Origin of the sequence: Actinoplanes cyaneus, assembly GCF_016862095.1 — a bacterium.
In the GTDB taxonomy this organism is placed as follows: domain Bacteria; phylum Actinomycetota; class Actinomycetes; order Mycobacteriales; family Micromonosporaceae; genus Actinoplanes; species Actinoplanes cyaneus.
Map to the genome: position 1 here is coordinate 167890 of NZ_BOMH01000018.1, position 56577 is coordinate 224466.

The following is a 56577-nucleotide window of genomic DNA, read 5'->3' on the forward strand; positions in this document are numbered from 1 at the left end:
CCGGCTGGTCGTACGCCTCCAACTGCGGGATCAGCAGGTCAGCCGTGATGTCGTAGGGAACCGCGTCGTCGTTGGTGCCCTGCACGACCAGGATCGGCGCGGTCGGGGCGGTCTGTGCCGGATTGTCGTACTGGGCGAGCTTGGCGAGCACGTAGTTCGGCACCACCCCGTTCACCACCAGCTGCGACGGGGTGAAGTTCTGGTAGGCGGCCAGGATCTCGTTGAGGCACCCGGTCGACAGGACACCGACCTTGAGTTTGGCCGGGGTGGCGAGGATGGTCATCGGCTGCACGCTCGGGTCGACGGCGTTCAGCCCGTACAACGCCATCACCAGGTAACCCTGCGCCGGGGTGCCGGGGATGTAGGGCGCGATCGCGTCGGCGTTGGACAGCGGTGCGATGCTGGCCGTGCCCTTGAGCACCAGGTTCCCGTCGTAGGACGGCGCCATCTGGCTCGCGAACAGCGCCCCCTGGCCGCCCTGCGAGTGCCCGTCGATGACGTAGGAGGTGCTCAGCGCCGCGTCCAGGTTCCGCGCCGCCTTGACGCTGTCGATGATCGCGCGTGCCTCGCTCGCCCCGATCAGGTACGGGTGCTGCCCGCCCGACCCGAGCCCGGGATAGTCGGTCGCCGCGACCGTGTAGCCCCGGCTGAGCAGCTCGGCCACCGCGATCCGCGCCTCCTCCCAGAAGACGCCCTGGTTGGTCGAGGGTGCGCACTGGTACGCGATGCCGGTCGTGCCGTGCGCCCAGGCGACGACCTTGTTCTTCTTCCCGGTCTTCGGGGTGAGGATCAGCCCGGTGGAGGTGACGGTGCTGCCGGTGATCGAGGTGGAGAGGTACTGAACGCGCTTTCCGGTCGCGAGGGCGGACAGCTCGGCCGGAAGGGTGGCGGCCGAACTGGTCAGCACGTAACCCGACGCCAGCGCCGCGGTCGCCGGTCGGGCGGCCGCGACGGTCACCCCGCACGCGCTCAGCAACGCGGCGAGGAGCAGGCGGACGATCTTGTTCATGGACACCCCGTTCTCCGTGGGAAATGATCCGATGTGGATGATCGGATGAATGCACAGCGTAATGCGGGTCACACCACCGCGAAGCGCATTCCCGGCCAGAGAATGATGGCTTTTCAGGTATCCGCGCACGTCACTAGGTTGATGGGCGCGCGTCATTGCAAAGATCGATTTAATCGTTCCTTCAATTGTGATTACACACCGCTCGGGTACGTCTCCGGCTCGTGCGCGTTCACCCGTAGCGTGTGCAGCGGCCGCAGCGCGTGCGACTCGTCGAACCAGAGGAACGCGTCGTACCGATCACCCAGCACGGTCGGGACATAGTTCGCCCAACGCTCGCGCTCCGGGCGGTAGACGACCCCGATCGCCCGATGCGGCAGCACGGTGGTGAGCACTTCCGGACGGTCGTCGCCGGCCGGGAAGACGAGCAGCGCCTTACCCGGCGCGGCCAGGTGCAGGATCTCCTCGAGCGAACCGCCGCGCGCCGGCGGCACCCCCATCACCTCCGCCGGGTCACCCCACTGCGGCCCGGCCACGACGCTGCCGCGGAACGACCCCATCCCGACGAGCAGCACCTCGTCCCAGCCGAAGCGGTCGCGCGCGAGCTGCCCGAGTGTCAACTCCCCGTGATCGACCTGGTCGGTGCCGCGGGCGTCACCGATGTGCGTGTTGTGCGCCCAGACCACCGCCTTGCAGCGCGGGCCGTACCGGGTGAGCAGCCGATCCAGCGTCTCGTCCATGTGCCGGTCCCGGCCGTTCCAGGCGTCCGGCCCGCCCCGCACCATGGTCCGGTAGTAACTCTCCGCGCCCGCCACGACCGCCGCGTTCTGCCACACCCCGAAGTCACGGTCGCTGAGCGCGGCGAGCATCCGCACCACCGTGTGCTCACAGGTGGCGTTCACGAACTGGGTGGACCATCCGTACGCGTTGGGATCCTCGTTGAACGGCTCGAAGCAGCGGTACGCCTCCAGCGCGACCGGCGCCAGGTCCGGATCGTGCTCGCGCAGCCAGGTGAGGATCTCGCGCATCGACTGCCACAGGGAGTAGACGTCGAGGCCGTGGAACCCCACCCTGTCGTCCGGCGGCCGCGTCCGGTTGAACCCGTGCAGCCAGCGGGTGAAGTCGACCAGTTCCTCGTTCGCCCACATCCAGGTCGGCCAGCGGTCGTACCGCACCAACGCCGACCGCGGGTCGTCCGGCGCACCCGGCCCGCCCCGCACCGCCTCGTTCACCCGTTCACAGTCGGGCCAGTCCCCCTCGACGGCGACGAAACTGAACCCGCGCTCCTCGATCAGCCGCTGAGTGAGCGCCGACCGCCACGCGTAGAACTCGTGCGTCCCGTGCGTGGCCTCACCGATCATCACTACGCGTGCCGACGCGGCCCGGTCCAGCAGGATCTCCAGATCCCCCGGATCCCGCAGCTCACGCGCGATCGACCGTACCTCGTCCCGGTATCGGATCATTCCTCAGTGGTTACCCAACGCAACCACCCCCATACCTCCGACCTTTGCACCCCACCCCTTATCCGGTACGCCCCCACAACGCCCACCCGCACCCCACGCCCCGCCACCCGAGGACAGTCCTCGCTCGTCCGCACGCACGCGAGGCTCAGCCCGCTCCGGGCCGCAGCGCGAGTCCCGCTACCGGCTGGCACTCACGGTCGTCATTCGTCCCTCATAACAACCGTGAGCACCAGCCGGAACCTCGCGCCGCGCGCACCGCGGGCCCAGCTCGCAGCGCCGCGAACTGGGCCCGCCGTGCGAGGCCGCGGCACGCGCGGGCGTTGCGGGGCGCGCCCTTGCACTGCGGGCACGCGCGCGGCCGCCAGCACACGCGGGCATTGCGGGCACGTGCCGGCATTGCGGGCACGCGCGGGGCTGCCGGCACCCGCGGGGCCGCGGGCACGCGTGGAGGCGCTGCGGAGCGCGTGGGGGCGTTGCGGCACGCCTGCGGGGGTGTGGGGTGGGGTGGGCGCTGCGATGATGGGCGGATGGGACGCCCTACGCTCTTCGAGGCCGCCGGCGGCGCGCCGGCCATGCTGACGCTGGCGACCGACTTCCACGCGCGTTGCCTGGCCGACCCGCTGCTGGAGCATCCGTTCTCGCACGTGGACAACCCGGATCACGTGCGGCATCTCGCCGACTACTGGGGTGAGGTGCTCGGCGGGCCACCGGTCTTCTCGCAGCGGCACGGCGGGCACACGGCCATGCTGCGGATCCATGCGAACCAGTGCGACGAGGACCCGTTCTCGGCCCGGTTCCGGGAGGTCTTCGACGAGGCGGTGGCGAGCACGCTGCCGGAGGATCCGGAGTTGCGCCGTGCGCTGCACGATTACATGACGGTCGCGGCGGGCGAGGTCTCGGCCGTTTTCCCGACCACGGCGGCAGTCGCCGAGGGGCTTCCGATGCCGCGCTGGTCGTGGTCGGGGCCGGCCGCATAACGCGTACGCGCGAATTGCTTCTGGTTCTCGAGGAATTGATCATTTCCGGGTCGTGGGCGGGCACCGGAGCGCGGCCCACGACGTACCGGACGAATTGTTCTTATTTCTTCCCGAGCTTGGACTGGTCGACGAATTCCGACGCGGCGGGTTCCTTGATCTCGGGGAATGTCTTGCCGAAATCGGAGAACGTCAGGCCCTGGCCGGCGGGGCCTTCGAGCTTGAGCGGGTACGGCTCGCCGCGGGTCGACACCCAGAGCGTGCTCGCGGCGTCCGCGCTGTCGCGCACCGCGAGCGCGGGCACGCCGTCGACGTCCTCGGTCTCGCCCTTGGTGACCACGCCCTCGCTGTTCAGGATCGCGTCGATGTCCGCGGCGGCGAAGATCGTGCCGAAGTCCGCGTCCTTGGCGGCCAGCTTGATCCACTTGGTGCCGACCTGCTGCTTCATCGCCGTCGCGGTGGCGCCGGTGGAGTCCATCCGCTCCCAGAACTTCGCGTCCGGCCGGATGTACTTCTGGCCGGCGACCGAGAGCACCTCGATCGTGGCGCCGCTGGACTTCAACGAGCCGGTGAAGTCGTCGCCGGCGTTCTTCAGGTCGAGCTGGATCAGGTCCTTCTCCTCCTTCACCACGCCCTTGACGTGGAAGGACTTCGCCGACCTGAGCGCGATCCGGCTCTTGTCCAGGACGCCCTTGCCGGAGAGGACCTCGACCCCGTTGCCGGCCGGATCCGACGACACGGACGCCGTCGGCTTCGGCGCGTTGGGGTCGTTCGGCAGGCCGCAGCCGGAGAGCAGCGCGGCGGAAATGGTGAGCGCGGCCAAGCCGGCGCGCGTAACAGTCTTCATCGTTCGTCCCCGTCTGAGGGCGGGCACGATCGAACAGCGACGATCGCCCCCGCAGTCTGCGCGCGACAATAGCGGTACCGCCGCGCCGGCCCGACCCCGGAGTGACGATGATCTCGCCCGGCAGGCCAGCGACCGCAGTGCATGTCCGAACGTAACGTGAAGCCATCATGACATCGGCGCCGCGGACTCGCAGCCGGGGGTCGGGCTCCACAGTCGTCGATGCCGAGGCTACACGCCGCGCCGGAGGACAATGATGGGCTGATGGACGAGATCGAGATCGGCCCCGTGACGCCGGCCGACACCGGGGAGATCTTCACCCTGCAGCTCGCTGCCTACGTCGCCGAGGCCCAGCTGTACGACGATCCGCACCTCCCCGCCCTGGTGCAGCCCCTCGACGACCTGGCCGCCGAGCTCGCCGACAGCCTGGCACTGAAGGCCACCGCCGGGCACCGCATCGTCGGCGCCGTCCGTGGCCGCCTCGACGGCACCGTCCTGCGCATCGGCCGCCTCGTCGTGGCCCCCGACATGCAGCGCCGCGGCATCGGCACCCGCCTGCTCACCGCCATCGAGGCCGCCGCCACCGAGGAGGTCGAGTGGCTCGCGCTGTTCACCGGCCACCTGAGCAGCGTCAACATCCACCTTTACGAACGTCACGGCTACGAGGAGACGCACCGCGAGCAGATCCGCCCCGACCTCACCCTGGTCCACCTCACCAAGGCCCGCTGACCCTCACCCGGGCGCCAACCCCCGCGTCGGTACGCCCATGGCCCCCGCCCGCCCAGCCCCCGCCACGCCCAGCCCACTCCGGGCCGCCACGCGCTCCCGCCGCAGCCCGCCACGCGACCCCGGCCCACTCCTTGGACCGCAGCGCGACCCGCCGCGACCCGCCACGCGATCCCCGGCCCGCTCCGGGCCGCCAGGCGCCTCCCGGTTCCAGCTGGTGCTCATGGGCGTTATTCGTCCCTCATAACGCCCATGAGCACCAGCTGGAACCCTGCGCCGCGCCGCCTGGCCGAGCCGCAGGCTGGCTCGCGCTAGCGGTCACGGACCGGCGGCACGCGCGGGCGGTCACGGACCGGCGACACGCGCGGGCGGCTCGCGCGGGTGGTCATGGGCGGGCGGCTCATGGGCGTACGGGCAAATCGGTTCAGGGTTGGAAAACGCCTGACAGGCCGTTTTCCAGCAGGTCGAAGGCCTCTTGGGCGTGCAGGACGGCGAGGGGGTGAACCGTGTCCGCGGGGTCGCCGGCCAGCATGCGGTCGCGGTTCTCGGTGATCAGGACCATGCGGGTGGCGGCGATCTGGGCGGCGGCGAGCCGGGCGGTCCGCACGTCGGTGACGGTGGCGAGCTCGGCGGCGAGCAGCTCCTGCGAGCGGGCGGTCGCGACGAACAGCCGCGGCGCCAGGGACGGTGTCGCGTTGATCAGGCGGTGCACGCGCAGCACCGTGGGATGGTCGCTCAGGCCGGTCGCCGGGTCCCGCTCGGCGAGCGCGGTGAGGAAGTGCCGGCGCAGCGCGGCGAGTGGCGTCTCGCCCGGCGCACGGGTGCGGACGACGCGGGCCGGCTCGTCGACGTGGTCCTCGCCGGCGGACAGGACGAGCTCTTCCTTGCTGCCGAAGTAGTTGAAGACGGTCGTCTTGGACACGTTCGCCGCCGCCGCGATCTCGGCCATCGCCACGTTGTCGAACCCGCGCTCGACGAAGAGATCGATCGCCGTTTCCCACAGCAACCGGCGGGTCTCCTGCTTCTTGCGCTCCCGCAGCCCGGTCCCCATACTCGCACTTTACCAGAGTCATCTTTTGTCTCGGACAAACTCTTGACCGAGACCAAATTTCCTCCGTACGGTCGTGAGCATGAAGCCGATGACCAGAACGGAACGCCGGATCGGCGTGTTCGTCTGCCTCTTCACGATCGTGCTGGCGATCCTGGACCAGAACATCGTGTCCGCCGCGATCGTCCCGATCGTCCGCGATCTCGACCCGGTCCACGGGGTCGACCAGGTCGCCTGGCTCGTCGCCGCGTTCTCGCTGGCCGCGACCGTGGTGCTGCCGCTCTACGGGCGGTTGTGCGACGCGTGGGGCCCCAAGGAGGTCTTCCTCGGCACGGTGCTGACCTTCCTGATCGGGTCGGTGCTGTGCGGGGCCGCCCAGTCGATGGGCCAGCTGATCGCGTTCCGGGCGGTGCAGGGCGCCGGCGCCGGTGGCCTGATGAGCGTGACCATGGTGGTGATCGCCCACCTGCGGGACCCGGACGACGACGGCAGCCGTGGCAGCGGCGCTCTGGCCGGGGTGGTCGGCGGTCTCGGCATGGCGGTCGGCCCACTGATCGGCGGGCTCTTCGCCGAGCACGGCCACTGGCGCTGGATCTTCTACGTGAACGTGCCGCTCGGCGTGCTGATCCTGGCCGGTGGCGTGCTGGTGCTGCGGATACCCCGGCACGGCGGCAGCCCCCACGTGGATCTGCCCGGGGCCGCGCTGATCGGTGGCGCGTCCGCGGCCCTGCTGCTGCTCTGCGACTGGGGCGGCGACCGTTACCCGTGGTCCTCCCCCGCGATCCTCGGTCTGGGTGCGGCCACCGTGGCGCTGCTCGGGGCGTTCCTGTGGTGGCAGCGCCGCAGCGCCGACCCGATCCTGCCGCCCGGGCTGTTCCGCGTCCCGGCCGTCCGCGACAGCTTCATCATCCAGGCCGTGGTCGGTGCGGCACTGGTCGGCAGCATCGTGTTCCTGATGGTGTATCTGCAGGCCGGGCGCGGCATCAGCGCCGGGCGGGCGGGCACGTTCCCGGCGTTCCTGGCGGGTGGCCTCGCGCTCTCCGCGCTGGCGTTCAACCGCTTCCGGTGGTCGGTGCGGACGTCGATGGTGATCGGCACGCTCTGCGCCGCCGCGGCTCTCGGCGGCCTCGCCCTGACCCGTGACGACACGTCGTTCTGGCTGATCCGGGCCGAGCTGGTGCTGCTCGGCGTGGGCTTCGCGCAGCTGCTGGGCAAGTTGATCGTCGCCGTCCAGCAGGCCGCGCCGCGTCATCAGCTCGGCGCCGCGACCACCGGGATCCGCTTCTTCCAGTCACTGGGCGGCGCGATCGGGGCGGCCGCGTTCGGCTCCCTGCTGAACGCGATGGGCACGATCACCGCCGGGGTGGACGCCGTCTTCGCCGTGGCCGCCCTGCTCATGCTGCTGGCCGGGGCGCTGGCCACCCGGTTGCGCACGCCGGCCCCGGCAGCCGCGCGATCCCCGGCCGAGGTGCCCGCGCGCGGCTGACCCCCGGCTGGTGCCCACCGTGGTCAGGACGCGCGAACAACCACGGTGAGAACCGGCTCCCGGCATCGTGGAGTGCCTGGGCCGAGGTGGCCGCGTAGTGGGGGGTCAGCGGTGGACGACGATGCTGCCGGAGATCCGGTCGTGCAGCGTCTGATTCCGCCGGCCGAACACCATGACCGAGTCGACCAGGGAGTAGACGCCGACCGTCACCGCGCTGGCGATGTAGCCGAGCAACCCCTTGACCAGCAGCTCCCGCACGAACATCGGGCCCCAGGTCAGCGGCGCGCCGGTGGTCGCGTCGGCGACCACGTGACCGAGCAGCTGCCGGGCCGGGGTCTGGCCGCGGTCGAGGATGAGCAGCGCCCAGACGATCCAGCCGATCCCGGCGGTGACGCAGATGAGCAGGAACTCGAGCAGTTGGGCGCCCAGCCGGCCGCCGGGCGAGACGAGCCGCGGCTCCGGTGCGGCGTAGGCCTGGGCATACGGCGCCGCGTACTCAGGGGCCGGCGGCTGGTAGGCGGCAGCTGCCGGCACGCCCGTCGGCGGCTGGTAGGCGGCGACCGGCGGCACGCCCGCCGACGGATGGTGGGCCGGCGGCACGCCCGGATCGGCGGTGACCCCGGTGTAGGGCGGCGGGGTGGCCGGAGCCTGCGCGGCCGGCTCCGGGTGCTGGGTGCCGTCGGGCTGGGGGTGTGTCATGTCGCTGAACTCCGCTGTCGATCGAAGGATCCCGGCGAGAGTATCGGTCAGTCCTGGTAGACCGGTTTCGGCGGGGCGGGCACGGGCCCCAGCGCCGCGCTGAGCCAGCGCTGGTAGCTGCCGGCCCAGGTGCCGTCCGCGCGGATCTGCTCCAGCGCCCCGTTGACGAAGCGGACCAGATCCGGCGAGCCCTTGGCGATGCCGATCCCGGAGGGCTCGTCCGAGACGGGCGAGCCGACCACCTCGGTCGTCGGGTCCTGCGCGGCCAGACCGGCGAGCAGCACGTCGATCGTGGACACCGCGTCGACCTGGCCCTGCTGGAGCATGACCAGGCAGTCCAGCGTGCTGTCGGTGGCGACCGGGACCGGTTTCGAGGGCTGCGCCGCGATGGTACGGATGCTGGTGCTCCCCCGGGTCGCGCACACCTTGCGGTTCGCCAGGTCGGCGAACTCCTTGATCCCGGAGCCGCGGCGGACGAGCAGGCGCTGCCGCGAGGCGAGGTACTCGGTGGAGAACGAGATCTGCTGCCAGCGCTCGCAGTTCATCGTCATCGTCCGGATCACCAGGTCGGCCCGGCCGTCCTGGATCACCGGGATCCGGTCGGCCGTGGTGATCGCCAGGAACTGCACCTTCTCCGGGTCGCCGAAGATCGCCTTCGCCACCGCGCGCGCCATGTCGATCTCGAAGCCGGCCAGGTCGCCGGTGGCCGGGTCGCGGAAGCCGAACAGGTACGCGTTCTGGTCGACCCCCACGATGACCCGGCCACGCGCGGCGATCTTCGCCATCGTGCTGCCGGCCGGCATCTTCCCGGGGGCCGGCATCGTGGCGGGCGGGCGCAGGCTGGCCCGCGGCGTGCAGTCCGGCGCCGGGGCGGCGCTGGGCACCTCGGCGGGATCCTGGACGTTCTCCGGCTGAGGCAGGACGCCCTTTCCGCCGTACGCCGAATCCTGTGGTCGGGGGTTTGATCCGCAACCGGCCAGGAGCGTGAGCAGGATCAGCAGAGCGGCGACGCGCTTCATCGATATTCTCCGATCCGGGGGCGGAAGCCGAGGACGACCGCGGCCACCAGGCCGGCGGTGAGCAGCAGCAGTGCGATCTCCAGGCCGGTCAGCGCGCCGCCGCCGTGCCCGGCCTGATGGTCCACCCGCTGGTTGGCGGCCGCGAGGGCGGTGCCCACGGCGCTGTCGAGGTCGGCGAAGACCGCGGGCGGGTCGGCGGGCCCTGCGCCGGTCGCCTTCGCCACCGCGCCCAGGTAGTCACCCTTGTCGTCGAGCGCGCGCACGCCGCCGTGCAGCTCGTCGAACCGGCCCGCCTGCTCGCGGGCCGCCCGGATGACCGCCTGGTCGGATTCGGGCGCCTCGGCGGCGGCCCGGTCGAGCATGGCGGTCAGCCGGTCCATCACCTCGCGGTAGTCCTTCTCGAACGCGGCGCCACCGCCGCGGGCGACCAGGGTGAGCGACTCGTCGGCCCGCGCCTGCAGGGCCAGCCGGCGGGCGTCCGCGAGCAGGTCGACCAGCGACGAGCCCTGCGTGCGGCCGACCTCGACCCGGCCGGCCGCGGTGCCCAGCGCGGCCGACGACCAGACGAGCAGGATCAGCGCCACCAGGCTGGCCGCGACCAGGCCGACGTTGAAGTCGCGTTTGGTGCGCCGGGCGACCAGCACCTGCGCGGCGAGGAGGCCGCCGACGGTGAGCACGCCGAGCGCCAGCACCGGCCAGGTGGAGCCGGAGGCGTCGCGTTGCGCGTCGCGCAGCCGCTCCTGAGCGGACACGAACAGGCCCTCGGCCTGCGGCAACAGCGTCTGGCGCATCAACGCCGAGGCCTCCCGCAGGTAGGCGCCGCCGAGCGGCACGCCGAGCCGGTTGTACGACCGGGCGGTCTCGACCAGTCCGGTGTAGACCGGCAGGCGGTCGGTCAGGATCGCGAGCCGGGCGGCGTCCGCGTCGTCGGCGTCCCGGGCCGCGGCGGTGAGCGCCGCTCCGGCCCGCGCGATGTCGTCCAGGTAGCGCTGCCGCAGCCCGGCGGGCTCGGCGCCGCTGGTGAGGAACGCGGTCGCCGCGGTGGCGTCCGCGTCCGACAACGATCGGTACAGATCCTGGGCGCCGACGCTGAGCGGCCCGCTGACCGCGGTGATGTCCCGGGTCAGCGAGGCCCGGTGGTGCACCGTGGCCAGGGCGGCCCCGCCAAGGGCGAGACCGAGCAGGACGAGGGCGCCGGCGACGACGCGATAGAGATCCGGCGTGGCTAGTCGTGGCACCGTCCACTCCCGAGGTTTGCTGGGCGACTGCCGACGACGGTACGGCGCAGGAGCAATACGTAACGTGATTATGCTTGCTGCAGCCGGTGCCGCCGCAGGTCACGGGTGCCGCCGGTGGACGGGCGCACGGCCAGGATGCACGTGTCGTCGTCCGGATTCGCCCGCCGCAGCCGCCCGACCAGCTCGGCCAGCGGCTGGTGCGGAGCGGTGTGCACGGCGTCGTCGACCGCTGCCATCACCGCGTCCAGCCCGGTGTCCAGCCCGTGCTCCCGGTGCTCGACCAGCCCGTCGGTGTAGAGCAGCAGGACGTCCCCGGGCCGGAAGTCGGTGGCCGCCGCCTGGTACCGCGCGTCCTCCACCACGCCGAGCATCGGCCCGGACGGGCGGGCCAGCGGCGCCGTCCGCCCGGCCCGGCACAGCAGCGGCGGCGGATGCCCGGCCTGCGCCCAGACCAGTTCCTGCCGGCCGGGGTCGAAGCGGGCGATCACCGCGGTCGCGGCCAGCTCCGGGGTCTCGCGTTCCAGCTCGCAGGTGAGCCGGTTGAGATGGCCCAGCAGAGTCGCCGGGTCGCTGTCGACGACGGTCAGCGCGCGCAACGCGTGCCGCAACTGGGCCATGTTGCTGGCCGCCTGCGTCCCGTGGCCGGCCACGTCGCCCACCGCGAGCAGCACCGAGCCGTCGCGCAGGGCGGCCGCGTGGAACCAGTCCCCGCCGACCATCGTCTCCTGGCCGGCCGGCAGGTACCGGACCGCCGCCTTGAGGCCGGGCAGCTCGATCGGCTCGTCCGGGATCGGCAGGATGATCTCCTGCAGGCGCAGCGTCAGGTTGTGCTCTGCGGCCGCGGCCTGCCGCTGCTCGTCCAGCTTCTGCTCGACCTCGGCCAGCCGCTGCGCGCTGACCGGCTGCTCGGTGACGTCCTGGACGATGCCGAACATCCGGACCGGGCGGCCGTCGGCGTCGCGCACCGTGTCGGCCACCGCCCGCAGGCGCCGGAACCGGTCCCCGATCCGGACCCGCGTGACCAGCTCCACCCGGTCGCGCCCCTGCGCCGCCTCCAGCGCGGCCCGGCGCAGCTCGCCGTCGGTCAGCGGGCCCAGCGCCGGGTCCCGCCGGTAGATCCGGTACAGCTGCGGCGACCAGTAGATCTCGCCGGTGATCAGGTCCCACTCGCCCCAGCCGAGCTTCGCCAGCTCCTCCACCGCGGCGAGCCGGTCGGCGATCAGCTCCTGCCCCGCGAACGGCGACGGCGGCGTGTCCGCGGCATCCAGCAGGCGGATCACCCGGCCGGCCACCTCGGCCGGCTCGCGGCCCTGCTCCGAGGCGATCCGGAAGAGGTGCCGGTACGCGTCGGCGACCCGGCACCGGGCACGACCGGCGAGCAGGCCGACCGCCCGTTCGACGAGCGCGTCCATTCTGGCCCGCCGATCGCTGAGCGTCTCCGCAAACGCCTGTCCACCCACTGGCAACGCCTCCCGCTCCGGCCTACGCGTACCGGTCTACGCCAGAGCGCACGGAGGCCACATCCCCCGACTGCACCGTTCAGCGCGTAGGTCACCCGGTCGGGCGTAAGGCGTTTCGGATATCGGACTGGGTAGATCGGACCTCAGAGCTCGAAGAGGTCCCGCACGGCCTCGGTCAATCGGGCCATGCTCGCGCCGGTGACCATGCCGATCCGCTCGGCGCCGACCGACGCCGGGAGCCGGCGCATCCGGTTGACCACGACGACGCCGGTGATCGGGTCCTGCTCGGTGAGCGCGACCGCGAACGGTGGCAACTCGGTCACCCCGCGCTGCCTGACGATCGGCGCGCAGTAGGGTGAGGCGTTGTCCCGCTCGTTGTAGCTGTCGGCGGAGAGCACGAGCACCCGATAACGCAGGTCGGAACGGTCGCCGATGGTCCAGATCTCGCCCCGGCGCAAGTCAGCACCGACCGGAGGACGGCACGGCCCGGAACGACATGGCACGAAGCGTACCGGTGCGCCGATCTCCGCCGCGTCCGGCCTGCCCCGGCGTGTCCGCCGCCCACGGCCCGTTTGCCGCACGCCGGCACGGTCCGGCCCGCACGAGCGTGTTCAATCAGTGGACGTGATCGAACTTCGGCCCGCCCGATCGCGTAGAAATGAGCGGGGCCCGTCACGGGCCGGTTTCGAGGAAGGACGCAGGATGTCGCAGAAGGCACAGATCGGGGTCACCGGCCTGGCGGTGATGGGTCGCAACCTGGCCCGCAACTTCGCCCGGCACGGGCACACCGTGGCGGTGCACAACCGTTCCTACGGCCGCACCAAGGAGCTGGTCGAGGAGTTCGGCAACGAGGGCACCTTCATCCCGGCCGAGACCGCCGAGCAGTTCGTGGCCGCCCTGGAGCGCCCGCGCCGCGTGGTGATCATGGTGAAGGCCGGTCCGGCCACCGACGCCGTGATCGACGAGTTCGCACCCCTGCTCGAGGAGGGGGACATGCTGATCGACGCCGGCAACGCGCACTTCGCGGACACCCGTCGCCGGGAGGCCGCCCTCAAGGCCAAGGGCCTGCACTTCGTGGGCATGGGCGTGTCCGGCGGCGAGGAGGGCGCGCTGCACGGCCCGAGCATCATGCCGGGCGGCCCGAAGGAGTCCTACGACGCGCTCGGCCCGCTCCTGGAGGACATCGCCGCCAAGGTCGACGGCGAGCCGTGCTGCACGCACGTCGGCCCGGACGGCGCCGGTCACTTCGTCAAGATGGTGCACAACGGCATCGAGTACGCCGACATGCAGCTCATCGCCGAGGCGTACGACCTGCTGCGCCAGGTCGGCGGCCTCTCCCCCACGGAGATCGCCACCACGTTCGGCGAGTGGAACGAGGGGCGGCTCGGGTCGTACCTGATCGAGATCACCGCCGAGGTGCTCAAGCAGAACGACGCCGCGACCGGGCAGCCGTTCGTCGACATCGTGCTGGACCAGGCCGAGCAGAAGGGCACCGGCCGCTGGACCGTGCAGGCCGCGCTGGACCTGGGCGTGCCGGTCAGCGGCATCGCCGAGTCCGTTTTCGCCCGCGCGCTCTCCGGCGGGGCGGACGTGCGCAAGTCGGCCGCCGACGCGGGTCTGCCCGGCCCGTCCGCGGGCGCCGAGCACGTCGGCGGGGACCTGCGTGCCGACGTCGAGCAGGCGCTGTTCGCCTCCAAGATCGTCGCCTACGCGCAGGGCTTCCAGCAGATCCAGGCCGCCAGCGCGGAGTACGACTGGGAGATCGACCCGGGCGCGATGGCCAAGATCTGGCGGGCCGGCTGCATCATCCGGGCCAAGTTCCTCGACTTCATCAAGCAGGCGTATGACAAGAACCCGTCGCTGACCACGCTGCTCGTCGACGACTACTTCCTGGACGCGGTCAGCGGTGCCCAGGACGCGTGGCGCCGCGTCGTCGTCACCGCCGCGCAGCAGGGCATTCCGGCGCCGGGCTTCGCCTCCGCGCTCGCCTACTACGACGGCCTGCGCGCCAAGCGCCTGCCGGCCGCGCTGATCCAGGGCCAGCGCGACTTCTTCGGCGCCCACACGTACCGCCGCGTCGACCGCGACGGCTCGTTCCACACCCTCTGGGCCACCGACGAGCGCACCGAGGTCGACGCCTGACCTGCGCTTCCTCCGAGATGCCCCGGTCGCTTGCGGCCGGGGCATCTTCAGATTCACCACCGATTTGCGGTACGTCGTGAGCCGCCCGCCCGCAAACCCGCCACCGCCGTGACCGATCCGCCGGGGCCCGCCGTCCGTAGTCATCGGCAAGGACAACGGGCCAGGAGGCACGATGAGCGACGTTCCGGCCGGTACCCCATCGACCGATTCTGATCAGCCGATCGCCTTCGTCGCGGGCACCCACCCGGTGCCCGGAGCCACCGAGGACGAGGCCTCGACGGGCGGGCTGTCGGCGGAGGCGGTGGCCCGCGCACGCCGGACACTGGACTCGCGGGTCGAGATGCGGCTGCCGCTGGACCCGGCCGGCGAGACTCTCGACGCCACGAGCGAGTGGCCGGTCCCCGGCCCGGCCGAGTTCGCCCAGGAGGACACCGACCCGGCCGGATTCCCCCCGGTCTCCGGCGCGCCCTATCCCCCGGCCACCGACCCGTTCGACGACCCGGGCTTCACCTCGGCCTATCCGCTGCCCGGCTGGACCGCGCCACCCGGGTTCGCACCGGCGGTCACCGCTTCCCGGAGCCGCCGGCCGGCCCTGCTCGCCATCGCCGCGTTCGCCGGCCTGGCCGGCCTGATCGCCGCGTTCCTGCTGGTGCCCCGCGGCGAACCGGCCCCCTCGGCGGCCGCCGCCGCCGCGCCCACCGCGGCGTCCACCACCCGGTCTCCTGCGGGCGGGCCGCTGACCGGCGCCCGCAACGGCCTGGAGACCGCCGCCTTCGACATCGTGGACAGCGCCACCCAGGTCGAGGTGGGCGTCGCCGACCTGGGCGACGACCTGTACCGGGTGAGCACCGCGGCGAACAGCGGCCTCACCCCGTCCGCCGAGCAGTCCGGCGGCGCGGTCCGGCTGCGCCTGCGCTCCGACGGCCACGGCGGCTCGGCCGCGGTCACCGTCCAGCTGAGCTCGGCGGTCCGCTGGACGCTCCGGCTGGACGGCGGCACCGCCCGGTCCCGCCTCGACCTGACCGGCGCCGACCTGGCCGCTCTCGACCTCAACGGCGGCGCCAGCCGCATCGACCTCACCCTGCCCGCCCCGGACGGCCTGCTCCCGGTCCGGATGACCGGCGGCGTCGACCAGCTCCGGGTGACCCGGGCGGGGACCACGCCGGTCCGGGTACGAGTCCAGTCCGGCGCCGGTCAGGTCACCCTCGACGGCACCACGCACAAGGGGATCGCGCCGGGCCGCTCGTTCACCACCGGCGACTGGTCCGGCACCGCCGGCATCGACCTCCTCGCCGTCGCCGGCCTGTCCACCCTCACGGTCGACGGCTGACCCGCGCTTGCCGCGACCAGCCGGGATCTCGCACGGACCGCTTTCGGGGAGCATTCGCCGGGACCGCGACCATCCGAGCGGTGGGGTGACGACACTGCTGGCATGCCCGCGAAACTACAGCTGATGCACCGCAGGCCGCGCTGGGATCCCCGATGGACCCCGTGCCTGGTGCGGTGGAGCTTCGGCGCGTTGATGGTCACCGTCCTCGCGATCGGAGCCGGGTCGCTGATGCTCGGCGGGCACGACGCGTTGCTGAGCTACCGCCCCACCGAGCGACTGCTGGGTGTCGTCATCGCGGTCGCCGGCCTGGCGAGCCTGACCGGCATCGCGCTGATCTGGCAGGGCCGGCCCGGGCTGGCCGCGCTCGGTTTCGCGCTGGGCACGCTGCCCGGGTTCTCGCTGACCATCCTTCAGGTCAGCTTCGACCAGAGCTCGCGGACCGCCTGCTGGCTCCTGGTCTCGGTGGCGCCCGCCGTCGCGGCGATCGTCACGCTGCTCTTCGGCCGCCCCGGCAGCAGCCGGCCGTCGGACACCGTTCTGGCGGCGGTCGTCGCCGCGGTGACCGCGGTGGCGGTTCCCGCGGCCGGCCTGCTGGTCAGCGCTCTGAGACCGAACACCGACGCGCAGAAGCCCGATGTCAGACTCGGCATGACGGTGGTGGCCGAGCGAACCGAGCCGAACGGCAAACGGTATGCGCTCGTCGACATCAGGGTGGACGCCGCGAACATCGGCAAGCGGTCGCTGACCGTCCTCGCCTCGCGATACGCGGCAGTCGCCGTCAAGGCGACCGCACGGGACATGCCGGCGCAGTCCGACTGGCCGCTCGGCGAAGAGCTCACCAGCGACGAATGGAGCGGACGTTACGAGACGCCCGGTCCGGCGACGCTGATCGAGACCTCGTTCGAGTTCGTGGTGAGCGGGACGGTCCTCGAACCGGGCCAGCACGTCTGTAACAACTTCCTGGTCTACGCGCCGGTCGAGGAGTACAACACGGTCCAGTCCAGCATCACTCTCGTCACCGCGGTCACCGACCGCCTCCATCTGGAGGAGCCGCAGGAGAAGGAACCGCGGGTCGACTACACGGAGATCGGAACAGCGCTCGCGGAACCGGTCAGGTCGGTCACCAGAATCGTCCCCACCAGTTGGACGGCCCGGCTGACCCGCGGGTTCCTGCTCCTCGAGGTGGACTCCGGTCTCGACCCCGAGGACGAGCCCGCGTCGGGGAACTACACCGAATCATGGGTCGAAGTGGCATTCGGGCACGATCGGCGGGAGCTGGAGGCGGATCCGCAGTCGAGCGAATCGAAGATGGGCAAGTTCTTCGGCACCAACTACACCGACGTGGAGGCCCAACTCGCGATCGACGGCCGGCGCCCGGCGGATCCATCGGTCCCGGCGCGCTAAGCGGCTCATCGCCGTACGGGAAGCGGTGTCAAGCGACCTGGACCGCGGGGGCCATGAGTTTGCCGCATTCGTCCGGTGGGAGGGGTTTCGCCATGAGGTAGCCCTGGCCGTAGCGGTAACCCATGTCCCGCAGCCGGTCCCGCTGCTCCTCGTTCTCGATGCCCTCGGCAACGACCTTGAGCTGCAGGTACTCCGCGAGCTGGGCGACCGCCGCGGCCACCGCGAGACGACCGCGGTCGGCGCCCTCGGCGATGCCGTCGACGAACGACTTGTCCAGTTTCAGGACGTCGACCGGGAACGCGCGCAGCAGGCTCAGCGACGACTGGCCGGTGCCGAAGTCGTCGAGGGCGAGCTTCACGCCCATCTCGTGCAGCGCCTGGAGGGTCTCGCGGACCTGCCAGCCGTCGACGACCGACGACTCGGTCACCTCGAGGACGAGGTTCTGACTGGTCAGCCCGGTCTCGGCGAGGACCGCGGCGACCTCGTCGACGAAGCCGGCCTCGCGCAGCTGGCGGACCGCGACGTTCACGTTGATCGCCTCGACCGCGCCCGCGCCGAACTCCGCGCGCCAGCGGGACAGCTGCGAGCACGCCTCGCGCAGCACCCACGCGCCGAGCGGCACGATCAGGCCGGAGCGCTCGGCGACCGGGATGAAGTCGGCGGGTGAGACGAAGCCGCGCTCCGGGTGCTGCCAGCGCACCAGCGCCTCGGCGCCGGCGAGCAGGCCGGTGTGCAGGTCGAAGACGGGCTGGTAGACCAGGCGCAGCTCGCCGCGCAGGATCGCGTTGTGCAGCTCGCCGGCGAGCCGTGCGTGGTGCGCCATGTCCTGGCGCATCTGCGGCTCGAAGCGGACCCAGGACGCCTTGCCGGCCTCCTTCGCCGCGTACATCGCGATGTCCGCGTTGCGCTGCACCTCGTCGGCGGTCTCGCCGGGCGCCGCGACGGCGATGCCGACGCTCGCGTGCAGCAGCAGTTGCTGGTCGGCGACGTGGAACGGCTGACCGATCCCGGCCAGCAGCCGGGTCGCGGCCGCCTCGGCACTCGCCGGCTCGTCGCTCGGCAGCAGCACCGCGAACTCGTCGCCGCCGAGGCGGGCCGGCAGCTCGCCGGGCAGGCAGTGCTCGCGCAGCCGCCGCGACACCTGATAGAGCAGCTGGTCACCGGCGGCCGGGCCGAGCGTGTCGTTGATCATCTTGAAGTCGTCGACGTCGATCAGCAGCGCGGTCGACGGCTGCTGGGCGACGATCCGCTCGCCGAGCGCGACGGCGAACCGGGTGCGGTTCGGCATGCCGGTCAGCGTGTCGCTCAGCGCCAGCCGCTCCAGCTCGGCCTGCTGCTTGCGGATGCCGCGCAGGGCGAGGGTGTTCTCCCGCAGGCTGAGCAGCTGGCGGGCGACGACGAACCCGGCGATCAGGACCGCGCCGATGATCACGGTGCGCTGCCGGGAACTCATGTCCTGGGCGCTGACGCTGATCACCAGGATCGCCGTGGCGGTGACCGCGACGAACGGCAGCAGGTTGAACAGCGAACGGCCGGTCGCGCCGGAGACCTGGACCGGCGCGGCGTCGCACCCGCGGCGCTGCAGGTACGCGCCGACCGCCATCGACACGCCGACCAGCGGCAGCGCGAGCACGGAGAGCGCCAGCCGGCCCCAGTCGGCGCCGGCGATCAGCAGCGTGCTGCCGGCCACGTCGACCAGCGGCGCGACGGTCAGCACCCGCAGCGAGGCGGGGTGCACGGCACTCTCCGCGGCGGCGGCCGCCTTGCCGATCACCACGAGCAGCAGGACACCGCTGACCCCGACGACCGCCGCGGCGACCCGGGAGACCAGGGAGGTGCCTTTCGGGGCGAGGTCCAGAACGACGTACCAGAAGATCAGCGTGCTGGCGACGGCCACCGTGGCGCCGTCGAGCAGCGCCCGGACCCAGCCGAGCGCGGTGCGCTCGCCGAACGGCAGGCGCACCAGCGCGACGATCAGGATCGCGATGCCGGCCAGCATCGGCAGGCCGACGTACGGCGACAGCCCGGTGTTGTTGTTCGCCCGCAGCAGCGAGACGACCGAGGCGACGAAGAGGACACTGCTCGCCCAGGTCAGCTGCCGCCAGAACGAGCGGACCGGGCCCGGCCGCTCGACCGCGACGAGCTGCCGGCAGGCGAGGGCGGCCGCGCCCATCGCGACCGGCGCGCCCGAGAACCCGACGTACAGGTTGCCCGGGGCGCCGGCGAGCAGCCAGACCAGCACCCACGTGGTCGCGGCCAGCGCGACCACGGCGGGCCCGAGCCCGCCGTGTCGTGGCCGGTCACCGGCGTTCTCGCGTGTGCTCATGACGGCTTACCAGTCGGCCCGGACAGCCGTTTCCTGAGCGAAATTTCAGCCCTGCAAAAGGCGTCACCCACGATGGCGGCGGCTCACCCCTGCAGGGCGGCCGAGACGACGCCCCGGGCCTCCTCCTGGATGCGGGCCAGGTGATCCGCGCCGTGGAAGGACTCGGCGTAGATCTTGTAGACGTCCTCGGTGCCGGACGGGCGGGCCGCGAACCAGCCGGAACCGGTCACCACCTTGAGGCCGCCGATCGCCGCGCCGTTGCCGGGTGCGCTGGTCAGCACCGACGTGATCGGCTCGCCGGCGAGCTCCTTCGCGGTCACCTGCTCCGGCGACAGCTTGCCGAGGATCGCCTTCTCCTCCCGGGTGGCGGGGGCGTCGATCCGCGCGTAGGCCGGCGAGCCGAACCGCTCGGTCAGCGCCTGGTAGTGCTCGCTGGGGGTCTTCCCGGTGACCGCGAGGATCTCCGAGGCGAGCAGGTCGAGGATGAGCCCGTCCTTGTCGGTGCTCCACACCGAGCCGTCGCGGCGCAGGAACGACGCGCCGGCGCTCTCCTCGCCGCCGAAGCCGATCGAGCCGTCGATCAGGCCGGGCACGAACCACTTGAAGCCGACGGGCACCTCGACGAGGGTGCGGCCGAGGTCCGCGGCGACCCGGTCGATCATCGAGGACGAGACCAGCGTCTTGCCGATGCCGGCGCTGCCCGGCCAGCCGGTGCGGTGCCGGTACAGGTAGCCGATGGCGACCGCGAGGTAGTGGTTCGGGTTCATCAGCCCGCCGTCGGGCGTGACGATGCCGTGCCGGTCCGCGTCGGCGTCGTTGCCGGTGGAGATCTGGAACCGGTCCTTCTGGGAGATCAGGGACGCCATCGCGTACGGCGACGAGCAGTCCATCCGGATCTTGCCGTCCCAGTCGAGCGTCATGAAGCCGAAGCGCGGGTCCACGACCGGGTTCACCACGGTCAGGTCGAGCCCGTGCCGTTCGGCGATCTCGCCCCAGTAGGCGACGCTCGCCCCGCCGAGCGGGTCCGCGCCGATCCGCACGCCCGCCTCGCGGATCGCGTCGATGTCGATGACGCTCGGCAGGTCGTCCACGTACGTACCGAGGAAGTCGTATTTCTCAGCCTTGACGGCCGCTCGCCGGACGTCCTTGAGACCGCCGGCGATCAGCGCGTTCGCCCGGTCCTGGATCCATCTGGTGGCGTCGGTGTCGGCCGGGCCGCCGTTCGGCGGGTTGTACTTGAACCCGCCGTCGTCCGGCGGATTGTGCGACGGCGTGACCACGACGCCGTCGGCGAGCCCCGCGGACCGCCCGCGGTTGTAGGTGAGGATCGCGTGGGAGACCGCCGGCGTCGGCGTGTACCCGTCCCGGCTGTCGATCAGCACGGTCACGTCGTTCGCGGCGAACACCTCCAGCGCGGTCACCTGCGCCGGCTCGCTCAGCGCGTGCGTGTCCCGCCCGAGGAAGAGCGGGCCGGTCGTGCCCTGCTCCCGCCGGTACTCCACGATCGCCTGGCTGGTCGCGGCGATGTGGTCCTCGTTGAACGCGACGCGCAGGCTCGACCCGCGGTGCCCGGACGTGCCGAACGCGACCCGCTGCGCCACCTGATCCGGGTCCGGATGCTCGGTGTAGTACCGCGAGACGACCTTCGGCACGTCGATCAGATCGGACGGCTCGGCCGGCTGCCCGGCACGGGGGTGGACGGTCATCTTCGCCTCCTGAAGGATGTTCCCGGATCGTATCGGAGCAAAAGTCACCTTGAACCTTTCCGCACCCCCATCCGAACTATCCTGCGTGACCGGGAAACTTCCGCGCTTGTTCGTCCTGCTCTTGCTCGCGCTGGGAGTTCTGCTCGGCACCCCCGCACCGGCCTCCGCGCATGCCGCGACGGTCGGCTCGACTCCCGCGCCCGGCAGCGTGGTCGGCAGCTCCCCGACCGAGGTGACCGTCACGTTCAGCGAGTCGATCACGCCGGTCAGCGGCCGGATCCAGGTGATCGCGCCGGACGGTGAGCGCGTCTCCGGCCTGGCCACCGCCCGCGGCGCGGTCCTGCACATCCCGGTCCGGACGGCGAAGCACCCGCTCGGGACGTACCTGATCAGCTACCGTGTCATCTCGGCGGACAGCCACCCGGTCGGCGGCGCCATCACGTTCTCGGTCGGCGCGCCCTCGGCACGGCCCAAGGCCGCCGAGGCCACCGGCACCCACTGGTCGGTCCGGGCCGCTGTCCCCACTCTCCGATTCCTGGGGTACGCGGGTCTGACCGCGATCGTCGGCCCGGCGATGTTCCTGGCGTTCCTCTGGCCGCGGCGCCGTTCCCGCACCGGCGTGACGCGCCTGGTCAAAGCCGGATTCGTCCTCACCGCCGTGGCCACCGCGGGCGGGATCGGGACGCAGGCGCAACAGAGCAGCGGCGCCGCGCTGTGGGACGTCTCCCCCGGCGAGCTGGGCGACGTCCTGACCAGCCAGTTCGGGGTGACGCTGGTGGCGCGGCTGGCCGTACTGGCAATCCTGTTCTTCCTGGTTCCCGCGCTGTCCTACGGCCGGGCCCGGGGCGCCCTGGTGCTCGTCCTGGGAGCGGCCGGGCTGGCCACGTGGCCGCTGACCGGGCACTCGATCGCCACCCCGCTGCCCGCCGTGACCGTCGCCGTCGACATCGTGCACCTGGCCACCATGGCACTCTGGCTGGGCGGCCTGGTCACCCTGCTCGCGTTCCTGCTGCGCGGCACCGACCGCCGGATCCTCGGCGTGCTGCTCCCGGTCTGGTCCCGCTGGGCGGCGCTCTCCGTCCTGTGGCTCGCGGTCGCCGGGTCGGTGCAGGCGGTCGTCGAGGTCGGCTCCGTCGACGCGCTGGTCCGGACCGGGTACGGCCGTCTGCTGCTCACCAAACTGGGCATCCTCGTCCTCGTCCTGGGCGTGGCCGCGGTGGCGCGACGATTCGTCCAGCGCTCCCACGCCGGGACCGGCCTGCGCCGTACCGTCGGCATCGAAGTCCTGGCGACAGTGGTGATCCTCGGGTTGAGTGCCGTCCTGGTCCAGGTCAACCCGGGCCGCACGGCCGGCGCGGAAGCCGGGGCGGTCACCGGCAACGGCGTCTCGGAGACCCTGACCTGCCCGCTGTACACGCTGCAGTTCAACATCTATCCGGTCGAGCTGGGCGACTACAACACCGTGCACGCGTTCGTCTACACGCCGGAGGGCAAGCCGCTGCCGCCGGCCGAGTGGGAGATCAGCACCAAACTGCTCGGCCAGGACCTGGAAGCGGTGAAGGACCCGCTGCTCGGCCTGGACCCGCCGCACCACGCGCTGGGCGCGGTCGCCTTCCCGCTGCCCGGCACCTACGAGATCGCGTTCACCATCCGGGTCGACGACCTCAACCGGGCCACGGTCAAGACCACGATCAAGGTCCCCCCGGCCGCCGACTGACGGCCGCTTCCTCAGACGCCGGCCACCAGCACCTGGACGGAGCGCAGGTCGCGGTGGGCGGCGTGGACCGTGGCGATCTCGGCGAGGGCGTCGCGGCCGAGCGCACGGTACGCGCCGACGAGCAGGTCGAGGCCGGCCTGCCGGTACTCATCACGGTCGAGCCAGTGCAGTTCGCTGCCCACGGCGAGCGCGAGCGCGGGCCGTCCCGCGGTGAGCTCGCGGCGGGCCTCGGTGATCCACCGGGAGGCCTGAGCGGCATCGCCCTGGAAGACGTCGAGGCGGATCCCGGATTCGGACGCCTGTGGATCTCCGCTGTCCGGGGGCAGGTGAGGCAGCAACGACATCGCGAAGTAGGACCTTGGCGCCGACGCCCACCGGGGTGGCCCGTCCTGACGCAACGCCGCCTGGTCGGCGGCCGTGAACCACTCGACGGCCTCGATCAGCGGGGCGACGCGGGCGACCTCCTCCGGCTCGTCGCCGTAGTCGGCGAGTTGCCGGTCCACCCGCTCGCGCACCACCCCGATCAGGGTCGGCGCGGTGGACGCCCAGGTCTCGGCCGAGTCCCTGGCGTAGTTGTGGGCGATGAGCGCGGGCAGCTCGGCGGGATCGTCGAACCAGAGTCCGAAGTGCAGCCCGTCGGAGCCGCCGCCCATGACCGTGACGAACTCGGCCGGGTCGCAGCGGAACCGGGCGTGCAGTCGCGGGTCGAGCCCGTCCCGGCCGGCCAGGTCGAGGCCACCGTCACGGAAGTAGTCGGTGACTCCCCACGGTGAGATGCCGACCTCGGCGAGCGCCTTGCCGTCGCTGGCCGCCAGAGCCGCGAAGACCGCGACCTGACGCGGCAGCCGTAGACCCCACTGGTGCAGGACCCGCTCGGCGACCAGCGGGAACCGCTCGTTCATCGTGGCCAGGGCACGCTCGCGCGACATCATGGCGGAATCCTAGGAGGCGGCGTTCCCTGGTCGTGCGGCGGAATCGTCCGGTGAATCACAGCCGAGCCGCGGCTGCACCTCCGCGGCGGTCAGAGGCGGACCGCGGTGACCGCGACCGTCACATACACCATCGTGAAGCTGCCGCCCATCCGATCGATCACGGCGCCGACCGCGTCCTGGAGTTCCGCGATGTGCTCGGCCGGCAGCCGGGTCAGCGCACCGGATGTCGGCAGCTGGTCCAGGTATTCGTCCCGGGTGTACGTCTTCTCCCAGTCCACGGTCCACTGCTCGGCCTCCCCGAAGGCCCCGGCGGCCCGGATCCCGTCCGCCGCCGCCGTCAGAATCGGCTGGTAGCCGTCGAGCGGAGACCCGGTCGGCTGCCGCCCCATGTCGAACGGCGAGTCCGGCACCAGCCGCCGGAACACCTCCCCGAACCCCGTGGTCACCTCGTCCGGGAGTTTGAACGTGTGCCAGATCGGCGCGAGCCGTCCCCCTGCCGGCAGCACCCGGGCGGCCGCCGCGGCACCGGCGACCGGGTCCACCCAGTGCCACGCGGTCGCGGCTGTGACCAGGTCGTACGTGCGGCCGCGGGGATCCCAGTCCTCGATCTTGGCGACTTCGACGTCGATGCCGGTCGAGCGGGCGAAATCGGCCATCCGCGGGTCCGGCTCGACCCCGAGCACGGTGCATCCGAGGTCCCGGAACTGGCGTGCCTCGATGCCGGTGCCGCACCCGACGTCCAGCACGGTGCGCCCGGGTGACGCCGCCAGGATGCGGTGCAGCAGCTCGACGGGGTAGGGCGGACGGGTCCGGTCATACCGCGCGGCGTCCACCCCGAACGACTCGGCGGCCTGACGGAGGTGATGAGGAGTGGGCATGCGCCCACTCTAGTGGGCAAGCGCCCATTCGGGAAGGCGGTAGGTTGAACAGGCCGTTGGAGAAGCAGAAGGGACCGCCGGTGCCGACAGGGGTCGCCCTCCGTGACGTTCGCCGGCAGCTGTTCGAGGCCGCCGACCGCATCCTGCTGCGGGACGGCCCCAGTGGGCTGACCAGCCGGGCCGTGACCGCCGAGGCCGGCTGCGCCAAAGGCGTGCTGCACAAGCACTTCGAGGACTTCGACGCGTTCCTGGCCGACTTCGTGCTGGACCGGGTCGAGCGGCTCGCGCCGGAGGCGGCCGCCCTGGAGTCGCGCAAGGGCACCGGAACCGTCGCCGGCAACGTGACGACCGCCCTGGCCGCGGTCTTCGGCTCGGTGGCGGTGGCGATCGTCGCGCTGATCACGTTCCGGGACGAGCTGCGGGCCCGGCTGCGAGACACCTTGCCGGCCGGGGTGCCGGTGCTCACCGAGGCCGCCGAGATGCTCGCGGCCTACCTGGCCGCCGAGCGCGACCTGGGTCGCCTCCCGGCCGGCGCGGAGGTGGAGGTGCTCGCCGCGATGCTGATCGGGACCGGTCACCTGCTCTACGCCGACCGCACCGGCCAGCCGCCGGCCGAGGAGACCGTCCACCGGATGGTCAGCTCGGTGCTGCACTCCAGTTCCGCTTGAGCAGGAGATAGCCGATCATCCCGAACTCCCCGATCGACGCCGGGAGCGCCAGAACGGTGGTGAGGGTCGTCGTGTCAGCGGCCAGGTAGGCGACGAACGCGCCGGCCACATACCCGGCCCCGCCCACGATCAGCAGCAGGCCGAGCCACCGCGGCAGCACCCCTGATCGCACCGTGAGCCGGCCCATCGGGATCAGCCACAACCCGAAGAAGACACCGCCCAGCGTCCAGGCCGCGGCGTTGAGGTCGTACAGGAGAAGAACCGGAGCCGTGCCGCCGGCCCGGACCGTCGCCAGAGCAACGGCGGTGACCATCGTGCCGACGAGAACGATGACCGAGTTGATCAGACCGAACGCGGCGACCGCGGCGGCCTGAAGGTCGTCGATCGGGCGGAACAGGCGGAAGAAGAGCAGCGCTGCGAGCGCCTGAGTGACGACGACGCCCAGGTCAGCGGCGATGCCGAGCCCGGCCAGCGTCGGGTGGGCGGCAAGGTTCGCCGTGGTCGCGGTCGCGTCGCCGGCGACGTACAGCCGATTCTGGATGATCAGATGGCCGAGCAGGCCGCAGAGAGCGAGCCCGAGATAGGCCAGGCCGGTGGCACGTTCAGTCCTCATACTGGAACACCTCGTCGAGCGGCTGCCGGAAGATGCGGGCGATCTGGAAGGCCAGCTCCAGCGACGGCGAGTAACGACCCTGCTCGATCGCGATCACGGTCTGCCGGGTCACGCCCAGCCGGCCGGCCAGGTCGGCCTGGGTCATGCCACCGGCCTCCGAGCGCAGCGCGCGGATCCGGTTGGTGACCTTGGTGGGTTTCGGCGCCATCGGAGTCAGAACCCTCGCCGGTAGAGCCGGATCTTGATGACCCCTTCGGCGACCGCGGCGGCGAGCCCGGCGAGGAACGCCAGGTTGCCGATCCAGAAGTGGTCCGCGCCGAGCGAGGCCAGAACGGTGACGCCACCCAGCCCGGTGCCGAGGATCGGGGTGGCCAGGCGCCCGCCCCGCCGGCTGATCTCACGATCCCGCACGTCGACGTCCACACCGCTCTTCGCCTCATCGCCACGGCGGACCACGACCGCGATCTCCACGACGATCGCGAAGATGATCGTCGCGACCAGGCCGATCACCATCGAGAAGAAGAGCGGCGACACCCAGACGATCTCCGCGACCGGCGTACGCAGCAGCTCAGGCACCAGGTACGCGTAGTACAGAAGGGACGACGTCACCATCGTCACCAGGCCCACCCAGACCTGCCGCTCCTCCCTCGTGCTGTACAGCGGCTCCTCGTCGGCCATCTCCATCATGCCTCCCCAAGTCAAAGATGTTTGACATCCCGACAGTAGGCGCGACGGAGATCGAAGTCAAACTTTCTTGACATGCGACGCCGTGCCGGCTCAACGGAAGAAGTGCCCTACGCATGTCTCACGGCCATGGCGTCGTGGGTAATGGCGTCACCATGACCCCGCGCCCGGTCCGCGTCCTCACCGCCCTGCTCCTCGCCACGGCCCTGGCAACCGTCGTGGTCGAGGCCCTCACCTTCTGGTACGCCCCGGAGCACGGCTTCGGCTTCGCGGTCCGGACGGTCTGGGCCCTCGTCCGTACCCTCGGATGGTTGATCCTGATCTCTCAGGTCCGCCGGGCCCGGGCCACCGCCAAACCGCTGAGCCTGATCCTGACCATGACCACGCTGTTCGCCGTCGGCCGCCTGATCGTGCCGCCCTCCGGCCGCCCACCGCTGCCCGGCGTGCTCGGCTTCGGCGTGCTGACCCTGCTCTGCCTCACCGTGGTCGTCCTGCTGTACCGCCACCCGGCCGTCGACGCCCACCTGGTCCACCAGCCGCGCCGCCCGGTCCTGACCCGCGAGGGCATCAGCCTGCGCGAGGCCCCGCCGGGCGACCCGTGGGTGCTGACCGCCCGGCTGGCCTCCTTCAGCTACAGCCCGCTGATGCTGGTCCCGGCCCTGATCGCGGCCGGCACACTGCGGCACCGCCCGGAGTGGACCCTCGCCGTGATCCTCTGGATCCTGGCCGGCATCGCGGTGAGCTACGCCGCCCTGCTCTCCGCCTTCTTCCTGCGCCGTGGCAGCCACCGCGCCCGCATCGCACTGACCAGCATCACGCTCGCCGTGCTCGCCTTCGACCTGCCGCTCTGCCACGTCCTGCTCGGCCTGGACGGCCTGGTCCGCGACGGCTCACCGCTGGTGGTGGCGGCCACCCTCACCCTGTACGCCCTGCGCCGGATCGCCCGCACCTCCACCCGCGCCGCCGCACCTGCGTAAGTCATCGATGTGACGGCGAAGGTCACGCAGTGGAGATATGTCCTGGACGCTCGGATTCCGCTGGCCATCGCCGCGCTGACCCTGTGCGCCGCGCTGTCCGACCTCATCCCGCTGCACAGCACCCTCGGCATCAGCATGATCGCCAATTACGTCGTCAACTCGTCCCTGCCGCTGTTCCTGATCGCGACGGCCGCTCTCGGCCGCCGAAGCACTCGGATCTGAACCTGTACGGAGACGGCTCGGCCCGGCCGGCGTGACTGTTCATCGGCGCGCCGATGCGGCTCTGCTCCAGACGGCGAGCGCATGCCGGACGAGGTCGGCGTTGCCGGTGATCGGCTCGCCGGACGGTCCGGTGACGGTGTCCTCCAGCCCGATCCGGGTGAGCAGCCCCAACCGGCCGGCGTGGGCCACCAGCGGCCAGCAGGTCGCGTCCTCGCCGTGCAGCAGCCGCGGCCCGGCGACGGTCAGCTCGTCGAGACCGGCGAGGATGCAGTGCCGCCGAGGGCAGGGCTTCCCAGCCGGCGACGGCAGCCAGGCGCTGCCCGATGTTGCCGTTGCTGATCCACAAACCGGTGGTCACACCCACCGGCACGCCCGGACATGCCCGGCGAACAGCGGCGACCGCCTCGGCCACGTCCGGCGCATGCAGCGACTGCGCGCCGTCACGGTCACGGGGGTGCAGGTGCAGCGCTTCGGCTCCGGCGGCGACGGCGGCGACCGCCTCGGCGGCGATCTCCTCCGGGGTGATCGGCACGGCCGGATGCTCGTCGCGGCGCCGGGCGCCGTTGAGGCACGCCTTCATCCGGGTGATCTCCGGCCACATGAGGATCCTTCCCTCGACAGCCGGAACTCCAAGGGAAGACGCCGGCGAAGTGGTGAAGGAAAGCTGGAAGCGCCGGTACGCCCCGAGGGGCCGGCGGCGAACGGGCACGAGTTCCCGCGGCCTGCGAGCCGCAGCGGGTTCTCCGAACGTGTGACCGGTGACCTGGGAGACGAACACCTTCTGGTACGCCCCGCCGTCACTTCCCGGGCTTTGTCTCCAGCGCGTTCCTGGCGAGTTCGATGAAAGCCACATGCTGATCCCGGAAGTTTCCATAGACCTGGTCGTACGTCCGCCGGAGCTCGGGATCGTCACCCCTGGCCAGGCTCTCGAACTGTCGCTGCGTCCGCAGTGCCGCCAGCCTTACCTGCTCCGCGGCCACCGCGACGTCCGCCGGCCCGTCGAGAAGCACCTCACGGGTCGCGCGGGTGATCTCGCTGACCGACTGGCCCATCCGCTCATGGATCTGCGTCATCAGCGACAGTTTGGTCCGGTGATCCGGCGCCTCGTCGACCTCACGCAACCGCCAGCAGATCGCCATGAAGGAGTGCACGCAGGTCATCAGGTCGCGGTACGCCGCACGGCGGCGGTCGCGTTCCTGGGCGAGCGCCTGGGAGATCGTCGTCGTCCGGGCCTGAGCGAGGGCCGCGCGCGAGGCGCCCCGCGAACTGAGGAAGCTCGCTCCGAGCGCGGTGACAGCGGTGAGGGCGCCTACCCACAGTTCGTTCCCGGCCACAGTGCGCAGTCTGGCATCGGAGCGCAAGTCACCGAGCCGGCGGGAAACGCCGGTCGCGCCGCGGAGGCCGTACCAGGGAACGGTGATCCGGGTGACGAAACGGCGAGGGTTGACGGGGTGGGCGAGGGGCGGCGGTTAGTCTCGCGGCGTGCTGATTCTGCTGCCGCCCTCCGAGGGGAAGACGCCCGCCACCGACGGCGCCCCGGTCGACCTGGCGCGGCTCTGGCTGCCCGAGCTCAGCACGGCGCGCAAGCGGGTGCTGAGCAGGCTGGTGGCGATGTGCAAGCGCAGCAGCGCGCGGTCGGTCGCCGACTCGCTCCAGGTGCTCGGGCTCAGCGAGGGGCAGCGCGGGGAGCTCGCACGGAACGCGGAACTGCTGGAGGCCCCGGCCGCTCCGGCGGTCGAGGTGTACACCGGGGTGCTCTACGAGGCACTGGACGCGGGGACGCTCGACGAGGCCGCGCGCGCGTGGCTGTTCGCGAGCGCGGCCGTCTTCTCCGGGCTGTGGGGGGTCGTGCAACTCGGTGACCGGATCCCGGCGTACCGGTGCTCGGTCGGGGTGACGTTGCCGGCGCCCGTCGGTGGGCTCACGGCGTACTGGAAGAAGGCTTTGAAGGGTTTTGATCCTGACGGGCCGGTGCTGGATCTCCGGTCGGGCGCCTATGCGGCGATGTGGGCGGCCCCGGCGGGGAGCGCGGCGCTGCGCGTGCTGCACGAGCGCACTGTCGGCGGTGTCCCGAAACGGTCAGTGGTGAGCCACTTCAACAAGGCGACCAAGGGGCGGCTGGTCCGCGCCCTCGCGGTCGAGGGCGCGGCGCCGGAAAGCGTGGACGAGCTGGTCACGGCGCTGCGCGACCTGAAGTTCACGGTCGAGGAGCAGCCTGCCGCGGCCGGTCGGCCCCGGCAGCTCGACATCGTCGTTGCGGACCTGTAGCAGGCCGACCGGAACTCACGTGTGTTTCGCGCGGCGGAGACACCCCTGAGCGCCGGCCGGAAAGCGTTACTGGGCGTCGAGGATGTCGACGACGAAGCGCAGGTCCTGGTCCTTGTAGGCGAGCGCCGCGGGCACGTCCATCTGGATCCGGCTGCCCACGCTCTGCCCGGGAATCCCCTGGTCCCAGCCGGCGATCAGCTTGCCGGCGCCGATCTGCGAGGTGAACGGCTGCTTCCGGCTCCAGGACGAGTCGATCACGGCGCCGCCCTTGTACGGGATCAGCTTGTAGTTGAACGTCACGGTCTGTCCGGCCTTGACGACCGGCCCGGTGCCCTTGACCAGGGGGGTGATCACCAGCTCGGTGAGGGGGCCGCCGGTGCCGGGCTGCACCTCGGGCTCGGTGGTGAGCGGGTCGGCCGAGGTCTGCAGGGGCACGGGGGCTGCGGCGTTCGCCGGGGTCGACTTGTTGTCGTCGCCGTCGGAGCGAACGACGGCGAACACGACGATCAGCACCACGAAGACGAGCGCGCCGGCCAGCCCACCCAAGATCGCCTGGCTACGGCGCTTACTGGCCGTGGCGGTCCGGTCACTCATCTACGGGCTCCTCGGTGATAGGCCGGATCGGGAAACTCCGGACACCGTACTCGTAGTCGCCCGGAAAGCCGCGGGGAACTCCGCCGAATCGCCGATGGGGGCGATCAGCCGTACGGGCCGTACCCCATCCCGCCCTTCACGCCCTTCACAGAAGATGAGATCGTTTCACCCGCCGCCGTCCGAACGTTCGGCCGATTCACCGGAGTCTGGGAGAACCGTTGCTGCGCCGTCGTCGCATCGAGGTGCCGGATGTGCTGCTCAAGCCGGGCCGGCCCTGGTGGCGCGAACATCTCGGCCCGGCCGTCGTGATCCTCGTCGGAGTGCTCGTCGTGGTCCTGGTGGGTGTCGCGGCCCTGGTCAGCCGGTCCAGCGGCCACCCGGACGCCGCTCCGGTCGTCGGCTCGGTCGCCGACCCGACCGTGGAGCAGGTGCCGATCCCGTTGCCCAGCCCGTCGATCTCGACCAGCCCCGCGCCGATCAACGCGATCACCATCGAGCAGGGCAAGGTGCCCGACACGGTCGATCTCAGCGACGAGGGCACGATCGACTGGGTGCACTGGGGCGAGGACGGAACATACTCGCTCGAACGTGACGCCAAGGGCGGTTTCGCCATTCTGGAGGGCACGCCGTCCGCGCCCCGGCAGCGGCACACGCTCAGCCCGGAGCGGTTCACCTGGACCGGCGGCACCCCGGCGGCCGGCAACGACGGCGCGACCAGCGGCGTGCGCACCTGCGGCGCCGGCAACGGCTTCACCCTCACCGCGCCGGCCACCACGGAACCCCGCAAACTGCGTCTCTACCTCGGGATTTCGGGCGGCCAGGGGCTGCTCAAGCTCAAACTCACCACCGGCGAGCTGGTCACCGGCGGGCAGGCCGTGACCGATCGGCTCACCGGGCCGGACAGCTCGATGACGACAGCGCGGTACTCGATCAGCTACCGAGCGACCCGCCCTGGCAAGATCTCCATCGAGTGGATCACCGAGAAGGCCACCGGCTCCGGCTGCGGTGGTGTCGCCCTCGAAGCGGCGAGTCTTTCCTAGCACTATTCAGGCTTTTCCGTACGGGACCGGTGTGCGTGCCTCGTCACCCACCGGGAAAGGGGAACAGGGTGTTCGCGGGCTGGGGATCGCGGGTCGCCCGCCTCCGATGGCCGGTGCTGATCGTCACGCTGGTGGCGGTCGTGAGCGCCGGGGTCTGGGGCATGGGCGTGTTCGGGCAGCTCACCGAGGGTGGATACGCGGATCCCCATAGTGAGTCGGCGCGCGCGGCCGACGTCGTCGCGCAGGCCACCGGCGGTCAGGGTGGCGACGTGATCGCGATCTACACCCCGTCCGGTGGGGCCAAGATCGACGACGCCGCGCTGACCAAGCGGATCAAGGAGCGCCTCGCGGCGCTGCCCAAGTCGTCGGTGACGGCGGCCGTCTCGTACTGGGACGCCAGGAACGCGGCGTACGCGGCGAAGGACAGGTCCAGTGCGGTCGCCGTGATCACCCTGGCCGGCGACGACGACGCGGACAAGCTCGACGCGTACGGCACTGTCGCGAACCGGTTCGCCGTCGACGGCGCCACCGTGCAGCTCGCCGGCGGCATCCCGCTCGCGCACACCAGCAACCAGCGCTCCACCGACGACCTCGGATCCGCCGAGCTGATCTCGATGCCGATCGTGCTGATCCTGCTGCTGTTCATCTTCGGCTCCCTGATCGCCGCGTCGCTGCCGGTGATCGTCGGCGGCTGCGCGGTGCTCGGCTCGCTCGGCGTGCTGAACGCGATCGCTCTCGGACACGACGTCAACTCGTTCGCGGTGAACGTGGCGAGCCTGCTCGGGCTCGGCATGGCGATCGACTACGGCCTGTTCATGGTCGGGCGCTTCCGCGAGGAACAGGCCGCCGGGCACGACCCGGCCGAGGCCGTCCGGCGGACCGTGGGCACCGCCGGGCGTACCGTCCTGTTCTCCGCCACGCTGCTGATGACCGCCCTCGCCGGGCTGCTGCTCTTCCCGCAGGGATTCCTCAAGTCCTTGGCGTACGGCGGTCTGGCCGCGGTCTTCCTCGCGATGCTGCTCTCGCTGACGCTGCTCCCGGCCATCCTCGCGATCCTCGGGCCGCGCGTCGACCGGCTGCCGGTCCGGCTCCCCGGCCGCGGCAAGGGCGAGGGCGGCACCGGCTGGCGGCGGCTCGCCGGGTTCGTCCTGCGCCGCCCGGTGGTCGTGGCGATCCCGATCCTGATCGGGCTGATCGTGCTCGCGCTGCCGATCCGCGACGTCCGGTTCGGCGAGAACGACGAGCGGGTGCTGCCCGCCGGTGACCCGTCCCGCGTCGCGGTGGAGACCCTCAAGGCGTCGTACCCGCAGTTCAGCGGCGACGGCGTGCAGGTCGTGGTGCAGGGACCGCCGGCCGCCTCCTCGAAGTTCGCCGCGTCCTCGAAGTTCGCCGCCGAGCTTGCCAAGATCCCCGGGGTGGTCTCGGTCGACCCGGCCGGCGCCGGCAAGGACGTGCTGATCTACAACGCCGCCCTGTCCAGCACCGACTCGTTCAGCACGTCGGCCCGCCAGGTCGTCGACGCCATCCGGGCACTGCCCGCCCCGGTCGGCACGCAGGTCCTGGTCGGCGGTGTCACGGCCCGCAACGTCGACAGCCTGGACGCCATCAGCGACCAACTCCCGCTCATGATCGGACTGCTCGCCGGGGCGACGCTGCTGCTGATGTTCCTCGCCTTCGGCTCGATCCTGCTGCCGATCAAGGCGGTGGTGATGAGCGGGCTCAGCCTCAGCGCCACGTTCGGCGTGCTCGTCTGGCTGTTCCAGCAGGGCCACGGCTCGGGATTGCTGAACGTCACCCCGGCGCCGCTGGAAGCCGGGATCGTGGTCCTCATGGCAGCGGTCGTCTTCGGTCTCTCCACCGACTACGAGGTGTTCCTGCTCTCCCGGATGGTCGAGGCCCGCAGCAAGGGCGCCTCGACCGCCGAGGCGGTCACCATCGGGCTCACCCGCACCGGCCGGGTGATCAGCGCCGCCGCGGTGCTGCTCATCGTGGTGACCGGCGCGTTCGCGCTCTCCACGATCACGACCATGCGGTTCGTCGGCGTCGGCATGATCGTCGCGCTGGTCCTGGACGCGACGGTCGTGCGGATGCTGCTGGTCCCGGCCGTGCTCGCCCTGCTCGGGGACGCCGCCTGGTGGGCGCCGGGGCCACTGCGGCGACTCCAGGAACGGGCCGGGCTCGCCGAACACGCCGGCGAGCAGGAGGAGCCGGCGACAGAAGTTCTCCCGTACGACGGGATCGCCGCTCACCTGGCGGAACGGTCGGCGGCGGAGCAATCGACGGCGGAACGGTCCGCGGCGGAACGGTCGCTCGCGGGGGCCGACGCGGCCACGGTCGTGTTGCCGGTGATCGAGGCCGCCACGCCGGTGCCGCAGGAGAGCTCGGCCACGACGGTGCCGCCGGTGGCCGGGACTGCCACGTCGGTGCCGCTCGAGGCCGACGAGGAGTCGCTGGTCACCGCGCCGGACGAGACGTCCATCATCGTCTGGGACCCGGATGGTGATGCCGAGCCTTCCACGACCGGAACCGACGAGGGTGCCGGTGCCGACGAGTCCCCGAACGACAAGTCAGCGGCTGGCGACGAGGGGATCGTTTCCGGTCACGGCGCGTCCTCTGCCGGCGAACAGACCCAGATCCTTCCGGTCATCTCCGCCTCGACCGCCGCACTGGACTCGACCACCGCACCCGACTCCGCCGGCCAGCCGGACCCGCGCGATCAGCCGGACTCGGACGGCCAGCCGGACTCGGACGATCATGCCGAGGCCGCCGAGGAGTCGACCACGGCCGACCGCCCGGTACCCGTCGAGGCCGATGAGTCCGGCAGTCCCGCAGCCGACGACATCGACGATCCCGCGGCGGACAACGCCGACGACACCGACGTTCCGGCGGCGGACAACGCCGACGATCCCGTGGTGGACGACACCGACGGCGAGGGAAGGGCCGCGGCGGGCGAGACTGACAGGTCCGGGCCTGACGAGCCCGGTGACGAGCGCCACGCGCCGGAAGAGATCGATGCGGTTCCTTCCCCGGGCGCCGCCGGGGTGAAGGACACCTTCAACCCCTGGGCCAAGGCGGCGGTCAGCGACACGGCGTCCTCGGACCTGGCCGGCAGCGGGGCTTACGACGTCACCCAGGTGATGCCGATCTACCAGGCCGCTCGCAGGTTCACCGGCATCGACACGACGGCTCCCGCCGCCACCTCCGAACCCGCTGCCGGGGAGAAGATCGAGCCCGAGAAGTCCGGCGAAGAGACATCCCAGGTCGACCGGGCCCCCGAGTCCACACCTGAGGTCGAGCCGGAAACGGCTTCCGAGCCCACACCCGAACGCGAGCCGGAACCGGAATCGACGCCTGAGCCGGATCCGGAGGCGAAGTCCGAACCGGAGCCGGAACTTGAGACGGAATCAGCACCGGAGCCGGAACTGGAACGGAAGGCGGAGGCGGAAGCCGCACCGGAGGCCGAGGTTGAGGCGGAGGGCGACGGCGAGGCGGGGACACCGGACGGGATGGCTCAGGCTGCCCCGATCAGTGCGATCCCGGCTGAGGTCGCGGATGCCTTCACCTGGATGTCGGATCCCAGGATCGCCGGGATCGTCGGTGGTGGGGACGACGCCGGGCAGACCGCGGATCCTGACTTCACCTGGCTTGCCGCCACCGCCGCGCTGCCGACCGTCTCGGCCGGCTCTGACACCGCTGCCACGCCCGAGCCAGAACCGGCGGCTCCGGCCGAGACCGCCCCGGCCGCCCCGGCCGCCCCGGAAACGGACAAGCCAGCCGGCCCGGTAGCAGACAAGCCGGCTGACCCGGTAGCAGAAAAGCCAGTCGACCTGGGAGCAGACAAGCCGGCCGACCTGGAAGCGGACAGGCCCGCCGTTCGTCGTCCGCAGACGCTGGATGACTGGTTGGGTGGTCGGGTTACCGGTTCGGGCAGGCCGGCGCACGCGGCGGAGGTGACCCCGGCGGAAAAGGACGCGGGGAAGGTCGAGGCGGCAGAGGTGACGCCGGTGAGTGCGGTTCCGGCCCGGCGGCCGCAGACGCTCGACGAATGGCTGCACGGCAACCCCGCTCAGCCTCGCCCGAAGAGCCTCGACGACTGGCTGGCCGCTGACGACCGCCCGGTCAGTTCGGCCGGTCCGCGTCCGCAGAGCCTCGGGGATCTGCCCGGCCGCAACGATCGGAAGGTCGGCTCGGCCCGGTCACCGTTCCCCGGCCCCAGCGCCGTGACCGGTGAGAACCGCCCGCAGAGCCTCGGCGACCTGCCGACCGGTGGCAAACCTCCGGCGGCCGAGCGGCGACCGGCGACACTCGCCGACCACTCCCCCGGCACGAACCGGACCCGCCGAGCCAACAGCGGCCCGGCCCACCACGACCGCCCCGAGAACGCCGCCCGGCCGGCCGGCGGGGACCGGCCCGTCAGCGGACAGCCGGCGACCGGCGGGGACCGGCCGGCGAACGGCGGCCCGGGCGGGGCTGATGGTGAGAGCGACCCGGACCCGACCGCCACCTGATCCGCCCGCGACCGCACCACCGCACGGATGCCCGCCTGGCCACGGCCGCGGCGGGCGTTCGCCTTTCCGGGCACCGGCGCGCGGCATCGTCCAGGAGGCACGGGGTGCGGGGCACTGGGCGCTGGGTGCGGGGCGTGGCGTGCCGGGATGGCGGGGCGCGGCGTGCGGGGGGGGGTGCGGGGGGGGCACGGCGTGCCCGCGTGCGGAGGTGCGGCGTGCGAGGGTGCGGCGTGCGGGGGATGCGGCGTGCGGAGGTGCGGGTGCGGGGTGCGGGGTGCGGAGGTGCGGGGTGCGGCTCACCGCCGTACGCCGGAAGCTTGAAGGACCGTGAGAAAAGCCGCATGCGCCAGCAAAAGGAAACCTGTTTTGTGGCCGATAGGGGCCCAGGTAATAAAGTGCCTGCGGTAGCACGGCTGATGAGGAGAAGTTACGGATGACCGGCAGTGACCCGACCCCGGGTGTGGATCCGGATCGCATGGCGGTTTGCCTCGCCGTTCTGGCCGAGGCGGAGGGTCTGCCGGTGGAGCACCCCGACGCGGTGCGGCTGCGGCGGGCGACGGCCGGGCTGTTCAAGACCGCGAAGATGGAGCGGCGCAAGGAGCGGCGGCAGGCCGTCCTCGACAACGACCGGTCGGTGACCGCGTCGACCGCGACCGGCGCGCCGGGGCGGATCGACGACGAGACCGCCGGGATTCCGCTGAAGAGCGCGACGGCCGGGGCGACCGCCGGCGTACTGAAGCAGGCGCGCGGGTGTTACGTGTGCAAGCAGCGGTACACGGTCGTCGACGCGTTCTATCACCAGCTCTGCCCGGATTGCGCCAAGCTCAACCACGAGCGGCGCGACGCCCGGACGGACCTGACCGGGCGGCGGGCGCTGCTCACCGGCGGGCGGGCGAAGATCGGCATGTACATCGCGTTGCGGCTGCTGCGTGACGGCGCGGATCTGACGATCACGACGCGGTTCCCGCACGACGCGGTGCGGCGGTTCACCGCGATGCCGGACAGCGCCGACTGGATCGACCGGCTGCACGTGGTCGGCATCGACCTGCGAGACCCGGCGCAGGTGGTGGCCCTGGCAGACTCGGTGGCGGCGCGCGGCCCGCTGGACATCATCGTCAACAACGCGGCGCAGACCGTGCGGCGCACCCCGGGGTCGTACTCGGCGATCGCGGCCGCCGAGTCCGAGCCGCTGCCCGCCGGCAAGCTGCCCGAGCTGGAGTACTTCGGGAGTGCGGGCGTCTCCCCCGCGGCCGTGCTGACCGCCGGTTCGTCGACGCTGACCGCGCAGCAGATCACCGAGCTGGCGCTGACGGCGCGTTCGGTCGCGATCGACGCGGGCGGCCTGGTGCCGGACACCACGGCGACGAACAGCTGGAGCGACCGGGTGCACGAGGTCGACCCGCTGGAGTTGCTCGAGGTCCAGCTCTGCAACGTGACCGCGCCGTTCATCCTGATCAGCAAGCTGCGGCCGGTGATGACCCGATCGACGTTCCCCCGGCGGTACGTCGTGAACGTCTCCGCCATGGAGGGCATCTTCGCCCGCGGCTACAAGGGGGCCGGTCACCCGCACACGAACATGGCCAAGGCCGCGCTGAACATGCTGACCCGCACCAGCGCCGTGGACATGTTCGCCGACGGCATCCTGATGACCAGCGTGGACACCGGCTGGATCACCGACGAGCGCCCGCATCCGACGAAGATGCGGCTGCACGAGGAGGGGTTCCACGCGCCGCTGGACCTGGTGGACGGGGCGGCCCGCGTCTACGACCCGATCGTGCGCGGTGAGCAGGGCGAGGACGTGTACGGCTGCTTCCTGAAGGACTACGCCCCGGTCGCCTGGTGACGCGGAGGAGCGGGCCACCGGAGTGACCCGCTCCGCACCGGCCACCCATCGGGGTGGCCCGTTCGTTCAGCGGTGATCAGGGCCGGGGCCAAGTGGCCGGGTGCTGACCATCCCGCGGCGGACGCCCACCGTCCCGGTCACCGTCCCGATCGCCCGTCGGCGGCCGGTCCCGGTCACCGTCGCGGTCACCCGTCGGCCGGTCCCGGTCCCGGTCACCATCGCGGTCACCCGTCGGCCGATCGCGGTTCCGGTCACCGTCGCGGTCACCCATCGGGCGGTCCCGGTCCCGGTCACCCGTCGGGCGGTCCCGGTCCCGGTCGCCCATGGGGCGGTCACGGTCGTCGTCGCGGTCACCGCGCGGGCCGTCGAACGGCGGCCGGCCGTGCGGCCCGGACGGCGGCCGGCCGTGGCCACCGCGGACGTGGAAGGGCTGGCCCACGAAGTCCGGCCGGTACGGCCAGCCGCCCGGCCACGATCCACGCCAGTCGTCCCAGCCCCAGTCGTTGTCGTCGACGACGAGCTGGAACACCCAGCCGCGCCAGCCGTAGCGGATCGGATCGCAGTCGAAGTCGTACCAGGCGCGGAACCGCTTGCCCGTGTATCCGGCCCGCTCGCACGACCATTCGGTGCGGTAGTAACCGACCACGTGCTCGCCGAAGGCCGACACCCGGCCGGCCGTGCTGCCACCGGTGGACGACTGGCCTGCGGACGGGGCAGCCTGCACCGGACCCATCCCGATCATCGCGCCGGCGGCGATGCTCATGCCGGTGAGTGCGAGGAAACGCTGTGCCTTGTTCATGTCACACCTTTTCGGACAAATGTGTATTACGCATTCAGCGCATCACGCCCGTCCGGCAGGTTCCGGCGTTTCCCATGATCTAGCCCGTTCGACCGACCCCCGACGTGTCCGAAAGGGCTCGATATGCTGGCCGAAGAATCTCGGTCAACGGCCGCCCGTGACGGGCCAGTCGCGGCGGGTCCAGCTGGTCCAGCAGGGCGTCGGAACGGCCACCGGCAACGTCCTGAACAGGGGATTCGCCGAGATCCAGCGACCGGCCCCAGAATGCGTCGGGGTCGCCGGTATCGATCAGCGGCGGCTCCGGGACGGCGGCGGTTTCCGCCCGGGTGGCCGTTTTCGCATCATCGGCGACCTCGGAGGCGTTTACCGCGGACTCCTCGCGGAGACGGCGCAGCCGCATCAGCAGCTCGTCGCGGTGCCGGCCCCGCCAGGTGAACACCTCGAACGGGTCCGACGCGAACGCGCGCGCCAGGGCGTAGATCGTCGCGGCCAGGTGGAGGCACGGCACGGGCCAGCGCTCGCAGGTGCAGTCCATCGCCACCTCGTTCAGCGACAGCGGCAGCAGGGTCAGCCCGGCATCGTCGAAGACCGCCTCGATGCCCGTCGGCATCCGCCCGTCGAGCAGACCGGCGACGAACCGCGCCTCCGTCACCAGGGCGGACTCGACCCGCGCCCACTCCGCCGCGCCGAACGCCCGGACCGCGATGCGCGACCGGAACGCGACCGGGTCCTCCGGCCCGCGAACCTGGGCCACCGCAAGACTGCTGGAGACGGTGAGGCTGCGCACGTGCCCGGCCCGCTCGTCCCGCCGGCCGCGCGCGAACGTCGGCCCCATCCGCAGCGACTCGAACATCCCGAGGAACGCGGGTGCGAAGTCAGTCATGGCAGGCCTCCCCTGGCTGGCTCTCCCGGGTGACGCGCGCGGCGGCAGGGGCCGTGCCGGGGCTGACGACCCGTGCGAAGTCAGTCAACGATCGCCTCCGGGGCCAGGGCGAACAGATCCCGCAGCTCGCTCGTGGACAACGCCGTCAACCAGCCCTCCCCCGACCCGACGACCCGCTCGGCGAGCACGCCCTTGTCCACCAGCAACTGGTCGATCCTCTCCTCCAGGGTGCCCAGGCAGACCAGCGTGTGGACGTGCACGTCCCGGCGCTGCCCGAGCCGGAACGCGCGATCCGACGCCTGCGTCTCGGCGGCCGGGTTCCACCACCGGTCCACGTGCACCACGTGGTTGGCCGCGGTCAGGTTGAGCCCGGTGCCGCCGGCTTTCAGCGACAGCACGAACACCCCGGGCTGCTCGGCCTCCTGGAACGCGGCGACCATCGCGTCGCGGGCGCCGCGTGGCGTCCCGCCGTGCAGGAACGGCGCCTTCACCCCGAACCGCGCGGTCAGGTGCGGCGCCAGCATCCCGCCGAACTTCGCGAACTGGGTGAACACCAGCACGCTCTCCCCCATCCCGAGCGCCCGGTCCACGATCTCCTCGAGACGGTCGACCTTGCCGGAGCGTCCCGGCAGCGGCGACGCGTCCTTGAGCAGCAGCGCCGGGTGCACGCACACCTGTTTGAGCTTGGTCATCGCGGCCAGCACGACACCCTTGTGCCGCTCCTGGTTCCAGTCGGAGAGCCGTTCCTCCAGGTCGTCGAGGACCGCTTGGTAGAGGCTGACCTGCTCGGTCGTCATCCCGCACAGGTGCCGGACGTGGCGCTTGGCCGGCAGGTCCCCGGCGATGCCCGGGTCGGCCTTGGTGCGGCGCAGCAGGAACGGCCGGGTCGCCTGCCGCAGCCGGGCGGCCGCCTCCTCGTCCTGATAGCGCTCGATCGGCACGGCGAACCGCGCCCGGAACGTGTGTGCGGAGGCGAGCAGCCCGGGATTGACGAAGTCGAGGATGGACCAGAGCTCGGCCAGCCGGTTCTCCACCGGGGTGCCGGTCAGCGCGATCCGGTTGCGCGCCGGGAAGCGCCGCACCGCCCGGGAGGCCGCGCCCGCGCTGTTCTTGATGTGCTGCGCCTCGTCGAGCACGACCCGGTCCCACGCGATCGACGCGAGCAGGTCCGCGTCGAGCACCGCCGTCGCGTAGGTGGTCAGCACCAGGTCGGCATCCCCGGCATCGACCGTGCGGTCCGCACCGTGCAGCACCTTGACCCGCAGCGACGGGGCGAACCGGGCGGCCTCGCGCTGCCAGTTCCCCAGCACCGACAGCGGGCAGATCAGCAGCGCCGGCCCGTCGCGCCGGTGCAGCAGCAACGTCAGGAGCTGCACGGTCTTGCCGAGCCCCATGTCATCGGCCAGGCACGCGCCGAGTCCCAGCGAGTCCATGAAGGCCAACCACGATAAACCCCTGATCTGGTACGGCTTGAGCACGCCCGTCAGCCCGGCCGGCGGGCCGAGCAGCTCCAGCCGCTCGTCCAGCTCCCCGCTGAGCAGGTCGGCCAGCCACCCCTCGCCGCGCGCGTCGGTCACCGGCAGCGGCAGCTCCTCGGGCGGCAGCAGCCGGGTCACGCGCAGCGCCTCACCGGCCGTCATCGTGCCGCCGCCACGGGACAGGAACGCGAGCCCGGCCGCGAGCCGGTCGGCGTCCAGGAACACCCACCGCCCGCGCAGCTTGACCAGCGGCACCTTCGCCTTGGCCAGGTCGGCGAGATCGTCCTCGGTGAGGGTGCGGCCGCCGAGCGCCAGCCCCCACTCGTAGTCGACCAGGTCGCGCAGGCCGGTCGTCCGGTCCTTCAACACGTTCGCGATGGCGGCCGGCGTGCGGACCCGCAGCGACAGCCCGAGCCCGGAGCTGCGCCGCCACCAGGCCGGCAGCAGCACGCCGCAGCCCGCTTCCTCAAGCACCGCGGCGTGGCTGAGGAACCCGTGGGCGCCCTCGGTGTCCAGGATCATCTCGGCCGGGCGCGCCCCGCGCAGCGCGTCGCCGAGCGCCGGCCACAGGCGCGCGGCCCGGGCCAGCCCGGCGAGCAGCCGCTCCTGCGGGTGGGAGGTCCACCGGCGCAGCGGCGCGAACTCGTCGCGCCAGATCTCGGCGGCCGGGACCAGCACGCTCGGCTCGTCGGCGGCCTGCAGCAGGAACTCGAGCCGCCAGGCGTCGTTGGGCAGGGGCACGTCGCCGGGCATCACCGGCTCGTGCTCGCGGGGATCGCTGAGCCGGAAGCAGACGCGCACCTCGGAGCCGCGGGCGGCCTGGGCGAACCACGCGTCGAGCGTGCGGATCAGCTCGTCGAGCTCGTCGTGCGGCGCGTCGAACCCGGGCTCGCCGGTCAGCGCGGCGAGCCAGCCGTCGTCGGCCAGGGTCACCCCGGTCTCGGCGAGCCGGGTGCGGACCAGGCCGTCGACCAGCCGCTCCAGCGCGACGGTAAGCAGCTCGGCGGCGCTCGCCACGTCGGGCGCGGTGTCGCCCTGGCGCGCGGGCCGGGTCTCGGCGCCCGCGGCGGTCTCGGCGCGGCAGGCCGGTGGCATCCGGTCCAGCAGGGTGGCGTGGCGGGCCGCGTCGGCGCCGATCAGAACCGGTCGCCACCAGGCCGCCGGGCGGGGGCCGTCGAGCCGGACGCCGGGCAGCACCCGGCCGCGCCGGACCAGGCTCGCGGCGAACCCGCACAGCTCGATCAGCCAGCGGACGGCCGGGGAGACCCGGCCGTCGAACTCGGCGGCCAGGTCGGCGTCGAGGAACGGCACGCCGACGGACGGGACGCGCCAGACGCGGGCGCGCCGGACGCCGCGGCGCAGCGGGAGGCCGACCTGCGGCGAGGGCAGCGGACCCGCCCCGGTCGACGGGAGGGTGAGCAGGGCGGGCTCGCGCCTCTCCCCGGCCGGCAGCTCGGCGGCGGGCACCGCGAACGGGTGCCAGGGCACGCCGCGGGCGCCGATCGGGACGGGGGCCGCGACGCTGTCCTCGGCCCACAGGTTGAGCCCGCCGTCCCGGCTGACGAACCCGTGCAGGACCCGGACGCCGGACTCGCCGGTGGGCAGGACGGTGCTCATCCGTACGCCGCAAACGTCTGTGATCGGGGAACGAGCCCGGTCGCGCTGAGCTTCTGCACGGGCCTGACCCTAGCCCGGCCCCCTGACACTTCCGCCCGGCCCGGCTTTTGTTTACCCGGAATAAGCTTCCTGGGAATGTAGTTGGCTCGGGGACATGACGACGATGCGAGCGGCAGTGCTGACCGGCCCCGGACCGGCCGAGAACCTTCAGGTCCGTGACCTGCCCATTCCCGATCCCGAGCCCGGCTCGGTACGGATCCGCGTGCGCGCCTTCGGCCTCAACCGCTCCGAGCTGCACCTCCGGCTGGGGTACGCGGAGAACGCGACGTTCCCGATCGTCCCCGGCATCGAGGCGGCCGGGGTCGTCGACCTCGACCCGGACGGCGTCCTCGCACCCGGCCGGCAGGTGGCGGCCATGATGGGCGGCATGGGTCGCGCCTTCGACGGCGGTTACGCGGAGTACGTCGTGGTCCCGCGCGCCCAGATCGTCCCGTTCACCTCGGACCTGCCGTGGGACGTGATCGGATCGGTGCCGGAGACGCTGCAGACGGCGTACGGCGCGCTGGCCGTCGGTCTTGATCTCCGCCCCGGCGCGACGCTGCTGATCCGCGGCGGGACCTCGGCGCTCGGTCACGCCACCGCGGCGCTCGCCCGCGACCTCGGCGCCACCGTCCTGGCCACCACCCGCCGCCCGGCCCGGCTCGCCGAGCTCGACGCCGACCACGCGATCCTCGACGACGGGCAGGTGGCCGAGCGGGTGCGCGAGATCGTGCCGGACGGGGTCGACGCGGCGCTCGAACTGGTCGGCACCACCACGCTGCCGGACACGCTGCGCGCGACCCGGGTGCACGGCACGGTCTGCTTCGCGGGGATGCTCGCCAACGAGTGGATCGTCAAGGACTTCTACCCGATCGGCTACCTGCCGAGCGGGGTGCGGCTCACCTCGTACAGCGGGGACGCCTCGAATCTCCCCGCCGAGGTGCTGCAGCGCACGCTGGACCGGCTCGCGGACGGGTCGCTGCGGCTGGGACCGATCACGGCGTACCCCCTGGAGAGGATCGCCGACGCCCACCGCGACATCGAGTTCAACCACATCAGCGGCAAAGCCGTCGGCATCACTGGAGCGACCAGGTGATCACCGGCGGGCGGACCCGGCCGCACCGCGGGCCGCCCGTCTCGTCGGTCAGGCCCAGCCGCCCGGTCAGCACGCCCTGGCCCGCGAACGCGGAGCGCAGCAGCGGCCCGGGGATGTCGCCGAACAGCAGCTTGGCCCGGCCGAACATGGCGAAGTCGTCGCCGCTGACCGAGCCCCAGCTCAGGTAGAGGAAGCGGGCGCCGGGCGGGCCGTGCACCCACGGGCCGCCGACGTCGAGCAGGTCGCCGGCCTCGCGGGCCACGACCTCCAGCTCCCAGACCGCCTCGGTCCCGGTCACCGGGACCCGGCCGACGACCTCTCTCCCGCGCTGCATGCCGACGTGCACGTCGCCGAGCCGCAGCTGCGGCGACTGCGGAATCTCCCGCCCCTCGATCCGCATCCGCATCCGCATCCCGCCACGATAAGGCCTGTACAGTCCCGAGCCGTGACTACGGAGGACAGCGGGTGGGCGGGGACGATCCACCGTCTCTGGGCCTCCGTGGCGGCGATCGGCTCCCGGGAGGAGCTGTCCGACCTGGTGCTGCCGCCGCTGCTGGAGACGCCGGGCGCGGTCGGCGTGTGGGGCCTGCGGCACACGACGGGCGCGGCGATCACCGTCTACCGCTCCGCGGGGCTGCCGCTCGCCGGGGAGGCGCAGCCGATCGCGCTGGCGCTGGCCGCCGGGGAGACGAAACACGACTGGCTGGAGGACCACGGGGTACGTCATGTCGTGGTCACCCGCTTCGACGGCACCGGCGACGTCGGCGGCACGATGATGGTGCTGCTCGACGAGACCGGTGACCCACGGCTCGCCGCGGCCCGGCTCGGCCAGGTCGCCGACGTGACCCGGGAGGCGATCCGGCGCCTCGCCGCGCACCGCGCCGAGCAGGCGCAGCAGACCCGCGACGCGCTGCTCGCCGAGGCGTCGCTGCAGATGGACGCGGTGCTGGACCGGGCACAGACGATGCGCCGGGTGGCCCGGATGGCGGTGCCGGCGATCGCCGAGGGCTGCCTGGTCTACCTGCGCGACGACGCCGGGCTGGAGCTGCGCAGCGCGGTGCACATCGACATGCGGCGGCTCGACGCGCTGCTCGCCGACGAGCGGATCGCGGCCCGGCTGACCGGTCTCGCCACCGATGCCGTCGGCGGCCGCCCCGGCATGCGGGCCGTCCCCGGCGCCGGGATCGTGGACGTGCAGGTGTTGCGCGCCCGCGGCCGTACGTCCGGAGTGCTGATCTTCATGTTCGACCGCGACCGCGGTGACGTGCCGCCGGCGCCCTTCCTCCGCGACCTGGCCCTGCGGGCCGCGCTGGCGCTGGACAACGGCGAGCTCTACGAGCAGCGGCGACGGGAGGTGGTGACGATGCAGCAGCACCTGCTGCCGCGCCGCCTGCCGAGCGCGGACGGGCTGGAGTTCGCCGCCTCCTACACCGTCGGTGACCGGGTGATGGAGGTCGGCGGCGACTTCTACGACGTTGTGGTGCGGGCCGACGGCGTGGTCGCCGCCCTGATCGGCGACGTCTGCGGGCGAGGCGTGGACGCGGCGGCACTGACCGGCATGTCCCGGCACACGCTCGGCGCGCTGCTGCACGAGGGGCTGTCCCCGGCCCGGGCGCTGCGCCGGCTCAACGAGTCGCTGCGCCGGGAGGGCTCGTGGCGCTTCCTGACCGCGGGGATCGCGCTGCTGCGCCCGGACGCCGGCGGTTTCGCCGTGCAATGGATGTCGTGCGGGCACCCGGCGCCGCTGATCCTGCGCCACGGCGCTCCCGCGGAGGCCGGGCGCGGCGGCGGCACGCCGATCGGGGTGCTGCCCCAGCTGCGCATCGGCCGGTCCCGGATCCGGCTGGGAGCCGGGGACGCGCTGGTCATGTACACCGACGGGCTGACCGAGAGCCGCGACGCCCAGGGGCTGATGTTCGAGGACGCGGCGCTGCCGCAGGTGCTCGAGAGGTTGCGCGACGTTCCACCGGAGACGCTGGTCCGGGAGTTGAGCGCTGCCGCGGCCGGGTTCGGGACGAGCGGCGCCGACGACATCGCCGTCTTAGCGATCGGGGTTTCACCGTGACCGCATCGATCCTGGTCGTCGAGGACTCACCGGAGGACGTGGAGGCGATCGAGCGGGCGATCAGCCGCTCGCACCCGCGGCTGGGCCTGGAGTTCCTGGGCTCCGGCGCCGAGGTGCTGCCGCGGCTGACCGCACCCGGCGCCGAGCTGCCCTCGATCATGCTGCTCGACCTGAACATGCCGGGCGAGGGCGGGCTCGCGGTGATCCGGCGGGTCCGCGCCGACGCCACGCTGAACAGCATCCGGATCGTCGTGTTCACCTCGTCGGAGGACCAGGCCGAAGCGGACGCCTGCTACGCCGCGGGCGCGGACAGCTACCTCTACAAGCCGGTCAACTTCGCGCTGTTCCAGACCGTGCTGCGGCAGACCGTGGACTACTGGGGGAACGTCGCCCGCATCGTCGTGCCGCCGCCCGGGGACTCCTCGGCCCAGACCTGACCGCCGTGGCGCTCCACGATCCGGCGCACGATGGCCAGCCCGGCGCCGGAGCCCTCCGCGCTCGGGTGCAGCCGGCGGAACAGCTCGAACGCCTCCTCACGCAGGTGGGCGGGCATGCCGATGCCGTTGTCGCGGACGACCAGGGTGTCGTTCTCCACCCCGACGACGACGCGCCGGGGGCCGTCCTCCCGGGCGTACTTGGCCGTGTTCACCAGCAGGTTGACCAGCACCTCGTCGAGCAGCACCGGGTCCGCGACGATCGGCGCCGGGTCACCGGCAAGCTCCACCTCGACGCCGGCCGCCTCCAGCCGCGGACCGGCCACGTCCAGAGCCCGGGCCAGCGCCTCCCGCGCGAGGATCGGCTCCCGGTGCAACTCGGTGCGGCCCAGCCGGGAGTAGTACAGCAACGAGTTGAGCAGCTCGTCCATCCGGCCGGCCAGGCGCTGGATCGCCGCCAGCCGCCGCTGCGTGACCTCGTCGAGGCGGCCCGCGGTGTCCTCGGCGATGAACGTCGCATAGTTCGCGATCCCGCGCAGCGGCTCCTTCAGGTCGTGGGCGGCGGCGTGCGCGAACGAGTTCAGGTCCACGTTGCTGCGGCCCAGCTCGGTGTTGAGCGCGGCCAGGCGGCGGGCCTGGGCCACGGCGATCCCGGTCAGCGAACGGCCCAGCTCGGCGGCCATCGCCAGGTCGACCGGCGTCCACGGGGTGCTCCGGCCGCGCACCGTGGCGAGGAAGACCGCGGTGGAGCCCCGCGGCGTGAGGCGTTCCCCGTTCGGTCCGAGGACCACGGGGGTACGGGGATCGGCGGCCCACCGGCGGGCCACCGTGCGCTCGCGGCGCAGCCAGACGACGCAGTCGCCGTCCGCCCCGATCGGCAGGACCAGGGCGCCGGCCACGTCCTGACGGCTCAGCTGATCGCTGTGCCACAGCTCCCCCGCCGGCAGCTTCGTGATCACCTCCGCCACCCGCTCCTCCGGAAGGTTCCCGGAGATCGTCACGGTGCCGGCGAACCGCACCGCCACCGCGTCACACTCGACGACCTGCTCCAGCCCGGCCGGGGACAGCCCGCTCTCGAGATCGACCGAGATCCGCTCCAGCAGCCGGGCGATGGCGATCCGGGACCGTTCCCGGGCCACCGCCTCGTCGCGCTCCCGCAGCCCGGCCAGGTGCAGCGACAGCGCCACCCCGAAGAACTCGCACGCCGCCCGGACCGCCGGGCTGAGCGCCTTCGGCTCCCGCCCGTGACACGCGATCAGGCCCCAGAGTCGCCCGTCGGACAGCAGCGACACCGACATCGACGAGGCGACCCCGATGTTGCGCAGGTACTCCAGGTGGAACGGTGACACCGTGCGCAGCACCGACTGCGACAGGTCGAGCGGCTCCCCGGTCTCCGGCAGCACCTCCGGAACCAGCCGGGCGGTGGCGTCCCCGACGTCGGCGATCACCCGGATCCAGTTACGTTCGTACAGCTCACGAGCCTGCGGTGGGATGTCGGTCGCCGGGAACCACAACCCCAGCCACGGCTCCCGGTCGTCGGCCACGTCCTCGGCGATCACCTCCCCCGGGCCGTCGATCGCCTCGAACCGGTAGGCGACGACCCGGTCGTACCCGGTGATGGCCCTGATCTCCCGCACTGCGGCGCGCGCCGCCTCCACGACCGTGGATGCCCGCTGCAACCGCATCAGCGCCTGCCGCACCAGCAGGGCACCCGTCGTCTCCGCGGCGGCCGGCTCGAACTCCAGCACCAGCAGCCCGTCGGCGCGGTGCACCGTCACGTCGAACCGCTGACCGTTCCCGGGCAGCGTCACCGGCATCATCGCGGTCTGCCCGGTGTCGGCGTCCGCCAGCGCCTCCACCAGCTCGCGCTGCCCGGCGCCGAGCAGCGCCTCCAGGTCGTCGACGCGACCCAGCATGCCGGCGGCGTTCGCACTGGTCACCACGATGCGCCCGGCCCGCGCCGCGACCAGCGCCCCGTGCGACTGCACCCCGCCCAGCCGATGGATCGGCTCCCGCACACAGGCCGTCAGGTCGAACGGCGTGCCGACCTCCCGCTCCGCGGCCTCCGCACGCTCCGACAGCCAACCCATGCAAGAACCTTCCTGCCCGTACGGTCCGTGGCCGTTCTTCGCGGCCACGGGTGCGGCCAAGAAGATCGCCGCGGGCGCGGTCATGAAGATCGCCGCCTCCCTCATTCTCCGGCTCACGCCTTGCGCGATGCAGGGCTCCCCGCACGGCCGTCGCGCGGCTCACGGTCCCGGCTGGTGCTCATGGGCGTTATTCGTCCCGAATAACGCCCATGAGCACCAGCCGAAGAGCGCGAGCCGCGCCGCCAGCCGGACCACAGCCCAGCTCGCGCCACCCGGCCCAGTCCACGCCGCCCGGCCAACCCGCGCCGCCCGAACCAACCCGCGCCGCCCGAACCAACCCGCGCCGCCCGAACCAACCCGCGCCGCCCGAACCAGCTCGCGCCGCCCGGCCCAACTTGCGCCGCCCGGCCAACCCGCGCGGCCTGGGCGTTATTTCTGGTTTGGGGGTTTTATACTTGATCTTCGGGAGCTGGCGGTGGGGGTCGGGTGGCGGAGGTCTACCGGAGCGTGAACGCCGCGGGGAGTGTCGCCGCCGCGGAGAACGAGCGTGGGGAGATGCTGCGCCGGGCGGGACGGCCCGGGGAGGCGGCCGGGCACTTCGAGCGGGCGCTGGAGGCGCTCGGGGCGGTGCGTGAGCCGGATCCGGGGACACATTCGGCGATTCTCAACAATCTGGCGCTGACCGCGTACCAGCAGGGGGATCTGCCGCGGGCGCGGCGCTGCCTGGTGCGGTCGCTGGAGGTCGGGCCGCTGATCGGGGACCCGGTCGGCCGGGCGATCACCTTCGACAACCTCGGCGTGGTGGAGGTCGAGCTGGCCCGTGAAGCCGGCCGGGATCAGAGCGAACCGAACCCGGTGCCCCGCCGGGGTCAGAGCGAGCCGAACCGGGTGCCCGCCCGGGACCGGGATGGAGCGGCGGCGGGGGAACGGCCGGCTCGGGCCGGGGTGCACCTGAGCGAGGCGGAGAGGTGTTTCGCGGCGGCGGAGCGGCTGTTCCGCAGTGTGCTGCCGGAGGCGGTCGACGACTACCTGCGGTCGGTGCTGAACCGGGTGGACGTGGCCGAGATCCGGGGTGACACCGAGCGGATGGAGCGGCTGACCCGGCATGCGGCGGAGCTGGCCACGCATCACGCGGTGGTGCCGGAGAACGCGCTGGAGGCGGTGACCATGCGCGGCAGGTTCCTGCACCGGCATCGGGGCCGGCCGCGGGGCGCCGTGGAGCTGATGACCGCCCGGCTCCCGGGGCTGCTGCCGGACTGCCCGCCGGAGCGCAGCGCCTCGGCGCTGGTCGTGCTGCTCGCGGCCGCGGGAGCGACCGGCGACCCGGCCCTGGTCCGGGACGTGACGACCCGGATCACTGAGCTGGGCGGCGACCCCGCGGCCCCGGCGCGCGACAGCGCGAACACCGCGGCAGCGAACAGCAGCCGAAGCCCAGCGGCAGCCAACGGCAACGGAAGCCCAGGAGCAGCGCGCGACAGCAGGAGCGCGGCGGCCGCGGGCGGCGGCGCGAGCGGGGCGGGAACGAGCGGGAGAAGAGCGGCGAGAACGGGCGCGCCGGGTTAACGTACGTTCATGGGAGCGGGCCGCTGGCGACGGGTTCGCCTGCCCCTGCCCGCCCTGCACTCCACGATCACCGCGACCGTCTGGTCGCCCGCGAACGGCTCGGACCGGCTCCTGGTCGCCCACGACGGGCCGGACTACCAGGGTCTGGCCGAGCACGCCGCGCTGGCGGACCGCTATCACCTGGCCCTGCTCCCGGCCCGGGAACGCGACGACTGGTATTCGGCCTGCCCGACGTACGCGCAAGCCTTGGCTCTGGAGATTCTTCCCCGGCTGCGCTCGCGCCTCGGCGCCCGCAGGACCGTCGGCGCGGGTGTCAGTCTGGGCGCGCTCGCGATGCTGCACGCCCAGCGCTCCTATCCGGCGGGTTTCGCCGGGCTCTTCCTCCAGTCGGGAAGTTTCTTCCAGGCGCGGCACGATCGGCAGGAGTCCGGGTTCCGGCATTGGCCGCGGATCGTCCGGTACGTGCGCCGGGTGCTCGCCGCGACCGGCGGCCCGGCCGTGCCGGCGACGCTGACCTGCGGCGACGCCGAGGAAAACCTCGCAAACAACCGCGATATGGCGGATGCCCTGCGAATTCAGGGGTATCCGGTGAGCCTCGCGGTCGGGCCGGGCGGGCACGACTGGACGCACTGGCGCCGAGCCCTGGATCCGCACCTGACCGCCCTGCTGAGCGAAGCCTGGCCTGACTGAAACGTGGAGGCGACCGTGGCCGACGTCGAGCACACCATCGGGTTGCTGCTGGGCACCGAGGACGATTGGCCACGCGCCTACGAGTCGCTGCTGCGCCGGCTGGGCACAGTTGCCGGGCCGGACGGGCGCTCGCACCGGGCACGCCCGGTACGGGTGACGATCGAGCCGTTCAACCTGCGCTACAAGCCGCGGCACGACCTGGTGATCGACCGGCTGGCGTACTGGTACTACCACCCCCGCGAGTGGCTGAAGAAGATCGCGCTGATGGACGGCGTGTACCTGTTGAACAGCCCGTTCACGTTCCAGTCGATGGAGAAGCACGCGGCGTACTGCGCGATGATGCGTCTCGGGCTGAAGGTGCCGGAGACGGTGCTGGTGCCGTTCAAGAATCCGCTCGACAACTCCCGCTGGGCGTACACCGCGGCGCGCTACAACCGCCCGTTCGATCTGGAGGCGACGGCCGCGCAGGTCGGCTATCCGCTGTACATGAAGCCGTACGACGGCGGCGCCTGGGTCGGCGTCTCCAAGATCCGCAACACCGAGGAGCTGCACGCGGCGTACGACGCGTCGGGCGAGCGGCTGATGCACCTGCAGGCGTCGGTCGAGGACTACGACGTGTTCGCGCGCTCGCTGACGATCGGCCCGGAGACGATGGTGATGCGGTTCCGGCCGGACCAGCCGATGCACGCGCGGTACGAGGTCGACCACAACTTCCTGTCGGAGGCGGCCGGCGACGAGGTGGTGACGATCTCCCGGCTGGTCAACGCGTTCTTCCGGTGGGAGTTCAACAGTTGCGAGTCGCTGGTGCGCGGCGACGACGTGTTCCCGATCGACTACGCGAACGCGTGCCCGGACGTGGCGCTGACCTCGCTGCACTACTACTTCCCGTGGGCCATGACGGCGTTGCTGCGGTGGACGGTCTTCTGCGTGGTCACCGGGCGCACGATGCGACTCGACACCGACATGGGCGACTACTTCGCCGTGGCCGATGATCCGGATCGGTCGTACCGGGAGAAGCTCGTGGGTTATCGGGATCTTGCCGACCGCTACTTCGAGATCGACCGCTATCGGGAGTTCTGCGAGAAGCACCTGAGCACCGTGGACGACATCGTCTACGACTGGGTGAGCTCGGAGGAGTTCGACTCGCTGCTGCGCGAGACCGTGCGGGCGATGTACCCGGTGCACGAGCACGAGAAGTTCCTCGCCCACTTCCACGGGCTGATCGATGCGTGGATTCGCGATCAGGGGCGTTGACTCAGTAACACCTCGGTAATCAAGATGTGTGGATGCATCTATGGGAGCGCTCCCGTCTCATTGCCGCGGTCTCCACCCTTCTCCTCGTCGGCGCCGCTGCACCCGCCCTCGCGGACGAGGTGGAACAGGTCGTCAACGGCGGATTCGACAGCAGCACCGACCCGTTCTGGTCCACCGAGGGCATGCCGATCGCGCTCAGCGACGGCCGGGCCTGCGTGGACGTGCCCGGCGGCACCACCAACCGCTGGGACGCCGCGATCGGCCAGAACGACATCGATCTGGTCGCCGGTGAGACGTACCGGTTCAGTTTCGACGCGAGCGGCACCGCCGGGCACGTGGCCCGGGCGATAACCGGACTCGCGGTCAGCCCCTACGACACCTACTTCGAGCAGTCGCCCGTCCTGGGCGACACGCAGCACTACGAGTACACGTTCACCGCCTCGGCCAGCACGAGCCAGGCACAGGTCGCCTTCCAGGTGGGCGGCAGCGCCGACCCGTGGCGGTTCTGCGTCGACAACGTCTCGCTGGTCGGCGGCGTGCCGCCCGAGGTCTACGTGCCCGACACCGGGCCGCGGGTGCGGGTCAACCAGGTCGCCTACCTCCCCGACGGCCCGAAGGCGGCGACGCTGGTCACCGAGACGTCCACCGCGCTGCCGTGGACGCTGAACGACAAGAACGGGAAGATCCTTCTCAAGGGCAAGACCTCGCCGTACGGCGTGGACGCCAGCTCCGGGCAGAACGTCCAGACGATCGACTTCAGCCGCTGGACCAGGAGCGGGACCGGGCTCACGATCACCGCGGACGGTGAGACCTCCCGGCCGTTCGACATCTCGCGGGACGCCTACCGGTCGTTGCGTGCCGACGCGCTGAAGTTCTACTACACCCAGCGCTCCGGCATCGAGATCCGTGACGACCTTCGCCCCGGTTACGGCCGCGCGGCCGGTCATGTCGACGTCGCGCCGAATCAGGGTGACGGCAACGTGCCCTGCCAGCCCGGCGTCTGCGACTACACCCTGGACGTGCGGGGCGGCTGGTACGACGCCGGCGACCACGGCAAGTACGTCGTCAACGGCGGGATCTCCGTGTGGGAGCTGCTGAGCGAGTACGAGCAGTCCCACGCCGTACGCGGGGTGAGCCTGAACATCCCGGAGAGCGGCAACCGCACCCCGGACATCCTCGACGAGGTGCGCTGGGAGCTGGACTTCCTGCTCAGCATGCAGGCGCCGAACGGCATGGTGCACCACAAGATCCACGACCAGGCCTGGACCGGGCTCCCGCTGCTGCCCTCGCAGGACCCGCAGCCGCGTGAGCTGCACCCGGTCTCCACGGCGGCGACCCTGAACGTGGCGGCCACGGCGGCGCAGGCGGCCCGGATCTACGCCAAGTACGACCCGGCGTTCGCCAAGCGCGCGCTCGCCGCGGCGAAGAAGGCCTACACCGCGGCGAAGACGAACCCGATCGCGCTCGCGCCGGAGTCCGACGGGGTCGGCGGCGGCGCCTACAACGACACCAAGGTCTCCGACGAGTTCTACTGGGCGGCCGCCGAGCTGTTCCTGACGACCGGGGACAAGGCGTACGCGAAGGATGTCATCTCCTCGCCGGAGCACACCGGCGACGCGTTCGGGCCGGTCGCCTTCGACTGGGCCTCCACCGCGGCCGCCGCGAAGATCGACCTGGCGCTGATCCCGAACAAGCTGCCCGGCCTGAGCAGCGTCAAGAAGCAGGTCGTCGCCGGCGCGGAGAAGTACCTGGCGATCCAGAAGGCGCACGCGTACGGCGTCGCCTACGCTCCCGCGAACAACGTGTGGGACTGGGGCTCGGCCAGCATCGTCGCGAACAACCTGGTCGTGATCGCCACCGCGGAGAAGCTGACCGGCCGCGACCGCTACCGCGACGGTGTGCTCACCGGGCTGGACTGGCTCTTCGGGCGCAACGCGCTGAACCGTTCCTACGTCACCGGGTACGGCGAGGTCAGCGCTCAGAACCAGCACAGCCGCTGGTACGCCGCGCAGCTCGACCCGGCCCTGCCGCACCCGCCGGTCGGCAGCCTCGCCGGCGGGCCCAACTCGTCGATCCAGGACCCGCTGGCGCAGGAGAAGCTGAAGGGCTGCGTGGGCCAGTTCTGCTACATCGACGACATCCAGTCATGGTCCACGAACGAGCTGACCATCAACTGGAACTCGGCGCTGGCCTGGGTCTCCGGATACGTGGCAGAAATCCACTAGATCACCTGCCGTAGCGGCGGCGATTCGTGCAGTAACGTGCGAAACATGCAGGCACTGCGCTTCGCCGCCGCTCTCTACCGGCGCCAGCTCGCCATCCACTACTGGGGCCGGGTGCGGCGGGACCCACTGTGCCGCCTGCACCTGGCCGAGGGCCGGGAGAACCCGTACGCCGTCTACGACGAGGTGCGGGCGATCGGGCCGGTCGCGCCGACCCGGCTCGGCAACTACACGTCAGCGACCCGCACGGTCTGCAACAGCGTCCTGCGGGACCGGCGGTTCGGCCCGCGCGCGGTCGAGATGAACGGTCCCGGCGCGCCCGGCGACGAGATCGACATGTCGATGCTGGACAAGGACCCGCCGGACCACACCCGGCTGCGGCGCCTGGCCCAGCCCGCGTTCAGCCCGAAGCAGATCGCCGGTTACCGCCCGCGGGTCGAGCGGCTCGTCGGTGACCTGCTCGACGCGGCCGCCGCCCGGGGAACGTTCGACATCGTGCACGACTTCGCCGCGCCGCTGCCGATCGCCGTCATCTCCGACCTGCTCGGCATCCCGGACGCGGACGCCGACGCGTTCGCCGAGCACGGCGCGGTCGTCGGCAGCGCGCTCGACGGGGTCCGGTCGCTACGGCACGCGGCCGCGCTGCAGTCCGCCAGCAACGCGATGGACGAGGTGTTCGTCCGGCTGTTCGCACTGCGCCGCCGGGAGCCGGCCGACGACGCGGTGAGCCGGATCCTGGCCGCCGAGGGTGATCAGATCCAGTCACACGAGCTACTGCCGCTGTGCCGGCTGCTGCTGGTGGCCGGCTTCGAGACCACCGTCAACCTGATCGGCAACGCGGTGAACGCGCTGCTCGACCACCCGGAGCAGTGGGACGCGCTCTGCGCCGACCCGGCCGGGCTCGCCGACGCCGCCGTGGAGGAGACGCTGCGGTTCGACCCGCCGGTGCAGCGGACCGCCCGGTGCGCGCGGGAGGACGTCGAGGTCGCCGGGCAGCTGGTCCGGCGTGGCCAGTTCCTGGTGTGCCTGCTCGGCGGGGCGAACCGGGACCCGGACGTCTACCCGGACGCCGGCCGGTTCGACCTGCACCGCGTCCCGGAGGCCGAGCACCTGGCGTTCTCCAGCGGCATCCACTACTGCGTGGGGGCTCCCCTGGCGCGGCTGGAGGCCGGGATCGCGCTGCGCCTGCTGGCCGAGCGGATGCCGGGCCTGCGGCGGGCCGGTGCGCTGCGGCGACGCGACGCGAGCATCATCCGCGGCCCGCTCACGCTGCCCGTCGCCACCGGCGCGCGGGCCTTCTCACCGACGACGTAGCCGGCGGCCTTTCTCAGGCGTCGCCGCCCCACAACGCCTCGACCGTCACGCCGAGCGCCCGGGCGGTCTTGACGGCCAGGTAGACCGAGGGAGCGTAGTCGCCGGTCTCCATGGCGATGATGGTCTGCCGGCTCACTCCGACGGCGGCCGAGAGGCCCTGCTGGGTCAGGCCGGCATCCTTGCGCGCGGCCCGGATGCGCGCTCCGGCCGCGCCGCCGGACTCCGGGGCACGGACCGGGCCGGAGGGTGGCGCCATCAGTCCTCGTCCTCGGCGAGAGCCTCACGCCGCTGCCACCGGCGGGACTTGCCCGCGACGATCAGGACGCAGATCATCGCCCCGAAGCCGGCGCCGACCACCGCGCCGAGCCAGGCGTCCCCCGCGGGGTCGTACGCGTGCAGCGTACCCACCAGGAACACCACGTACGGCACCACTGTCAGCGCTGTCACCAGGATCCGCTTCGCTCCCCAGTTGCGCGGGTCCGTCTCGACCTTGCGGCGTGCCACGTAGACCGAGCAGAGCAGCATCGGGCCCAGGAGCAGCACGAGGACGATCGCGAGCGGCAGCACGGCGGCCGTGCCGAGCGGCCACACCAGGATTCCCGCGGCCCAGGGATGAGAAGGGAGTGCAGCGCGGAGGCCGTGGCGATCCCCTCGTACCAGCGGTAGCGCTCGCGCTCGTCGCCGTACAGATCACCGTCGAGGTCAAGGTTCCACCGCACCACGCGGTCAACTACGGAGGCCGTCATGGAGCCATCATGATGTCAACACTTCTTGACGTCAAGTCCTCTTTACATCGCACGCCTATGTGGAGCGCATCCGGTCGAAGAGGTTGCGGGTGGCCCGCTGGATCCGGGCGTCGGTGTACGGCGACTTCACCAGTGCGAGCGGCCAGTGGAACGTCCCGGCGTCGAACATGATCGTGCCGCGCGGGCTGACGCTCAGACTCGTGTTCTGCACCAGGGCGCCGCGTTTGGCGTCGGTGAAGGGGCTGGCCGACAACACGGTCCGCCGCGCGCCGAACCCCATCGCAACGCCCGGGAAGACACCGTCCGCCTCCCCACCGACCAGTTTCGGGATGGTGTCGCCGTCCCGCAGGCCGGTCCCGGCCCAGAGCCAGTGCCCGGCCTCGCGGATCACGAGCGGAGCCGGTTTCTCCGGGATGCCGTTGTACTGCACGCCGAGCAGCCGCCCCTCGGCGTGCGAGGGGCCGGAGCCGAG

At 72.0% G+C, this 56577-nt stretch carries 49 protein-coding genes and 1 pseudogene (2 of these 50 cut by a window edge); 22 read left to right on the forward strand and 28 right to left on the reverse strand.

All coding sequences use genetic code 11. The features are described 5' to 3' along the window. Both Acy02nite_RS13225 and Acy02nite_RS13230 read right to left on the reverse strand, forming a co-directional pair. Positions 1-1009 carry the 5' portion of an alpha/beta fold hydrolase gene (locus Acy02nite_RS13225; protein ID WP_203740339.1) on the reverse strand. The gene continues 95 nt to the left of window position 1, outside the view, so the window shows 1009 of its 1104 coding nt (coding positions 1-1009); it begins with the start codon at positions 1007-1009; the stop codon falls past the left edge of the window. A 191-nt stretch (positions 1010-1200) separates the two neighbouring features. Further along, positions 1201-2469, reverse strand: a complete 1269-nt coding sequence (locus Acy02nite_RS13230; RefSeq protein ID WP_203740340.1) for an erythromycin esterase family protein — start codon at positions 2467-2469, stop codon at positions 1201-1203. 527 nt (positions 2470-2996) lie between these two features. Between Acy02nite_RS13230 and Acy02nite_RS13235 the strand changes: the two genes are divergently transcribed. Continuing rightward, positions 2997-3446 carry a group II truncated hemoglobin gene (locus Acy02nite_RS13235; protein ID WP_203740341.1) on the forward strand — a complete coding sequence of 150 codons (450 nt, stop codon included), beginning with the start codon at positions 2997-2999 and terminating at the stop codon, positions 3444-3446. 100 nt (positions 3447-3546) lie between these two features. Here the strand turns inward: Acy02nite_RS13235 and Acy02nite_RS13240 are convergent, their stop codons facing one another. Further along, positions 3547-4290: a YajG family lipoprotein gene (locus Acy02nite_RS13240; RefSeq protein ID WP_203740343.1), complete on the reverse strand. Its 744-nt coding sequence runs from the start codon at positions 4288-4290 to the stop codon at positions 3547-3549. 261 nt (positions 4291-4551) lie between these two features. Here Acy02nite_RS13240 and Acy02nite_RS13245 point away from each other — a divergent pair, with 261 nt between their 5' ends. Next, a complete protein-coding gene (locus Acy02nite_RS13245; protein WP_203740345.1) occupies positions 4552-5016 on the forward strand; it encodes a GNAT family N-acetyltransferase in 465 nt (154 codons plus the stop codon). A 421-nt stretch (positions 5017-5437) separates the two neighbouring features. Here Acy02nite_RS13245 and Acy02nite_RS13250 read toward each other — a convergent pair whose 3' ends face one another. Then, complete coding sequence (locus tag Acy02nite_RS13250) at positions 5438-6064, reverse strand: TetR/AcrR family transcriptional regulator (protein ID WP_203740347.1); 627 nt, start codon at positions 6062-6064, stop codon at positions 5438-5440. An 88-nt stretch (positions 6065-6152) separates the two neighbouring features. On the opposite strand from Acy02nite_RS13250, the gene Acy02nite_RS13255 reads away from it, so the two are divergent. After that, positions 6153-7547 (forward strand): MFS transporter, encoded by a 1395-nt coding sequence (locus Acy02nite_RS13255; RefSeq protein ID WP_203740349.1) that lies wholly within the window; start codon positions 6153-6155, stop codon positions 7545-7547. A gap of 105 nt (positions 7548-7652) precedes the next feature. On the opposite strand, the gene Acy02nite_RS13260 is transcribed toward Acy02nite_RS13255, so the two are convergent. The 5 genes from Acy02nite_RS13260 to Acy02nite_RS13280 all read right to left on the reverse strand — a co-directional run bounded on the left by Acy02nite_RS13260 (position 7653) and on the right by Acy02nite_RS13280 (position 12421). Beyond that, entirely contained in the window at positions 7653-8246 is a 594-nt protein-coding gene (locus tag Acy02nite_RS13260; protein WP_203740351.1) for an RDD family protein, read from the reverse strand. A 47-nt stretch (positions 8247-8293) separates the two neighbouring features. Next, positions 8294-9265, reverse strand: a complete 972-nt coding sequence (locus tag Acy02nite_RS13265; RefSeq protein ID WP_203740353.1) for a glutamate ABC transporter substrate-binding protein — start codon at positions 9263-9265, stop codon at positions 8294-8296. Then, the gene (locus tag Acy02nite_RS13270) at positions 9262-10503 is read right to left on the reverse strand and encodes a GlnX family signal transduction membrane protein (protein ID WP_203740355.1); all 1242 of its coding nucleotides are present in this window, start codon (positions 10501-10503) and stop codon (positions 9262-9264) included. The genes Acy02nite_RS13265 and Acy02nite_RS13270 overlap by 4 nt, the downstream gene beginning before the upstream one ends. A gap of 68 nt (positions 10504-10571) precedes the next feature. Next, positions 10572-11915: a PP2C family protein-serine/threonine phosphatase gene (locus Acy02nite_RS13275; protein ID WP_203740357.1), complete on the reverse strand. Its 1344-nt coding sequence runs from the start codon at positions 11913-11915 to the stop codon at positions 10572-10574. A 191-nt stretch (positions 11916-12106) separates the two neighbouring features. Beyond that, a complete protein-coding gene (locus Acy02nite_RS13280) occupies positions 12107-12421 on the reverse strand; it encodes a type II toxin-antitoxin system PemK/MazF family toxin (protein ID WP_203740359.1) in 315 nt (104 codons plus the stop codon). A 244-nt stretch (positions 12422-12665) separates the two neighbouring features. On the opposite strand from Acy02nite_RS13280, the gene gnd reads away from it, so the two are divergent. The 3 genes from gnd (at position 12666) to Acy02nite_RS13295 (ending at position 16839) form a co-directional block, all read left to right on the forward strand. After that, positions 12666-14105, forward strand: coding sequence for an NADP-dependent phosphogluconate dehydrogenase (gene gnd / locus Acy02nite_RS13285; RefSeq protein ID WP_203740361.1), 1440 nt, complete (start codon positions 12666-12668; stop codon positions 14103-14105). 172 nt (positions 14106-14277) lie between these two features. Next, the gene (locus tag Acy02nite_RS13290) at positions 14278-15435 is read left to right on the forward strand and encodes a hypothetical protein (protein ID WP_203740363.1); all 1158 of its coding nucleotides are present in this window, start codon (positions 14278-14280) and stop codon (positions 15433-15435) included. Between the two features lie 102 nt (positions 15436-15537). After that, a complete protein-coding gene (locus tag Acy02nite_RS13295) occupies positions 15538-16839 on the forward strand; it encodes a hypothetical protein (protein ID WP_203740365.1) in 1302 nt (433 codons plus the stop codon). 28 nt (positions 16840-16867) lie between these two features. Here the strand turns inward: Acy02nite_RS13295 and Acy02nite_RS13300 are convergent, their stop codons facing one another. Both Acy02nite_RS13300 and pgm read right to left on the reverse strand, forming a co-directional pair. Next, complete coding sequence (locus Acy02nite_RS13300; protein ID WP_203740367.1) at positions 16868-19165, reverse strand: putative bifunctional diguanylate cyclase/phosphodiesterase; 2298 nt, start codon at positions 19163-19165, stop codon at positions 16868-16870. An 83-nt stretch (positions 19166-19248) separates the two neighbouring features. Further along, positions 19249-20871, reverse strand: coding sequence for a phosphoglucomutase (alpha-D-glucose-1,6-bisphosphate-dependent) (gene pgm, locus Acy02nite_RS13305; RefSeq protein ID WP_203740369.1), 1623 nt, complete (start codon positions 20869-20871; stop codon positions 19249-19251). 106 nt (positions 20872-20977) lie between these two features. Here pgm and Acy02nite_RS13310 point away from each other — a divergent pair, with 106 nt between their 5' ends. After that, positions 20978-22588: a copper resistance CopC/CopD family protein gene (locus Acy02nite_RS13310; RefSeq protein WP_239174702.1), complete on the forward strand. Its 1611-nt coding sequence runs from the start codon at positions 20978-20980 to the stop codon at positions 22586-22588. A gap of 11 nt (positions 22589-22599) precedes the next feature. Here Acy02nite_RS13310 and Acy02nite_RS13315 read toward each other — a convergent pair whose 3' ends face one another. Then, positions 22600-23520, reverse strand: a complete 921-nt coding sequence (locus tag Acy02nite_RS13315) for an ADP-ribosylation family protein (protein ID WP_203740372.1) — start codon at positions 23518-23520, stop codon at positions 22600-22602. A gap of 89 nt (positions 23521-23609) precedes the next feature. After that, on the reverse strand, positions 23610-24398 hold the full coding sequence (locus Acy02nite_RS13320) for a class I SAM-dependent methyltransferase (RefSeq protein ID WP_203740373.1): 789 nt from the start codon (positions 24396-24398) through the stop codon (positions 23610-23612). A gap of 80 nt (positions 24399-24478) precedes the next feature. Between Acy02nite_RS13320 and Acy02nite_RS13325 the strand changes: the two genes are divergently transcribed. After that, on the forward strand, positions 24479-25066 hold the full coding sequence (locus tag Acy02nite_RS13325; protein WP_203740374.1) for a TetR/AcrR family transcriptional regulator: 588 nt from the start codon (positions 24479-24481) through the stop codon (positions 25064-25066). On the opposite strand, the gene Acy02nite_RS13330 is transcribed toward Acy02nite_RS13325, so the two are convergent. From Acy02nite_RS13330 to Acy02nite_RS13340, 3 genes are read right to left on the reverse strand one after another with little or no spacing between them, the layout of a single operon-like run. Continuing rightward, positions 25035-25679 carry a DUF4386 domain-containing protein gene (locus Acy02nite_RS13330; protein ID WP_203740375.1) on the reverse strand — a complete coding sequence of 215 codons (645 nt, stop codon included), beginning with the start codon at positions 25677-25679 and terminating at the stop codon, positions 25035-25037. The two genes, Acy02nite_RS13325 and Acy02nite_RS13330, sit on opposite strands and share 32 nt — an antisense overlap. Next, entirely contained in the window at positions 25669-25887 is a 219-nt protein-coding gene (locus Acy02nite_RS13335; protein ID WP_203740376.1) for a helix-turn-helix transcriptional regulator, read from the reverse strand. The genes Acy02nite_RS13330 and Acy02nite_RS13335 overlap by 11 nt, the downstream gene beginning before the upstream one ends. 5 nt (positions 25888-25892) lie before the next feature. Then, entirely contained in the window at positions 25893-26363 is a 471-nt protein-coding gene (locus Acy02nite_RS13340) for a hypothetical protein (RefSeq protein WP_203740378.1), read from the reverse strand. Between the two features lie 155 nt (positions 26364-26518). On the opposite strand from Acy02nite_RS13340, the gene Acy02nite_RS13345 reads away from it, so the two are divergent. Continuing rightward, positions 26519-27340, forward strand: coding sequence for a hypothetical protein (locus tag Acy02nite_RS13345; protein WP_203740379.1), 822 nt, complete (start codon positions 26519-26521; stop codon positions 27338-27340). Positions 27341-27349: 9 nt separating this feature from the next. After that, entirely contained in the window at positions 27350-27562 is a 213-nt protein-coding gene (locus Acy02nite_RS13350; protein ID WP_203740381.1) for a hypothetical protein, read from the forward strand. Between the two features lie 39 nt (positions 27563-27601). Here Acy02nite_RS13350 and Acy02nite_RS46480 read toward each other — a convergent pair whose 3' ends face one another. From Acy02nite_RS46480 to Acy02nite_RS13360, 3 genes and pseudogenes are all read right to left on the reverse strand, one after another. Beyond that, complete coding sequence (locus Acy02nite_RS46480; RefSeq protein ID WP_239174705.1) at positions 27602-27751, reverse strand: 3-keto-5-aminohexanoate cleavage protein; 150 nt, start codon at positions 27749-27751, stop codon at positions 27602-27604. Between the two features lie 169 nt (positions 27752-27920). Beyond that, a pseudogene (locus tag Acy02nite_RS47485) lies at positions 27921-28436 on the reverse strand (3-keto-5-aminohexanoate cleavage protein); the annotation flags it as partial. Then, positions 28360-28896 carry a hypothetical protein gene (locus Acy02nite_RS13360; protein WP_203740383.1) on the reverse strand — a complete coding sequence of 179 codons (537 nt, stop codon included), beginning with the start codon at positions 28894-28896 and terminating at the stop codon, positions 28360-28362. The gene Acy02nite_RS13360 and the pseudogene Acy02nite_RS47485, both read right to left, overlap by 77 nt. 148 nt (positions 28897-29044) lie before the next feature. Between Acy02nite_RS13360 and Acy02nite_RS13365 the strand changes: the two genes are divergently transcribed. Beyond that, a complete protein-coding gene (locus Acy02nite_RS13365; RefSeq protein ID WP_203740385.1) occupies positions 29045-29830 on the forward strand; it encodes a YaaA family protein in 786 nt (261 codons plus the stop codon). Positions 29831-29896: 66 nt separating this feature from the next. Here Acy02nite_RS13365 and Acy02nite_RS13370 read toward each other — a convergent pair whose 3' ends face one another. Continuing rightward, a complete protein-coding gene (locus Acy02nite_RS13370) occupies positions 29897-30424 on the reverse strand; it encodes an FKBP-type peptidyl-prolyl cis-trans isomerase (protein ID WP_203740387.1) in 528 nt (175 codons plus the stop codon). A gap of 218 nt (positions 30425-30642) precedes the next feature. Here Acy02nite_RS13370 and Acy02nite_RS13375 point away from each other — a divergent pair, with 218 nt between their 5' ends. From Acy02nite_RS13375 to Acy02nite_RS13385, 3 genes are all read left to right on the forward strand, one after another. Further along, positions 30643-31464, forward strand: coding sequence for a hypothetical protein (locus tag Acy02nite_RS13375; RefSeq protein WP_239174708.1), 822 nt, complete (start codon positions 30643-30645; stop codon positions 31462-31464). Positions 31465-31532: 68 nt separating this feature from the next. Next, a complete protein-coding gene (locus Acy02nite_RS46490; RefSeq protein WP_239174709.1) occupies positions 31533-35972 on the forward strand; it encodes an MMPL family transporter in 4440 nt (1479 codons plus the stop codon). 433 nt (positions 35973-36405) lie between these two features. Further along, entirely contained in the window at positions 36406-37815 is a 1410-nt protein-coding gene (locus Acy02nite_RS13385; protein ID WP_203740389.1) for an SDR family NAD(P)-dependent oxidoreductase, read from the forward strand. 76 nt (positions 37816-37891) lie between these two features. On the opposite strand, the gene Acy02nite_RS13390 is transcribed toward Acy02nite_RS13385, so the two are convergent. The 3 genes from Acy02nite_RS13390 to Acy02nite_RS13400 form a co-directional block, all read right to left on the reverse strand. After that, on the reverse strand, positions 37892-38614 hold the full coding sequence (locus Acy02nite_RS13390) for a hypothetical protein (RefSeq protein ID WP_203740391.1): 723 nt from the start codon (positions 38612-38614) through the stop codon (positions 37892-37894). A 79-nt stretch (positions 38615-38693) separates the two neighbouring features. Beyond that, positions 38694-39497, reverse strand: coding sequence for an SWIM zinc finger family protein (locus Acy02nite_RS13395; protein ID WP_203740393.1), 804 nt, complete (start codon positions 39495-39497; stop codon positions 38694-38696). Positions 39498-39577: 80 nt separating this feature from the next. Continuing rightward, on the reverse strand, positions 39578-42592 hold the full coding sequence (locus Acy02nite_RS13400; RefSeq protein ID WP_203740395.1) for a DEAD/DEAH box helicase: 3015 nt from the start codon (positions 42590-42592) through the stop codon (positions 39578-39580). Positions 42593-42746: 154 nt separating this feature from the next. On the opposite strand from Acy02nite_RS13400, the gene Acy02nite_RS13405 reads away from it, so the two are divergent. Next, a complete protein-coding gene (locus tag Acy02nite_RS13405) occupies positions 42747-43727 on the forward strand; it encodes a zinc-binding dehydrogenase (protein WP_239174712.1) in 981 nt (326 codons plus the stop codon). Here the strand turns inward: Acy02nite_RS13405 and Acy02nite_RS13410 are convergent. Beyond that, positions 43708-44139: a DUF5990 family protein gene (locus tag Acy02nite_RS13410; RefSeq protein WP_239174715.1), complete on the reverse strand. Its 432-nt coding sequence runs from the start codon at positions 44137-44139 to the stop codon at positions 43708-43710. The genes Acy02nite_RS13405 and Acy02nite_RS13410 overlap by 20 nt on opposite strands. Before the next feature lie 33 nt (positions 44140-44172). On the opposite strand from Acy02nite_RS13410, the gene Acy02nite_RS13415 reads away from it, so the two are divergent. Further along, positions 44173-45792, forward strand: coding sequence for a PP2C family protein-serine/threonine phosphatase (locus tag Acy02nite_RS13415; protein WP_203740397.1), 1620 nt, complete (start codon positions 44173-44175; stop codon positions 45790-45792). After that, the gene (locus Acy02nite_RS13420) at positions 45789-46229 is read left to right on the forward strand and encodes a response regulator (protein WP_203740399.1); all 441 of its coding nucleotides are present in this window, start codon (positions 45789-45791) and stop codon (positions 46227-46229) included. The genes Acy02nite_RS13415 and Acy02nite_RS13420 overlap by 4 nt, the downstream gene beginning before the upstream one ends. On the opposite strand, the gene Acy02nite_RS13425 is transcribed toward Acy02nite_RS13420, so the two are convergent. Further along, positions 46166-48316, reverse strand: coding sequence for an ATP-binding protein (locus Acy02nite_RS13425; RefSeq protein ID WP_203740405.1), 2151 nt, complete (start codon positions 48314-48316; stop codon positions 46166-46168). The genes Acy02nite_RS13420 and Acy02nite_RS13425 overlap by 64 nt on opposite strands. A 486-nt stretch (positions 48317-48802) precedes the next feature. On the opposite strand from Acy02nite_RS13425, the gene Acy02nite_RS13430 reads away from it, so the two are divergent. Genes Acy02nite_RS13430 through Acy02nite_RS13450 form a run of 5 tightly spaced genes read left to right on the forward strand, consistent with a single transcriptional unit; the run spans position 48803 to position 55359 of the window. Further along, entirely contained in the window at positions 48803-49879 is a 1077-nt protein-coding gene (locus tag Acy02nite_RS13430; RefSeq protein ID WP_203740406.1) for a tetratricopeptide repeat protein, read from the forward strand. A gap of 9 nt (positions 49880-49888) precedes the next feature. Next, positions 49889-50569, forward strand: a complete 681-nt coding sequence (locus Acy02nite_RS13435) for an alpha/beta hydrolase (protein WP_203740408.1) — start codon at positions 49889-49891, stop codon at positions 50567-50569. A 15-nt stretch (positions 50570-50584) separates the two neighbouring features. Beyond that, the gene (locus Acy02nite_RS13440) at positions 50585-51823 is read left to right on the forward strand and encodes an ATP-grasp domain-containing protein (protein WP_203740410.1); all 1239 of its coding nucleotides are present in this window, start codon (positions 50585-50587) and stop codon (positions 51821-51823) included. A gap of 32 nt (positions 51824-51855) precedes the next feature. Further along, positions 51856-54048 (forward strand): glycoside hydrolase family 9 protein, encoded by a 2193-nt coding sequence (locus Acy02nite_RS13445; RefSeq protein ID WP_203740411.1) that lies wholly within the window; start codon positions 51856-51858, stop codon positions 54046-54048. 45 nt (positions 54049-54093) lie between these two features. Continuing rightward, entirely contained in the window at positions 54094-55359 is a 1266-nt protein-coding gene (locus tag Acy02nite_RS13450; RefSeq protein WP_203740413.1) for a cytochrome P450, read from the forward strand. Between the two features lie 13 nt (positions 55360-55372). Here Acy02nite_RS13450 and Acy02nite_RS13455 read toward each other — a convergent pair whose 3' ends face one another. The 3 genes from Acy02nite_RS13455 to Acy02nite_RS13465 all read right to left on the reverse strand — a co-directional run. Next, entirely contained in the window at positions 55373-55615 is a 243-nt protein-coding gene (locus Acy02nite_RS13455) for a helix-turn-helix transcriptional regulator (RefSeq protein WP_203740415.1), read from the reverse strand. Further along, positions 55615-55950, reverse strand: coding sequence for a hypothetical protein (locus Acy02nite_RS13460; protein ID WP_239174718.1), 336 nt, complete (start codon positions 55948-55950; stop codon positions 55615-55617). Before Acy02nite_RS13460 ends, Acy02nite_RS13455 begins: the two co-directional genes overlap by 1 nt. A gap of 210 nt (positions 55951-56160) precedes the next feature. Next, on the reverse strand, positions 56161-56577 hold the final stretch of the coding sequence (locus Acy02nite_RS13465; RefSeq protein ID WP_203740417.1) for a N,N-dimethylformamidase beta subunit family domain-containing protein. The gene runs 1026 nt beyond the window's last position; only the last 417 of its 1443 coding nucleotides appear in the window; its start codon lies off the right edge, out of view; the stop codon is at positions 56161-56163.

What these genes read in the sequence shown, in the direction of transcription:
- Acy02nite_RS13290 (WP_203740363.1), top strand. Translation starts at nt 14,278, where the DNA reads ATGAGCGACGTTCCGGCCGGTACCCCATCGACCGATTCTGATCAGCCG.
- gnd (WP_203740361.1), top strand. Translation starts at nt 12,666, where the DNA reads ATGTCGCAGAAGGCACAGATCGGGGTCACCGGCCTGGCGGTGATGGGT.
- Acy02nite_RS13445 (WP_203740411.1), top strand. Translation starts at nt 51,856, where the DNA reads ATGCATCTATGGGAGCGCTCCCGTCTCATTGCCGCGGTCTCCACCCTT.
- Acy02nite_RS13235 (WP_203740341.1), top strand. Translation starts at nt 2,997, where the DNA reads ATGGGACGCCCTACGCTCTTCGAGGCCGCCGGCGGCGCGCCGGCCATG.
- Acy02nite_RS13275 (WP_203740357.1), bottom strand. Translation starts at nt 11,915, where the DNA reads ATGGACGCGCTCGTCGAACGGGCGGTCGGCCTGCTCGCCGGTCGTGCC.
- Acy02nite_RS13345 (WP_203740379.1), top strand. Translation starts at nt 26,519, where the DNA reads ATGACCCCGCGCCCGGTCCGCGTCCTCACCGCCCTGCTCCTCGCCACG.
- Acy02nite_RS13405 (WP_239174712.1), top strand. Translation starts at nt 42,747, where the DNA reads ATGACGACGATGCGAGCGGCAGTGCTGACCGGCCCCGGACCGGCCGAG.
- Acy02nite_RS13330 (WP_203740375.1), bottom strand. Translation starts at nt 25,679, where the DNA reads ATGAGGACTGAACGTGCCACCGGCCTGGCCTATCTCGGGCTCGCTCTC.
- Acy02nite_RS13340 (WP_203740378.1), bottom strand. Translation starts at nt 26,363, where the DNA reads ATGGAGATGGCCGACGAGGAGCCGCTGTACAGCACGAGGGAGGAGCGG.
- Acy02nite_RS13435 (WP_203740408.1), top strand. Translation starts at nt 49,889, where the DNA reads ATGGGAGCGGGCCGCTGGCGACGGGTTCGCCTGCCCCTGCCCGCCCTG.
- Acy02nite_RS13255 (WP_203740349.1), top strand. Translation starts at nt 6,153, where the DNA reads ATGACCAGAACGGAACGCCGGATCGGCGTGTTCGTCTGCCTCTTCACG.
- Acy02nite_RS13390 (WP_203740391.1), bottom strand. Translation starts at nt 38,614, where the DNA reads ATGAACAAGGCACAGCGTTTCCTCGCACTCACCGGCATGAGCATCGCC.
- Acy02nite_RS13395 (WP_203740393.1), bottom strand. Translation starts at nt 39,497, where the DNA reads ATGACTGACTTCGCACCCGCGTTCCTCGGGATGTTCGAGTCGCTGCGG.
- Acy02nite_RS13425 (WP_203740405.1), bottom strand. Translation starts at nt 48,316, where the DNA reads ATGGGTTGGCTGTCGGAGCGTGCGGAGGCCGCGGAGCGGGAGGTCGGC.
- Acy02nite_RS13455 (WP_203740415.1), bottom strand. Translation starts at nt 55,615, where the DNA reads ATGGCGCCACCCTCCGGCCCGGTCCGTGCCCCGGAGTCCGGCGGCGCG.
- Acy02nite_RS13335 (WP_203740376.1), bottom strand. Translation starts at nt 25,887, where the DNA reads ATGGCGCCGAAACCCACCAAGGTCACCAACCGGATCCGCGCGCTGCGC.
- Acy02nite_RS13315 (WP_203740372.1), bottom strand. Translation starts at nt 23,520, where the DNA reads ATGATGTCGCGCGAGCGTGCCCTGGCCACGATGAACGAGCGGTTCCCG.
- Acy02nite_RS13260 (WP_203740351.1), bottom strand. Translation starts at nt 8,246, where the DNA reads ATGACACACCCCCAGCCCGACGGCACCCAGCACCCGGAGCCGGCCGCG.
- Acy02nite_RS13410 (WP_239174715.1), bottom strand. Translation starts at nt 44,139, where the DNA reads ATGCGGATGCGGATGCGGATCGAGGGGCGGGAGATTCCGCAGTCGCCG.
- Acy02nite_RS13245 (WP_203740345.1), top strand. Translation starts at nt 4,552, where the DNA reads ATGGACGAGATCGAGATCGGCCCCGTGACGCCGGCCGACACCGGGGAG.
- Acy02nite_RS13320 (WP_203740373.1), bottom strand. Translation starts at nt 24,398, where the DNA reads ATGCCCACTCCTCATCACCTCCGTCAGGCCGCCGAGTCGTTCGGGGTG.
- Acy02nite_RS13385 (WP_203740389.1), top strand. Translation starts at nt 36,406, where the DNA reads ATGACCGGCAGTGACCCGACCCCGGGTGTGGATCCGGATCGCATGGCG.
- Acy02nite_RS13400 (WP_203740395.1), bottom strand. Translation starts at nt 42,592, where the DNA reads ATGAGCACCGTCCTGCCCACCGGCGAGTCCGGCGTCCGGGTCCTGCAC.
- Acy02nite_RS13240 (WP_203740343.1), bottom strand. Translation starts at nt 4,290, where the DNA reads ATGAAGACTGTTACGCGCGCCGGCTTGGCCGCGCTCACCATTTCCGCC.
- Acy02nite_RS13295 (WP_203740365.1), top strand. Translation starts at nt 15,538, where the DNA reads ATGCCCGCGAAACTACAGCTGATGCACCGCAGGCCGCGCTGGGATCCC.
- Acy02nite_RS13250 (WP_203740347.1), bottom strand. Translation starts at nt 6,064, where the DNA reads ATGGGGACCGGGCTGCGGGAGCGCAAGAAGCAGGAGACCCGCCGGTTG.
- Acy02nite_RS13300 (WP_203740367.1), bottom strand. Translation starts at nt 19,165, where the DNA reads ATGAGCACACGCGAGAACGCCGGTGACCGGCCACGACACGGCGGGCTC.
- Acy02nite_RS13265 (WP_203740353.1), bottom strand. Translation starts at nt 9,265, where the DNA reads ATGAAGCGCGTCGCCGCTCTGCTGATCCTGCTCACGCTCCTGGCCGGT.
- Acy02nite_RS13230 (WP_203740340.1), bottom strand. Translation starts at nt 2,469, where the DNA reads ATGATCCGATACCGGGACGAGGTACGGTCGATCGCGCGTGAGCTGCGG.
- pgm (WP_203740369.1), bottom strand. Translation starts at nt 20,871, where the DNA reads ATGACCGTCCACCCCCGTGCCGGGCAGCCGGCCGAGCCGTCCGATCTG.
- Acy02nite_RS13450 (WP_203740413.1), top strand. Translation starts at nt 54,094, where the DNA reads ATGCAGGCACTGCGCTTCGCCGCCGCTCTCTACCGGCGCCAGCTCGCC.
- Acy02nite_RS13370 (WP_203740387.1), bottom strand. Translation starts at nt 30,424, where the DNA reads ATGAGTGACCGGACCGCCACGGCCAGTAAGCGCCGTAGCCAGGCGATC.